Below are 57,516 nucleotides of genomic sequence, written 5' to 3' on the forward strand. Positions count from 1 at the left end.
GGCTCATGTTGGCGAGAAACTGGCTCTTGGTCTGGTTGGCTTTTTCAGCGATTCGCTTGGCGATCACCAGTTCGTCGTACTCCTGGCTCATTTTTGTCATACGCAGGCCGATCAGGGTGAGCAGCAGGGCAGAGAGGATCAATTCACCTAGCGCGATAAGGATGCCCTGAAGCAGGAGGTCCTGCCTGGCCTTGACGATTCCAGAAAGATTGATGCCGAAATGCAGGACACCCAAGGGTTGTCCTGCATAGGAGACAGATCGAACGACATCGTAGCGTGGCGGAGTTTCTTGCGGGTCGATGCGGAAGGCAGCATCTGCGGACGGTAACGGCGTATTAGCAGGCCATCCGGCATGGGCGACGAGATGTCCTTGGGAGTCGACGATGGCTGCATAGTCGATGCCTCGCACCGCAACGCTCTCATCCAGCACGGCTTGTGCCGTGGCGTGATCGTGTTGTGCCAGAGGGGCAACGAGAGCGGCACTTAATACGGGAAGCAGTTGGTCGGCATGTGATTTCACCTGAGTGCTCATGCCGTCATTGAGTAACCGAAGGCTGTTGCCCACGAGTAGGGCCAACATCAATGCTTCTACCAGCAGGGCCAAGACGAGCAAACGCCCCCGAAGGGTGCGCCACGGGGCGAGTGTAATCATGGACGTTTCAGTAATTGGCGGACTTCATTGGCGTAGGGTTCCATTTCAACAAGCTCTCGTGCTTTGAGAGGGCGATACCCTTCCAGTTTGAAGCGGGTGAAATAGGCTTGGGCTTCGGGGGTTTTTGCGAAGGCCCAAAGTGCGGTTTCAATCGCAGTTTTGCGCATTGATTGACGGGGAGCCAGGGCATAGACTCGACCTGCCATCGGCAGGCTTTCGTCGAGGAAGCGCACTCTGCCTTGCAGGGCGGCAGGCAAGCTGTGATAGTTGGGAAAAGAAATGAAGGCAGCACTTCCCGTGCCCTTGAGCACGAGGGCAACGGTACTGTCCGACGCACTGGTGTAGCTTAACGTGACATTGGGCACGGCATTGCGATGCAGCCAGTGTTGTCCCCATAACGTGACCAGGGAAGAAGGGGATAACCCGAATACGGTGGTTCCCGCCAAATCGGCGGGGCGATGATAGGGAGAATCTGCGGCGACCAGCAGGACGGCGCGGAAGTCTGCCTGGTAGGTGAGCAGGGGAAGATAAGCCGCATCTGACTGGAGCAGCCGGACCTGATGTCCTGTGGTGACGACCAGATCATATTGCTTCGCCATCGCACGCCGCGCAAACTCCGTGAAGTCTGGTGCGGTCACGATTTCAACAGGTTGCTGGAGCGTTTTCTCAAGATGGTTACGCAGCGGCTGATACATCTCGATAATGATGCGCGCACTGGTATGGGGAGCCACACCGATGAGGAAGGGTTTCGCTAAGGGCGTGGCCGCTTGTAATGAGCACATGACTAAAAGGAGTAGGCAGCCCAATATTGAAGAGAGTCGGTTCATGGTTTGTCCAGATTGGTTAGATGATTGAACGGGGTGATTGAAACATGAATATTGAATTTTTCTGCGTATTTGATTAAACCGAGAAACAGTTCAAGCAACCGAGGAGCTTCGTTGATAATGAAATTCATTCGATCGAGATGCTTTTGCATTTCTTCCGGATAGTCGTGCATCAACCGGTTTCGGATGATGGCAATGGATGAAAATTCATCCGCAGAGGGCAGCACGCCCAAGCGTTCCATGAGGTTTGTCTTGTCACGATTACTCATGGTTAATATGGGTTCCCGTTCAATTTCACCAATGGATTTAAAGATGGCATCTTGAATATTGGACACCAATGACCCATAGCGGAAGATGTAGGCATCCATGACTTCCATTTCAGCATCGGACAATGAGGCCAGTTTTTCCATGGTTAAGGGAACGATTTTCATCGCCTGTGCCCGTGCGATGGAGTAGGCCAGACGATCCGCCACACTGGCAGTCACGTGTAATTTCGATTCAAGTGCTGCGGCTAAACGATCAACGTCCATTGAGCAGAACCCCCTCCTGATGGGCGATTTCATCAATCAACAAGGGAGATTCTCGCTGAACCCGCAGGTCGACGCGTTCATCTAATCGACGCTCAACTTCCACCAAAAACGCAATTTCGTCACGATAGGTTGAGCCAGGGGCGACGATTTGAATATCGATGTCGCCGCCTCGGACGAGATCGTTCGTGCGCGATCCAAAGAGACGGATAGATGCCGATGCGCCAAAATGAGCACGGGCCAGTTCAGTCAAAACGGACACGGTTTGACTGGAAATGCGCATTAAATTACCTTCTCAAGCGGTTCATTGCCTCTGGAAAGGGGTGCGATTTCCCTGTCGGGTAACCAGCGTGTCAGGCATTCGGCGAGGCTGCCGAGGGTAACGGGTTTGGCGAGGTAATCATCCATTCCTGCGGTCAGACAGGCTTCGCGATCACCGGCCATGGCATTGGCGGTCATGGCGACGATTCTGAGTTTGGCGTTGTCCGGCCCGGCTTCACCGTTCCTTATTCGGCGCGTCGCCTCAAACCCATCCATAACCGGCATTTGGCAGTCCATCAGAATGAGATCGAAATGCCACCGATGGAGGAGGTCCAGTGCTTCCTGGCCGTTGCCCGCGCAGGAGACATTTTGTACCCCCAGTTTTTTCAGCATACTTTCCGCCACTCTTTTATTAACGATGTTGTCTTCGACAAGCAACAGATGGGCGTGTTTGGGGAGCAACGGGTTGAGGGGGGCGGAGGAGGAGGGTTCGGGTGAGACAGGTAATGGGGTCGCATCGACGGAAAGAGGCAGAATCAGCGTGAAGAGGCTTCCTTGTCCGAACGTGGATTCCACCTGCAATTCTCCCCCCATGCGCTCGGCGAGTCGGGCACTGATGGCCAGCCCCAAGCCCGTGCCCCCGAATCGGCGGGTAATGGAGGCATCGGCCTGGCAGAAGGGGGTAAAGAGCATGTCGACCGCTTCCGGGTTTATGCCGATGCCCGTGTCGCGGATGTCGAAACGCAATCGGGTTTCCAGTGAGGAAGGGGATGTTTCCTGCGATACGTGCAAGGAAACCGTGCCTTGATTCGTGAATTTGACGGCGTTACCGATCAGATTATTGAGAATCTGGCGGATTCGTCCCATGTCGCCGATGACGCGAGGCGGTACGTCGTCATCGATAACGGCCTGGAAGGAGATCCCCTTGGCTGTCGCTATCGGTTTGAACAGGTGAGTCGTCTCTAGCACCAAGGGTGTGATTGAAAAGGGTGCTGTTTCAACGCTCAGATGACCGGCTTCAATTTTTGAAAAGTCGAGAATGTCGTTGATGACGGTCAAAAGTGAGGCCGCACTCGATTGAATGGTTTGTGCGTAATCTTTCTGTTCTGCCGACAATTCGGTCGCCAGCAGTAAATCCGTCATGCCGATAACGCCGTTCATCGGGGTTCGGATTTCATGGCTCATATTGGCGAGAAAATTGCTTTTGGCTTTTGTTGCCCCTTCGGCTACTATTTTCGCAACTTCAAGTTCATCGCGTTGTTTCAGAAGCGATTCTTGTTGTGAGAGGAGCTCTTCGGTCTGCTCTTCGAGCAAAGATGCTTGCTCCCCTAATTGCTCATTTATGGTTTCGAGTTGATCGCGACGTGCTTGCAGTTGATAGGTCGAAGCGGCTAATTCCAGCGCTTGCGCTTGAGTCGTACCCAGAAGAGTTCGGGTGGCAACATTTCCGATGAGAATTTGAAATTTCTCTGCAATGATAGGCAACAAAACATCATAAAAAAGGATTTGCTGTTCATTGAAAGTCGAGAGGGATGCGATTTCGAGTACTGCTAAGGTCGTATCACGATTTTTGATGGGGGATATCATGAGGGTGCATATCTGTAATTTCCCTAAACCGGTTATCACTTCGAAAGTCTCTTCCTCTCTAAGCGAGACGATGATACTCTTTTGCTCTTTTAATGCTTGAGACATTAGCCCCTCAGCACGAGCAAACGTTTGAGTAGGTGCCTCTTCCCCTCCGTAGCCGCCGATACGTTTTAGGGAGGTTCCCTCTTCATCCGGAAGATAGAGTGCCGCATAGACGATACCCATAATCGGGGCAAGGGTACTTGATAAAGCATCCGCGAACGCTTCATAGGATTCGGCGGATTGGACACTGCGGTGGATGAGGGCTATTTTCTCTTTGATCCAATACTCTCTTTTTAGATTCATCGCCCCTTGTTGGAGAATAAGGAGAGACGAAGCCATCTGTCCTATTTCATTCTGATAACCGGTATACGGTATCGTTACCTCAAGCTCTCCCGTGGCAAGATTTCCTATTTTTTTTTCCAATTCTTTCAGCGGTCTGCGTATGGATACGGATACGGCATAGCCTGATGCGCTACCAAGGATTAATCCAAAGAATAATAACCACAAAGAGACTCTTTGTGCATTTTCGGTGATGAGTATACTCTCCTCCATTGCAAATTTAGCATCGTCTTCTTTGAGTCTGATCATCTCAATGACGGCATCATTCGCCTCATTTGCACTCTCTTTAAATTCATCACCGTTAATGTATAGTGCCGCTTCATTGTTATTTTTAGATTGCAAAAGGATGGCACGGTCAATTTTTTTAGCATAGGAATCGAAAAGAAAATCAAAGTGTGACATCTTTGTTTTAGCTTCATTACCGAGAAGATGTTCATGAGAGATCAGGGATTCCTCTTTGACTTTTTTTTGGGAAGAGGCAAGTAAATTTTTAGCACTGTTGAGTTCCGTGGCATTAGTAGCACGTACTATTTGGCGGAGACCTTGTGCAAGGCGGCTCACACCCTCAGCGACCGATTCGAGATGGGTAATACCGACGAGATGCATATTGTACATATTGCTTTGAATATTACTTAACTTGCGCATCGTATAAATATTTTGAAAGCCGATAAGCAAAGCCAAGAAAATTCCTGCACTCATAACCAGCAATAATTTAGTGTTTAGCTCCATTTTTTCTAAAAAAATCATCACTTTAAACATCGGTGTTTTCCTCATTGTTGGTGTTGTGAAGAGCGTTTAATTGTTCGATTTTTGCTCTAATATCCGATTCATTATCCATAAAACGTGCCGCAATCGCTTGAAACTCGTCTTGCAGGGTTAAAAATGCATCGACGATCTCAGGGTCAAAATGTTTTCCTCTCCCCTCAATAATAATTTTGATCGCCTCACCATGAGGCATCGGTTCTTTATAGACACGGCGGCTTATAAGGGCATCATAGACATCCGCTAGGGACATCAGCCGTGCGGATATAGGGATATCGTTTCCGCTTGCACCGGTGGGATAGCCGCTGCCGTCATATTTTTCTTGATGATAGTAGGCGATCTCTTTGGCAATGCGGAGGAACTCCACCTGAAGTCCCAGTTGATTCTCCGCATGCTTGATCGCATCACGACCCAGTGTGGTATGGGTTTTCATGATCTCAAACTCATCACGGGTTAACTTTCCCGGTTTGAGTAATATCCGATCGGGGATTCCCACTTTGCCGATATCGTGAAGAGGTGCCGATTTATAGAGAGTTTCAATCATAGTTTCTGAGAGAAAATAGCCGAAATTTGGATTGGTTTTGAGTTTTTCGGCGAGCACTTTCACGTAATGCTGTGTCCGCCTGATATGGTTGCCTGTTTCCAAATCCCGTGTCTCTGCCAACGATGCCATGGCCAGAATCGTCACATCTTGTATAGCCGATATTTCTTTGGTACGTTTGGCAATCTCTGTTTCGAGATAAAGATTTTTATCGTTTAAAAAATCAGAGGCCGCCTTTACATGAAGCTGGGTTTTAATGCGTGTGAGAAGAATGGAGGGGGATATGGGCTTAGTGATATAGTCTACCGCTCCCAATTCTAGCCCTTTTTTTTCATCTTCAGGTGCGCTCATGGCGGTAAGGAAGATGACGGGGATATTACGTGTTTTGGGATCGGATTTGAGGTTGCGAATAACATCGTAGCCTGACATCCCAGGCATCATAATATCCAGTAAAATCAAGTCGGGTTTGACATTGCCATGGAGGTATTTTAGGGCTTTTTCACCGCTATTAGCTACTTTTATTTTGTAAATATCATTTAATAGAGCACTCATGAGAGTAAGATTGTCGGTGGTATCATCGACGACTAGGATAGTGGGGCGTAGTAATATGTCAACCATGATTTCGGGTAGCATCTGTTTCTCCATTAAAACATATTTAGTAATAAAAAATTAATATATGTTATAGAATGGCACATTGTAGTCCATTAGTCTTAGTTATTTCTTGGCAAATATAATTATTTAAAATCTATATTTTATGATGGAGCATCCTTGGCAATATTAATACATTAAAACTTTAAGCAATAATATAAAACAAGTGATCATACTGTCAATCATCGTTTTTTAAAATTAAATTACGATAGATTTAATTACAGGCAGGTGATATTATGGGAATTTTTAAAAAATATTCCAATAGAATGGTTTGGTTAAGTATGTCGATGTTTGCCGCATTTCTTGTCGGATGCAGCGGTAGCGGAAGCGGAAGCGGAACTGGGGCAACTGCTGCAGCCGTTGCCCCCACAGTTATCGCAACAACCCCAGACACTAATGTTACAAATGTCCCCTCAAATCGTAAAATTGTGGTCACATTTAGCACACCGATGAATGCGGCTACGATCACGACCGGTACATTTACACTGAGTAGCGGAGGAATTCCGGTTGCAGGTACTGTGGCTTACTACAATGATAGAACAGCACTCTTTTCTCCGGATGTCAATCTTACGGATAGTTCCGTATATACAGCGACTATTACAACCGGTGCTAAAAATGTCGCAGGTACGGCACTGGCCGCAAACTATGTTTGGCACTTTACAACCGGCACCACACCCGATACGACAAATCCTGATGTCAATTTGACAAATCCTCTTGCAGGGGCTATTAATGTACCGCTAAACCGTACCATAACGGCTACTTTTAATGAAGTAATGGATCCTGCAAATATTAATGCAACAACATTTACTCTCGTCACGAGTTTAGGAGGAGTTCCGATTGCAGGTACTGTATCGTATTTGGGTACAACCGCAAGCTTCAATCCGACGAATGATCTCAATACCAGTACAGAATATAATGCAACAATTACTACGGGAGTCAAAGACTTGGCAGGTAATACGATGTTAGTCAACGAAGCATGGACTTTTACTACCGGTACAATAATCGCAGCCGGCCCTGATCCCGTTAATCTCGGAACCGCAATTAATTACGCTGTTTTGGCTAAAACAGCAGTTTCAACAGTTCCAAATTCTGTTGTAACAGGACACGTGGGGCTAAGTCCGGCTGCACGAGGTGCCTTAACCGGATGGTCTGAGACGTATGATGGGACAGACACCTATGCTACATCGGCACAAGTGGTTGCCCCGTTCAGACTGTATGCGTCTGATTTAGTGGGTGGAACGACTTCGGCTGATTTAACGACCGCAGTTCTCAACATGCAAGCGGCTTATACCGATGCTGCCGGACGTACTGCCACGTCCGCTGCCACTACGAATGTCGGAAGCGGAACGTTAACGAGTTTAACTTTAGCACCGGGTGTTTATGAATGGGGCAGTGCGGTAACGATCCCTACCGATCTTACGTTCAGCGGAAATGCAACGGACGTATGGATACTTAAAGTTGCCGGAACACTCGATATGGCGTCAAATAAGGCGGTTATCTTAGGCGGTACCGCATTGGCGAAAAATATCTTTTGGCAAGTCTCCGGAGGTGTTACTATCGGAGGCGGAACACAGTTTAAAGGGATAATTTTAGGTCAAACCGCCATTACTATGGGGAATCTATCAACGATAGAGGGGAGACTCTTAGCGCAATCTGCCGTAACACTCAATGCTACGACCGTTACTCAACCTGCGCCGTAATTACTAATTTATGAATGAGGAGCATAGGATGAAAACGTGTCTGTTTTTACTTTTTTTATCGGTTGCATTGTTCGCTGATGTATCCGACTATGCCCCCTATTTCGAGAAGGCGGGGAGTTATTACAACATCCCGCCGATCTTACTTCAGAATATTGCCGTGATTGAAAGCGGGGGAAACCCTAGCGCCATTCGGATTAATGATAATGGAACGAAAGACTACGGATTGATGCAAATTAATTCCATACACTTTCGACAATTATCCCTATGGGGGATCAATGAGGGCAATATTCTCAATCCTAAAATCAATATTTACGCAGCCAGCTGGCTCCTCTCTGGGCATATCAAAGAGCGGGGATTTAATCTTCAAGCCATCGGCAATTACCACTCCAAAACGAAACTCCATAAAGATAAATGGCTCCGACGACTCACGCTAGCCTTAAAATCATCCCAAATTTAACGCAAAGATAGGCAACAGCATGGCGGTCACGATGACGCCGATGATGCTTCCGATAATGAGCATAAGAGTGGGCTCTAACACAGAGAGGAAGAGGGAAATTTTATCTTTGTTCGTATCGATGTAAAAGGTCGAAAGATGCTCCAACATCGATGCGAGGGTACTGGTCTCTTCGCCGATAGCAACCGCTTCGACAAACGACTCGTCTAGTGTATATCCTTCATTGTCCGTCAATGCCCGAGAGAGGGAAGAACCCTCTACTACTTTGATTGAAGCGTGCTCAAACAGCTCTTTAATCACTTCGGAGGAGAGGGTGATACAGGAGAGTTTGATGGTATTTACCACGGGGATTCCTGAACGGATTAATAACGACGAAATAGTACAAAAGCGTGCTAAGTCGGCTGTCTCCACCATGTTTCCGACTATCGGGAGGTTCAGAATAAATCCATGTACCCTTCTTTTAAATCGGCTGTTTGTCGCCATCATATACGAAAAATATCCCACTGCACCGAGCACTCCGGTTCCTAAAAGAAACCAATACTGCGCAAACAGATGAGCTGTTGCGATTACTATCTGCGTTAAAAGGGGGAGACTCTGCCCCGAGGATTCGAAAATAGCGGTGATTTTCGGTACCACTACGGTGAGCATAAAGCTGATCATGAGAAGTGAAACCCCGATAATAAATGAAGGGTAGATCAATGCCTGTGTCAGTTGCTTTTTAATACTTTCTTGAAGTGCCAAATAGAGCGAGAGTTCGTTTAACACTTCGGCGAGGATACCGCGATCTTCGGAAATTTTGAGGGTTCCTATATAAAAAACGGGGAGAGTATAGTGCTCTTGGGCTGCGAGAGCCTGTGCAAAGCTTTTCCCTTCGTTGATGAGAGTGATGAGGTTTTCAAAAAAACGCTCCATTCGGAGCCTTTTGTGATTTTGATGTTTTAAGAGATTCAGTGCGCGGCTCAGTGGAATCCCCGCATTGAGATAGACGGCAAGGTCTCGACTCAATCTCGCTAAGAGGGAGGATGCCATTTTTCGCTCACGAAAAAGGGAGAGGATATCGAGTAGCGATCCTTTAGACTCAAGTATCTCCGAATAGAAAATCCCCAGTGTTTTGAGTTTCATTTTGGCTTCGTCGATCGAGAGTGCTTCGATGGTGTCGCTGAGGAGTTCTCCTGTGCTGTTGAGCCCTTTATAGTGAAATTGCATTTAGGCCTCTTTTACCCCGACACGGATGATCTCATCCATCCCGGTGGTGTGATCGATGAGGAGTGCGATAAGCTGGTCGGAGAGGAATTGCATCCCACGACTTCGCATAATCTCTCGAATCTCAAAATCGTTTTCACTCGTCTTGAGTAAAGGGCGTAGCGTGTCATCTACCCTAAAAAATTCACCGACGGCAACACGCCCGTGATAGCCGCTGTAGTTGCAGTGCGGACACCCTTTGGGCTTGGATATGTTAACTCCGTGTGCAAGGTGTAAATCATCGGCATCCGCATCGGAGAGGGGGGCTTGAACTTTGCATTCCGTGCATAAACATCGAACCAAACGCTGTGCTAATACTCCCAGCAGTGTAGAGGTGATCAAAAACTTATCGATCCCCATATCGGCTAATCGGGTTAACGCGGCGGTGGAATTGTTGGTGTGAAGCGTCGAGAGAACCAGATGCCCAGTCATGGCAGCTTGAATCGCGATATGCGCCGTTTCACTGTCGCGGATCTCTCCAATCATGATAATATCGGGGTCTTGTCGCAGGATGGAGCGTAAACCGCTTGCAAAGGTGAGTCCTGCTTTGGTGTTTACCGCGATTTGACTCACATGGGGGGCATCGTACTCCACCGGATCTTCGATCGAGATGATATTCTTCTCTGGGGTTGCGAGTTGCTGTAAAAAGGAGTGGAGCGTCGTCGATTTACCGCTTCCCGTAGGCCCTGTTACCAAGATAATGCCGTGCGAATATTTGAGCAGCTCCTCAAACTGGGAGGTAGTTTTCGGATCAAACCCCAGTTCACGCAACGAGGGGATCGATTCGGCTTCCATCAACAGACGTAATACGACCCGCTCACCGTGATAGGTGGGGAGGACGGAGACACGAACATCGAGATGTTTTCCCGCCACTTTTACCCGTGTTCGTCCATCTTGCGGAAGCCGTTTTTCGGAAATATCCAACGCGGAAATGACCTTGATACGACTGATAATGAGATCGATGATATTTTTATCCAAATCGATATGTTTGAGAAGTGCTCCGTCAACCCGAAACCGAACTTCCCCTTTTTTCTCATGGGTTTCGATATGAATATCGCTCGCTTTACGCTTAATCGCCTGATAAAAAATCGTGTTGACAAATTTGATGATCGGTGCCGATTCTTCACTCATCAAAAGATCCGCCGAATTTTTGATAAAATCGACCAGTGACAACTCTTCATCGATGGTCTCGATTGTACTCGGAGCCTCATGGGAGATGGCAATGTCGGTCTTTAACTCCAAAAATTTCAAATAAAGATTTTCATACCCCGCTAAAGAGAGATGGGCAATCGGATAGGTGAGGGCGAGGCGGTTGTAGAGCTGTAATGCCCCTAGATACTCCCTCTGGGGGATAAGGGCATAGGGTTCCCCCTTATAGAGACAAAACAAAAGAGAGTGACGGATACACAATGAAATATCGATATTCTCTGGTGGATAAAAATCGATCTCTTTATCCTCCAATACGGCAAAGGTGATCACGGAGTCTCCTCTTTTTTCGTATCGAGTTTTTGGGTGATATTGGCAATATATCGCTCTTGCAGGGCATCCAGCTCATTGAGTTGGGCACGCAGTGTGCTCAAATCGCCGCTTTTCTCGATGATGTAGGGGGTCAGCATAATGACGAGATTGATCCGATCATGTGCCGTTGCTTTGCTTTTAAAGAGATTGCCAAAGAGGGGGATGTCTCCTAAGAACGGGACTTTTGTATTCGTTTCATCGCTTTTCTCTCGAATCAACCCCCCGATAATGACACTTTCTCCATTATTGACGATGGCGGAGGTGAACACTTCGCGCTTGGTGGTGCTGGGACGATTGGCGATGGAATTGGGTTCGATATCTTCGAGTTTTGTGGTGACCCCTAGGAGTACTTTGTTGTCATTCGAGAGGCGAGGTTTGATCTTTAGGGTGAGTCCGATATCTTGGCGGGTGAAATTTTCTTGCGTTATTCCGACTCCCAGCGTCGTTCCGGAGCTGATCGATACGGTTTTTCCCACATAAATCGAAGACTCTTGGTTGTCGATGCACAAAATAGAGGGTTCAGAGAGGATGTTCGCGGCACCGTTGGAGCTAAGGAGCGCTATATTAACACCTAATGCTATCCCCTCGGTAAGGGCAGGGAGGCTTATTACCCCAGCCATAAGCGGATCGAGTGATATGGCGGAGGTCGTACCGTCTCCTAGCATAGAGTCAAAAGTAAAGAGTCCTTTCGAACTGGCTCTTCCGCCGGAGAGTCCATATTTAATCCCTATTTCTTGGGATCTGTTTTCGCTGATTTCGATAATTTTAGCCCGCACATAGACCTGCTGGCGATTATGATCGAGTTGTTGAATGGTTGTCTCAAGAGTTTTGAAGAGTTCATCACTGGTAATGACGATGAGAGAGTTGGTGGCATCGTCGCTGGTTATACTGGGGGGTTGTTGTCCCGGCATAAGGGTCATTTTACCGATAATGGTATTGAGCATGGTGACGATCGATTTGGCGTCGGCGTTTTTAAGGGGGATGACATGAGTGGTATTGGCGATCGTCTCATCTCGAGCATCGAGTATGCTCATTGCTTTTTGAATCGTAGCGATATTGGCGGGAAAGTCGGTGACTATGATTGAATTGGACTCTTTGGATGCCGTTATTTTGCCGTTTTTACTGGTGAAATGTTTGATTTTGGCTCCCATAGATTCGCTGGGTGCAAAACGAAACGTAAAAATATGGGTTTGCATCTGTACAATCTCGCTTTTTTCCATAAACGGGAGGTTCATTTGTATCGCATCAGCACTTTTGACCACACTCAAATATCCGCCGCCCGTATCGATGAGGGTATAGCCTCGCGCATCAAGGGTACTTTGTAAAATACTATAGAGATCTTTTTTATGGATCGGCTTATTGCCTGCGTAGCTGATGGTTCCGGGGATCTCTTCGCCGATAAAGATATTTTTATGGGTTGTAGCGGCGACTAATTTGATTAAATCACTAATCCCCATCCCGTCAATCGAGAGGGATATTTTTTCATTATGGAGGGGGGCAGCGGTTAAGACAGCGGCGAGGGCAATAGATAAGAGCAATGCTTTAGCGGATGATTTCATAGACGATATCCTTTTGGAGATTATTTCGTTGCACACTAAGGCGGATACTTCTAAGCTGCGGCATGCGGCCGTAGATCATGAGGACATCTGCGAAGGATTCAAGCTTTTGGTTGTTGAAGGATTGGATGACATCTCCCCTCTGGAGTCCGAGTTGTGAAAATAACGAATTAGGAGCAATCGCATTGATCCGATAACCCATAAATTTCGATCCACTTCTACTCTCCGAGATATCAATCGATTTATGAATGTTTTGCATATCATTCACCTGATTCATAACACTCTGATAGGCAATGGTATGCGGTTGATTCTCTTGGGACGGTTTTTCTAAGGGATTACTCACAATGCGGGTTACTCGCTCTAAACGACTTAAATTATCATCCTTCCCCAATCGGAGGCGATATTTTTTCCCGTGTCCTTGAAAGATGGCCGAGGTATCATTCAGCCCGATCAGATGAAACGCCCCCTTGTAGGTTCCCTTCAACGGAACAATAAGGGTCTCTTTACCATCATAAATACTCGCATACGAACCGGTATCGGCACGGTAAAGTCCCTTAAGACGATGGGGATAGGGTACCAATGTCGTGAGGGTTATTGTTTTGGTTTGCAGCGCTGATGAATGAACGCTTAGGGCTAATTTTTCTCCCAAATGAAAGATTTCAAAAAACGGTTCGTAAGGATAGGTTAATCGTTCATAGGTGCACGTGGGTAAAAAGATCGCTCCGCACAGCGAGATACTCCAGAGAAAAACCAGTGGAAATGCAAAGGTGTTGAAGCGTTGCAGGGAATATTCATTAAAAAATTTGTTCATACACTAGCCCCCCTTTTTCTTGATGGAGTTTATTGACGAGAAGAGGATACGCTCGAAGCTCGGTCGTCGGATCAAAAAGAACCCTCAACTTATCGTTCATCAGATCGTATGTACCGCTGCAGTGACCGAAATCTCCCTCTGCGAATATAGTGATACGCAAAGGATTCAGAAGAGAATAGGTGAGGGTGATTGCATCAATTTTGCCGGGGAAAATGTTTTGAAAGAGGGGTGAAAAAACGATGTTGCTGAGGGTAAATCGGTTGAGAAATATCCACGGCGCGATTCTCATATGCTCAATCTTCGCAAACTCTTGATTATCCAGTAATACGTCAGCATTATCGATATTCACATAAAAAAGTCGGTTGGTAAACGCTTCGTTATTGATAAAAAGATGATGTTGACTGAGAAACGACTCAAAAGCGAAGTAGAGTTTTTCTTTTGGTATCACGATAATGATGATGAGAAAAATATAGAAAATGTAGACTAAGCGTTTCATGACTCAATCTCCACGATGATACTCCCTTTTGATTCGCCATTGCGTTTTAGGGTTATTTTTTTAATCACAAGCATCGAATTAAGTATTTTGTTTGATAGGGCGTTAAACTCATTTGATGAAAGGTTGTCAAATTCAAAATAGAGATTACCGCCCCGTTTTTCATGCTTTACGAGGCTCTGATGATGTTTCAAATACTCAATATCGCTTTTGGATTCTTCCGTAGACCACCGTTTTTTATAACGATTAATTGCCTGCGTCTGATGGATGAGCGTCGCGTGGTTATATCGTAACTCAGTCACGGCAGAATTTTCCAACAACGCACCTGTTGCAACAACGAAGATAAGGGCTAGCGTAATCCACAGTGTGAGGATAAAGGGTTCTGTTTTCATGGTAATCGCACCTCCAGTTGGGTATCTCGTTCATTGATATGCGCTTTTTTAAATCGTTTGGTAATTTCGTGTTTGAGTTTTTCTTTCAAGGACGAATCGCCCACATCCCAAATGAGGGTGATGGCGTCTCCCTCATAACGTATCTCCTGAATCCATGTTCCTCTGATGAGAGGTGCGACGTACGACGTGTTTCCGAGTAATAATCGGTTCGCTTCATTTGGCTTAGAACCCGGGATAAGGACGATTCCCTCCTCGGAAGAACTCGCAATGACGGGGGGAAGGGGGATAAGGCTGCTTTTGGAGGTCTCTATAGGGATATCGCTGATCTTTTTATAGCGGTGGCGCAGATAGAGCTGTTTGATCTCTTTTGTTTTGAGTGCAGCGAGAATGGCTTCGCGTTCGAGAGAGGTTTCGGGGAGCTTTGAGAATTTTAGTGAGCGCTCCATCTCTTTTTGAAGTTGAGAGGCCTCTTGATAGTTACGCAGTGCGGTTATACTAAGGTTTCCCAGAAGTATCAACAAAATAATGAGGGTTGTTTTGAGTGTTTTGGAGGTGAATGCAGAGGTGATTAACTCTTTGCGCTGTAGCGTTTTGAGGAAAAATTTCGGATGTTCTAACGCCTCAGCGAGGGTGATTGAGTCATCTCCTCGAACATAGGGTGCATCGATTTCAATCACGATCCCCTCAACCGTTGTCAGGAATTTGCCGTTGTTCAATGCGATAGGGGTGGTCTCTTCGGCAAATACCCACTGTGCAAAGGTGATTTTCTCAATCTGTGAGAGGTTTGGGAGGAGATTCAGCTTTTTAGATATCAGCTCAGGCTCGTAGGCGATGAGGATATAGCTGTTTTTCTCCGCTTTTTGCGCTTCGTAGCGGTATGATCCGCTCAGCTCAAATAACCCCGGACCATACTGCGCCGCCTCTTTTGACGTTTTTACGGGGAGTACAACCTTGAGTACCCAATAATCACTTGGGGAGAGAATAAAAATCGCTTCGGATGGGAGCACCGTCTGGGTATTACCGTAGACTAATCTAAGGGGACGGCGTAAAAGGGAGAGCCATTTCATCTTAAAGAAATTCAACATGGTGTACTCGCTTCTCTAAAAGATTGTATTGAAACGTTATATGTTCTACATGGGTGTTTTCCGTAATCACGGCATCACACAACAACGTATAGGAGACCCCCGGTGCGTATATAAAAAAATAGGTATCGAACACGCTTCCCAGTGCCGGTTCTGCCGCAATGACTTCCTCTTTTGTGGAGAACGCTTTGGTTCTAAAGCGCGTAAGAGAACGAATTTTTTCAGGAGAGCTTTTTGTGAGAATCAGAGAGAGTGTTTCCGCGTTAAGGGCATTGAAGTCCATTTTATCTCCGTCGAATCCGATATAACGCCCCCATGGAATCGATAAAACAGCACGATCTTGTGTCAGATGTAGATAGCGTTCAATGATACGGTTAAACTCTCTTTCATTGGCAATTGAGCCGTTTTTAGCATTGGGACGTGTCAGTGAAATCTCCGTATCCACTCCGCGCTCGGCGGTGTCGATATCGATCGTATCGAGGAGAAGATTGAGAAAAATATCGGGACTCTCTATAGGATAATGTGAAAAAATTCGCATAAATGCGGCAACGTTTGGTGTCTTGATAGTTCCATTTTGATCGAGAAGGGTATTGACATTAAGGGAAGTGTAGGGGGATGATAGTTTCATTTTTAAAATAAAATCTCTCTTTCGTGTTTCAATCTGCAACGGTAAACGCAATGCCAAATCGAGTTGTTCGGCTCCGGTAACACCTAAGAGCAAGATAGGAAGGTGCTGTTGTAAATCGTTCACGATACTTTGTGAGGTACTCTGAAAATACACAGTTCCCCCTAATCGCGACAATCTTCCACTCTGAGCCAACACCAATGCGACAATACCCATCAAAAGAGTAATCAGCATGAGTGTCATTAATAAAACGATTCCAGATCTTCTCATTTTCTTTAAGCCATCTTTTTAGTGAGTTGGATACAATGGCCACAGTATATCAGATAACAGGAACAATTAAATGAAATTAAAAAAAGTTAACAAAGGGTTCACGTTGATTGAGCTCATGGTCGTTATTATGATCCTTGGTCTTTTAGCCGCATTTGTCATTCCCAACATCACAGGAAAGAGCGGTGAAGCGAAACAAAAGCTAGTTTGCATACAGATGAAGAGTTTGAATGAGAGTCTGAAAATGTTCAAAATTGACAACGGAGAGTATCCGACAACCGAAGAGGGGTTAAGTGCACTCATCCTCAATCCAAACCCCGATACCTATACGTCGTATGCCTCTAGCGCTTATATCGAAGGGAAAAATCTCCCCAAAGATCCGTGGAATAAACCCTATTTGTATCTCAATGTCGAGGGTGCCGTTGAGCTGATCTCTTTAGGAAGCGATGGAAAAGAGGGGGGGAGCGAGGAAGAGAAAGATCACCTCCTCTCACAGTGTCGATAATGAAACCGCGGCGCAGTGGTATGAGCCTCTTTGAGCTGATCGTGGTGGTGATCATTGTCGGTGTTGTCTATTCTCTCGCCATTTTCAGCCTCAAAAAAGAGAAAGCGGTCCCCTCTATCATGAGTCTCTCCACTATTAAAACAACCCTTCTCTCCTTTTCGCAGCAAAGTGAGATCAGGATGGTGTGCGACCTCTCGTGCGAAGAGTGTCGCCTATTCGACCATGATGAAAAGGTGCTTACGACATTAACACTGGCATCGGATACTCCGGTATATCGTTACGGATTCAACCGTTTCGGTGAGTTGCAACGATGGGGTAACGCGGTTGTTTCCAGTGAGGGGAGATTGAGCGAAGGGTGTTTTGACGTAACCCTCTCTCCTGATGGGCTCATTACCCCGTTTATTTTAAAGAGTGAGAGTACCTATTATGTCTATACACCGCTGGGAGATGCCAAGCCTTATATTAGCACCAGTGAAGAGGCAGTGCGAAAATTTGTATTTGATGAATCGACCTATCCTCTAAGCGGAGATACATTTTATGGGGCACTCTAGGGGCTTTTCGTTGATTGAAACCTTGGTGGCGGTTGCTATCGCTTCGCTTGCGACTATGGCATTGATGCATGTCGTTTCGTACGCAACCGCGACCTCTGCAAATGCGTTGAAGCATTTTGATTCCTCTATTATGATGAGTTTGGCACTGGAGAGCATTGATAAACCCACTACGATGCGTATCAGCGACGCACTAAACAAACGTTATTCTATCGATCATCCCCTCATCCGTGACGCGCTTCAATCCGTGACGTATGAGATTCACCTCCAACCCCAAGAGAATATCTCCCTTCTTGATTCCATAGCCTTGCAAAAAGTGATCCTCAAAAGTTCTCAAGAGAATAGATCCTTTTTTCGTATCACCGCTCATACTAGATGAAACGCAACGCTTTTACCCTTATCGAATTGTTGGTCTCGATAGCTCTTTTTGGGTTGATAAGTGTTTTTATGTTCGGGGCAATTGACGAACTGCGAAAACAGCACACGTTTTTCCAAGAAAAAGAGGGAGTTATTTCAAAAAAAAATCAGATTCTTTCGCTGCTGCGGCATGATCTCACTCTCGCACCTTCGGTGAGTGTTCGTGCTAGCAGTAGCCGTGATTTTGACACGGTTACGATTCTCAGATCGGATCAATCTTTATACGGAACCGATCGCCCTTATGTCGTATGGCTCATCCTTAAATCGGAGAATACGCTTCTTCGGCTCGAATCGCTCGCTCCTATAACGCTACCGATTAAACCTGAAGCCCTCTATCGTATTCACAGTGATCAGATTGAAAAAAATTGCGAACAGTTTCGTATTTACGATTCTTTGCACCATCGACTCATCTATGTGAAATTTGCCGATCAATCACCGCTTATTCTTGAAGTAATGAAGTAGAAAAGTATTATATTATTATTTCATTGTTTTGGTTAAGTATTGTTAGTGTATAGTGGAGTAAAATCAATACAAAGTGAAAACATGAAAAAGTTACTTTTGCTAGCAGTATTCGCAAGTGCTCTAATATCGGCTGAAAAAGGGTGGTATGTCGGTATAGACGGTTATAAAACACGTTCCAATATAACGGTATCCAATGGTGGCGTAAGTGAAAAACAAAACCTGAAACGTAACTCCAAAACATTAAAAGCAGGATATTACGTCTCTCAACAAGGTCGTGCCAATATCTATTACCAGCGCAGTGACACGATGGACGACACCAACGGATATTTATTCGGTATGGGTTACGACTATCTTATCGGAAGCTATCCGTTGAAACCCTATTTTGGAGTGCTGTTGGGGTATTCGAAATATTCCCAACCTGATTTAACAATGGATGGGGGATTTATTGGAGCGAATATGGGAATAAATTATGCGTTTGGAGAAAATTTTTCGGTGGAGGGGGGGTATCGGTATATGCGCTCCAATGCCAGCGGTGATTTTAGCTCCTCAGCCTCAAAAGCAAAAGTCGATGCTTTAAAAAATTGGTATGTGGGTGCTAACTATAAGTTCTAATTCTCAAGCGACATTTTGATAGATTTAAATCATTATAAGTAAATAAATATTTTACTTTTTCAGTCTAAATTCAATTTTAACCATTACAATTCTTGAATAAGTAATAAAAAGAATAGGGAATTGTATGATGATGAATACCGATGCTAAACTCACAAAATTTGTCCGTGCTTCAGGGTGTGCCGCCAAGCTTTCACCCGGATCTTTAGCGGAATCGACATGTCACATCCAATCGTTTCACAAAGACTTGATTGTCGGTTTTGAAGGAAATGAAGATGCGGGAGTCTATAAAATCAATGATGATTTGGCTATTGTCCAGACCGTTGATTTTATTACTCCTGTTGTGGATGATCCCTATATCTATGGGCAAATCGCCGCTGCGAATTCACTCAGTGATGTATTTGCGATGGGAGCAGATGCCAAAACGGCGCTCAATGTGGTTGGGTTTGACTCTAAAAATCACTCTCCTGAAATTCTCTCCGAAATTATGCGTGGTGGACAGGATAAAGCGACGGAATGCGGAGCCGTTATTGTCGGGGGACATACGATTCAAACACCTGAAATGGTCTATGGACTCTCATGTACGGGATTTGTCCATCCGCAAAAAGTACTGCGCAATAATACCCCGAAGATCGGTGATGTCTTGATTTTGACCAAACCTCTGGGGATGGGAATCTTGATTACGGCGATAAAAGCCGATCTTCTTGATCCGGTACTTGCTATGAAAGTAGCCGAGAATCTCCGAACTCTGAACTATAAAGCCTCATTGATCGCCAGAGAGTCCCATGCTTCGGCGTGTACGGATGTAACGGGATTCGGTTTTATGGGGCACATGCGGGAGATGAGTGCGGGAAATGTGACGATGCGGGTTGATCTTGCTAAGGTTCCTTATTTTCCCGAAGCGATTGAAATTGCCTCTATGGGAATTATCCCCGCAGGTTCGCATGCTAACCGTGATTACAATAAACCGCATGTCTATTTAGCCTCGTCGATTGAATTTGAGCGGGAAATGATTTTGTTTGATGCACAGACATCGGGTGGGTTGTTAGTAAGTGTACCTCAGGAATTTGCACAACAAATGGTAGAAAAATGCATCGATTCAGGTTTAAATGCCGCTATTGTCGGTGATGTTGTAGCCTATGAGGGGTATGATATTGTAGTCACCGATAGTAATTAAGTCTACTGTAAAGATAAAAAAGTTAAAATATTTTTAACTTAATTTTTGGCGCTATAAGGTCTAAGGCTTAGACAAACAACAGCCGTCGCTTTGATCATGCTGTTGTTCCTGCCTCTATCGGAGACGTTATGGAACGACAAGACCTCTTTTTAATGAACACGTATGTCGCAGAATATACGATACGTTCTTCTTCCCTCACTCAGGCTTGGCTTTTGCGCCTTAATGCACTTCTTCCGACACTTCGGATGGGGGAACTCTTTAAAGTTACCGTTCTCCAGCGCTCCGTCTCTTTTGAATTTGAAGGGTGGGTACAGGTCAATCGATGCTCTTTAGTAGCCACCAGTTCCGATCTTGAAGGTTTCTCGTATCTCGTGAGAAAAGATTTTGAATCGCATACCCTATCGGATGAACACGGATTTGACGGTCGGAGCGAACCGACGCTTGATGTCGCGCCGAAACTTTTTGGTTTAATGCCCCGCGGTGCCCATATCGAGAACTCTTCTCCTCTGTATCCTTTTGAACTGAGCGAAAAAGAGTTTCTTTGGGCGAAAAATGTCACACGGCTTTATGAAGAAGCGAAGCAGAATCAATGGAGTGCCGATATCGATATCGATTGGGCGGCGATTCCCGATCTTGATCCTGTGATTGAAACGGCGATATGTCAGGTGATGACCTATTTAGCGGAAAATGAGTTCTCTGCTTTGTATATTCCCGGAAAATTTTTGTCCAAGATTTCCCCCTATTATATGGAATTGGTGATGTTTTTGGGAACGATCATTTATGATGAAGCGCGTCATATCGAAGCGTTTTCACGCCGTGCCAATGCAAAAAAAATAGGACTGCAATACTCGACGACCGCAACACAGCGTTCCCTCTACTCTCTTTTTATCGAAAAAGACTATTTCAAAACCTCGTTTTTACTTCATGTATTGGGAGAGGGGACCTTTTTGGATCTGCTCGATTTTCTGATCAAATACGCACCCGATCCGGTCACGAAAAAAATTGTCACCCTTGCCAAAAAAGATGAACAGCGTCATGTCAATTACGGATTGGTACATGTCAAAGCACTTGTCCAAGCCAATCCTAAAAGAATAGCGTACCTGAAAGAGGCGGTAGATAGTCGAAAAGTGTATTTGGATGAGATGAATCAAGATAATGAACTTTTGCTCTCCTCTTTAGCCATTTTAGCCGGAGGAAGTGATGAAGAGGGGTATGCTCTCGGCTATGAGCGGGTGCAGCAACTTAAAAAAAGGATGGGAGAAAACCGAGTGCGCCGCATGATTGAATGCGGATTTGATGAAGAAACAGCCAAAGAGATATCCATGTCTCACACCGCGAATTTTATGTAAGGACAAATGAATGGGATTATTTGAAGAAGTGAGCACTTTTGCACAATGTCATGTCGCGCCGTATACGGTGCAAGTCGATAGAGAAGGTGTATTTCCGAAAGAAGCCTATGCGGCTCTTAAAAAAGAGGGGTATACGGGATTGCTGGTCCCCAAGGAGTACGGCGGAGGCTCTGGGAGTATTGTCGATCACGTCGAAACATGTATGGCTCTGGGAAGTGTCTGTGCAACGACCGCACTGTGTTACATGATGCATAACGTTGCGACAATGTCCATTGTTGCTTTCGGAACATCGGAACAAAAAGAGTTTTATCTGCCGAAAATCGCTTCAGGTGAGTTGGCTTTGGCCCTTGCTTTTAGTGAAACAGGGACGGGAACCCATTTTTACAATCCCGAAATTAAAGCGGTAAAAACGGAGAACGGATATCTTCTCAACGGTAAAAAAAGCTTTGTGACCTCGGCGCATCATGCCGATTATTATCTTGTTTTAGCCGCAAATCCCGAAGGAGAAGGGCTGAGCGTTTTCGCAACTCCCAATACGATGGAAGGGATGCGTCATGACGATAGTGCTTGGGACGGATTAGGGATGCGAGGAAATGCCAGTGTCCCTGTCTATTATGAGAATGTGCCCGTCTGCGACGATCATCTCATAGGGGCTCACGGAGACGGAGTCGGAATCGTCTTTAATGTGGTTGCTCCGTTCTTTATTCTGGGGCTTGCATCGGTCTATACTGGATTGTCGCTTGCGGCAAGTGCATGCGTAATCGATCATGCGGCGTCACGCACGTATACGGACGGCTCGACCCTCTCACAAATCGAAACCGTACAGCTGCATATTGCTTCTATATTCTCTTCGGCCAGTGCTTCCAAAGCGTTAACGCTCAATGCGGCACAAGCCGCGCTGGAAGGACGAAGCGATGCTCTGGCGTTGATTATATCGGCTCGATTGGAAGCGAGTACCAATGCGGTGGACGTATGCAGCCGTGCAATGAAAATCGGAGGAGGGCACGCATACAGCAAACGGCTTCCGCTTGAGCGCTATTTGAGAGATGCGTATGCCGCTGCAATCATGGCTCCCTCAACCGATGTCCTCAGCGTATGGCTCGGTAAAGCGTTAACCGGACAACAAATACCCTAAATAAAAGGAATTAACATGGCATCATTAATGGTAGGTGTGGTCGCGTATGACCCGAAAGTAGTCCTCATTTGGGAGATCATCCGTGATTATGCCAAAGAGAAAAAGTTTGATCTCGATTATGTATTGTTTTCCAATTATGAGACACAGGTACAGGCGCTATTGGATAAAAAAGTGGACTTGGCATGGAATACGAATGTCGCGTGGCTTCGGACGAAAAAACGTGCTCCGTTTGCGGAAGCACTCTTGATGCGCGATAGCGATGTCGATTTTACCTCGATGTTTATCGCCCATGAAGATTCCAATATCCAAACATTGGAAGATTTGAAAAATAAACGGGTCTGTTTCGGCAGTGGTGACTCGGCACAGGCGTTTATCCTCCCAGCGTATTATTTAAAAGAGCAAGGGTTAGAGCCTAATCGCGATTATACGATGAATCGTGTGGACAGTGATTTAGGGAAACACGGCGATACCGGACGAAGCGAATACGATATTTTGGAAAAACTCAAAAATAACGAATATGACGCTATCGCCCTTGCCACATCGACATGGATGCGGATGATCGAGCTGGGACTGAGCGGTTCGTCGCTCAGACCGTTTTACAAAAGTCGAGGGTATTCGCATTGCAATTTCACCAACATTACCCCTAACGTATCTTATGTCAATGAATTTGTCGAATTTATGCTGGGGATGGATACTCAGCGCAGCGACATCACCAAAATGATGGAGATGGAAGCTTTGTCCAAATGGGTGAAAACGGGAGAGTATGAGCTACAAGGGTATAATGAGCTTGAGCAGGCAATGGAGTGGTTGAATCTGTTTTAAGATGCAATCCCACTTTTCTCACTGTTTGATGAGGCATTTACGCGGTAGATTTTATTTTTAAGCTTGGTGACAATACCGACCTCAATCAACTGTCTAAACGTTGAAACAACGGTCGGTTTACTGACGTTGAGCGCCGCCATAATATCTTCATAGGAGCCGTAAAAGACATTTTCTGCGTCGACATGCTCGAAGAGATAGCGGATAATCTCTATTTTTTTCCCTCCGACAAACGCCCCGATCCCCTCAAGCATCCGGTCTTTGAGCCATAATTCATCTTCTTTCGCTTTCAGGGCAATCGATTTATCGATCAATTCGAGCATTTCATCTGCCATAATCGGTTTAAGCAGATACCCGTCAACACGGAGTTTGATTGCATCAAGAAGATAGTTTGTTTCCGAATGGGCTGTTGTGATAATAACGGCAGCCAGCGGAATATTTCGTTTTTTTATTTCGGAGATGAGCGCTATTCCATTCATATTCGGCATTAAGATATCGGTAATAACAATATCGATTTTGTGGTTGGAAAGTTGCTCTAGCGCAGTGATTCCATCGGTTGCCGTATAGACTTTGGCCACAAAGTCTTCTAAAATAAATGACATTTGATTTAAAATAGGTACTTCATCGTCGACGATTAGGACACTGTATTTACTAAGTGCGTGGTTCATGTTTTACTCTCAATCTCGAATAGGGGTATAGTGATTTTAAAAGAAGCACAATTATAATAGGTTTCATTAAAAAGCAATCTGATATTTCTCGCACTGATAATACCCTGAAACTGGTCCGCTATGATTTTTTGCGTCATATACAATCCGATTCCGGTTCCGGCTGATTGATGTTTTGTCGTAAAATAGGGTTCGAATATTCTTTTAAGGACGGAGGGGGAAATACCCCCTCCATTGTCAATGATGCGGATAATCAAGAGTGACTTTTCCGGTTTATGGGTGATATGGATTCGTATAATTTTGAGTTTGTTGGGTGAGTTTAATAATGCGTCTTTTGCATTATTGAGCAGATTGATAATGATTTGGGAGAAATCGTTCGGATAGCCTGAAATCATGATCTCCGCTTTAGTATTGATTTCAACACTAATATTCGCATGATGTAATATCCCCTCAATCAAGCTAACCGTATGGCGAATCGTCTCGAGGAGGGGGAAAACGGTTTTGGCTTTATTCGGCTTAAAGTAGTTTTGGAAACTCTCTATCGTATCGGACATGGTGTTTGCGATACGAAGACCTTCGGTGACTTGGGAATCGATAAACTCCGGCGTCAATTTATTACTGCGGCTTTTGAGTCGGAATGTTTGTATCAGGATGGTTAATGCGTTTAGCGGCTGTCTCCACTGATGGGCAATATTAGAGATCATCTCTCCCATTGACGCTAATTTAGCCTGCTGGTGAAGCATCTCGTCTTTTAGACGGCTTTGGCGAATCTCATGAACGATACGAAGTTCAAGGGAAGTGTTCAGATCGATAAGTTCTTTGGTTTTCTCGCGTACTCGCGCTTCCAAGGATTGGTGTAATGTTTTTATATGTTCTAATATGAAGTATGCCAAAAAGACAGAAAATCCTAAAACAAGAAACATCATGACAAAAATGATCCAAGAAGTCGCTCCGAATAGACGATCCGTTTTCTCTTTTTCATAGATTGAACATTGCAGATGAAAGGCCGTGAGCTGTTCTAAATAAATGTTCGTCGTATCTAAAATCGGGTAGAGATCGCTTTTGATAAGTGCATCGGCCTGCGGACGTTGATTATTTTTGTAAAGGAGCGTTATCGTATCGATGGTTTTTAAGAGACGATGGATGTTGAGGTCCGCTTTCGCATAGATTTCGTCTTCATCGATCATAATAGTGTTGGGAATAGGAGAAAGAAATGTGGATAGTATCGTTTCATCCATCGTATCAAAAAAATTGGTTTGTAGGTCGTGTCGTGACAAAGAGTATTCATTCCAACGCAAATCGAGATTTTTTTTAAGGATATTGAGGACTTCATAGGTCTTCTCAACATCGGTGTGGTTATCGATGATGTCTCGGTAGGTATTGAGTATGTTGAGGGAATGAACGTCTTTGATCGTCTGGAGGCGGGCGATTGAGAGGGTGCGCAGATGAAAGGAATTATCGAAGCTGTTTTTCATTCCATACAGGGTCAATGTCGCGATGAATCCGATGATCAAAATTCCTAATGCGGTAACAGCGATCAATATTCGAGTCTTCATCCCCAATGAAAGTTGATAAAAGACATTCAAAAAACGGCACTGTTTACTCATCGACATCACCTCCGGTTTCGGAGTTTAACGGTAAAAGGTAGACATTTTGCAGTCCTTGATGTTGTCTCTTGCTATAACGGATCATTTGTCGATCAACAAGAGAAAATTCAAGTTTCGAGAGGGCACGTTCAAATGAAGAGCGTGATACCGTTGAGGAGTTGCTCAGTGCTTTAAGTATGACTTGGGATGCTAGATATCCCTCAAATGATATGGATGTCGGTTCTTTTGAGGGATAATAGTGCTTATAAAGACGTTTGAAAAGGGCAATTTCAGGGAGATTTTTACTCAAGGGAGGGACGGTTTGAGTCATGTACATCGGCACATTCTTCAAATTTTCCGACAGTAGCGCTTTGCGGAGAGGTTCATAGCCGACAAAAGAATAGGTGTAAAAGGTAAGATTCGGGTTAAACTGTGCCGTTTTTCGGATAAACTCGACGGTCGGCTTTAAGGCACCACCGATTACAACGGCATCTGGATGTGCTTTGGTAATCTCATTAAATGCATAATGGATGGAGAGGGTATTACGATTGTAGACCCCCTCGGCAATTACTTTAATGGATGTAGGACGAACTGCTTCTTGCAGGGCGTATAATGATGCAAGGCCATAGCTATCGTTTTGATAAAAAATTGCAATTTTTTGAATATTTTCTCTTTGCATATGATGAACCATTCGACGTGCTTCATCAGCATAGCTCGGACGGAGAGTAAAGAGATGCTCATAAGGGTAGTTATATAAAAACTCGGCACCGCTGAGAGGCATTAAAAAAGGGATTTGCATTCTGGCCGTAATTTTGAGTGCCTCTTCCGAGGGGGGAGTCCCGACAACCCCTATAATCCCGAATAAATCAGGATCTTTCATTAAAGAAATAATATTTTTCCTCGTGATGAAAGGCTCGTATTGATCATCCAGTACACGTAGCTTGACGTGGCGATTTTGTATTCCGCCGGCATCATTGAATGCCTTAAATCCGCACACTATTCCATTCGTATAATCGATGCCGTTTTCTTGCAATGGACCCGAAAGTGCGGCACTGCTACCAAACACGATGTCGTTTTTATTTTCGCGTTCAAAAGGGAATAGAAAATAGAGTACGATCAGTGTGATGAGAAGCAATAGGAGAGATATGGGTTTAACATTTTTTTGCATCATCACACTTTAAGAATAAAAATAAAAAAATAGTTTACTTTATATTCGATAAATTTGGTTTAAAATAGGATAGTTTTCAATCATGCCGTCTTCAAAGATCGGCGAGTACCCTCGCATTGTATATCTTCAAATCGGTCAAGATACTCGAGATAGGCTATCAAATACTTTCGGCTTAGAGCTGTTTTCGCTTTAGCCAGCTCTATATCGACATATCCATATTCGCTAATCACTCCGCGCAGATACTGCATAGTGCGAGATAGGTGAGGTGCGCTGATAAAAAGGTTATGCGCCAATCGGATCACTTTTCCGGCACTGCAGAGCCGTTTCATAGTCTCATCTCCGTGAATACGATCAAGATCGAGACTCTCATAAATCACATACGGTGCCTGAGGTGCCCACTCCTGTGTCTCTAAAATACCATAGAGAGACTCTTCCATATACTGCGGCATATCTTCAATATCACAATGGATACTGCGGTATAACCCCTCACTGAAGATAAGCTCATCATTCGATTCGAGCTGAGTGAGGACTTCTTGGCAAAGATTGGCAGATGCCCAAGTAAACCGTAAATGGAGTGAGTTTTTAGAGAGGAGGGCACGTCTGTTTTTTTTATAAATCGCTCGAACATACTCTTTAAGCATCTCTAACGTGCTAGAGGGGTAGAGTACTTTTTCATCATGATCGAGGTAAGAATTTGCAACTCCCATTGCTAATTCAAGCGCAGATGCATGATCCATCCCGAAACGCTGATAGGCTCCGATCAAACCGAAACCTTTCTTATGAATCTCCATCAGCATAGCAAACGCTTCGGAGAGTTTTTTCTGCTGTAGTAAAAGAAGAAATTCATTTTTTTGTTTTCGTTTCATAGGATCGGCTATCGGATTAAGAACTTCCCCTCCGCCGAGTGTCCCTTGCGCATCACGCAGAATGAATTTTTCACGATACAAGGCGTAAATAGGAGTCGTACTTTCAAAAATGGCAATAGCGTAAGAGTCATGTTCGGAGATAATTTTTAATATGACGTTGTGGCGGGCTGAACCTATGTAGAGCGTCGCTTCACTTTGATGTTTCAGGCTAACCCCTTTGAGGGGAGTGATCATGACGTCAATCTGCATGAAGCCGCGGAGAAAATTAGGGGTACAGAGGATATCTCCCCGTTTAAGATCATGCGATTTTACTCCGGAGAGGTTAAGGGCTATACGCTCATTCGGAAGGGCTGTGGGAACATGGTGCAATCCCGAATGGATCGTTCTGACAATCGCTGAAGTTTTGAGTCGCGGGATCGTGATTTTATCTTTGGTTTTTAACGACCCGCCTAAAACGGTTCCGGTGACAATAGTTCCATAACCGTCTTTGGAAAAACTACGATCTATATAATAACGAAAATAAGGCTCTTGCGGACGTTGAGGTAAATCATACGTGAAGAGTTTATGTTTGAGCTGTTCATAGGATGAGGGATCATGTCGTCCGACATGGGCAGAAAACAGGCTCTCCAAACCGATTTTTTCGATGAGGTTTAAAATATCTTTTTCGACGATTGCCGCAACGCGGGATTCTACCAGATCACATTTGGTTAGAACCAAAATAACACTTTTAACGCCGGCGAGATGAGCCAGTTCGAGATGCTCAATACTTTGTTTGCAAATCCCTTCATTAGCCGCGACAATCAGTAGAAGAACGTCGAAACCGAAAACCCCAGCCAAATAGTGTTTGACAAATTTTTCATGCCCGGGAACATCGACTAAAAATATCCGTTTTTCCTCTTCATCCATCAGGGTAAAGCTGAGATCCATCGTCAAACCGCGCCGTTTTTCTTCGCTGGTCTGATCCCCGTCAAAACCGTTTAGTGCACGAATAAGGGATGTTTTTCCGTGATCGACATGTCCGGCGAGACCGACTATAGAGGTTTTCATGGACGCTCCTTCAAAACGGTATTTAAAATCGTCATGACGTGTGAGAGCTCATCATCATCGATACTGCGTAAGTCGAGAAGAACCTTATCTTTTTCGATTCGGGCAATGAGACCTTGGTCACGGAGTGCTTTGATTAACCGTTCGGCATTTTTAGGATGATCTTCGATAATCAAGGCGAGACTCTCTAGCAAATGCTGCGGAAGTGATCCCCCTCCTGCATAGGTGGATGTTTTGCCTATAGAAAGTTTATGTGGGTACTCAATACCTGAGAGGATAGCATCAGATTGTATTTGCATCTCACTAAGTGTTTTAGATAAGAGTTTATGGGTTTTGATCGCTTGAGGCCCTTTTTGGATATAACGTGTCAGAGTTTTTTCCAATACGGCCATCGTGAGTTTATCCACTCGAAGCATCCGCAAGAGTTGATTTTTTTTGATGGCATCAATCAACTCTTTTTTTCCGGCGATGATTCCGGCTTGAACGGAGCCCAGCAGCTTGTCTCCGCTGAAACTGACCAGAGAAGGGGCATGTTCAAACAACGATTTTGCGCACACTTCATTTCCAAGATAAGGAGCCTCAAAAAGATTCAAACTGCCGGCATCATAGTAGTCGATTACATTATGGGACTGAGCAATCGGTATCAGCTCTTCAAACGCTACCTCATGGGTAAAACCGACAACGGAGAAATTGGAGCGGTGAACCTTCATCATAATGGCACTTTGCGGAGTGATCGCCGCCGTGTAATCGGAGGCTTTGGTTTTGTTGGTTGTCCCTATCTCTTTGAGTAGGGTACCGCTCTCTCTCATCACATCGGGAATTCTAAAGGAACCGCCGATCTCTACCAGCTCTCCTCGCGATACGATCGTCTCTTTTCCTTTGGCGAAGGTATTAAGGATCAAAAAGACGGCTGCCGCATTGTTGTTGACGACGATGGCATCTTCGCACCCCAGTAGAAATGAGAGTTTTTTAGTCAAATGTCCGTAGCGTTCCCCCCGTTTTCCGCTATCAATATCAAATTCAAGATTGCAGTAGCTCCCGATGCTCTCCTGCATTTCATCAAGTATTGATTTTTCGATGGGGCTTCGCCCGAGATTGGTATGCAAAACTATCCCTGTCGCGTTGATGAGAGGAATCAATGAATCATGACACAGCGTATCCAGTCGTGATAAGACTATTTGTACCAAAACGGACTCATCGGTACCGTTTTCGATATCGATTTTACCGTGACGAATCTCTTCAAAGAGTTGACGAGCCAAGAAGGTTAGTGTTTGGCGATTCAGGCTGATAAACTCAGTTCGATCCAAAAATCTTCCCAGTTGAGGGATGGCAGGTCTGCTATGGGTCTCCATCGTAGTGCTCCGATACAGGTTAAAAAATATTTAACTTTTATTTAGCTAGAATGGTATTTCGAGATGGGAGGTATGTGACCCTGGTGGGCACCATGGACTTCAAACCCATTGTTCGGGCAGGTGTCTGTTCGAAGGAAGGTTCAATTCCTTCACCTTCTCGCCAACTCCTCTTTTTTCTCTACATCTATTCCGCAAAATCATAAAAGGTTAAAAATATTTTAACCTAACTATCTTATATTTCGCTTGATTTTTCTATAATATTAAATAAACAACTTTAATATTAATTTAAGCTACAATGAAGAATAATTACAAAACGTAAAAAAATAGTTTACTTATTGCCCAAAAAGATACAGGCTGTATCGCTACACGTTGGCAAAAATCTGATCGTAACACACGACAAAGGATTTTTATGACCGATTATAGCGCTATGACATACGCCTGTATGTATTTATTAGAAAACTCACCTGATACCGATAAAGATAAACTGATTCGTATTCAACAAACAGTGGATGACACTTTATTTGATAATACGCTTGATTTCTCTTATCCTCTCAATGATCAACATTCTATTGTTATGATAAACGACGGTACGTATAGTGTAATAGGATCATTAGACGAAGGGTTCAAGGTACAAGTTGTCGATGCTTCTAAAATTGTTAGGATTGAAGGACGTGCCGGCGATTATCAAGTAAACGTTCGAGCGGGCAACGAGATCGTTAAATATCCTGCAGCATCTTTGATTTACTGCGGAGATAACAATCCATGGATTAAATACGATGCGATTGAGATTCACGGCAATCTCTCCCGTGTGGCTTCCCAACTTACTGCCAGAGCAACCAAAAACACCTTCACCAAAAGCCTTCTTTTCACGGAAGGACAATGCGATTACGCTTCCAAAGATACACCTGCATGCCGCGCATGTCTGGAGAGCTGTGAGTATTCCGCTCTCGTCGAAGACACAGAGGCAAAAACCATCCATTTACGTCTAAGCGACTGTACCGAATGCGGTTCATGTGTTGCGGTATGCCCATCCGGAGCGATCCAAAATTCCCGTTTTAATGTTGCGGGATTAATTGCAGCGTTGGAAAATACGGAAGGTTACGGTGTTCTTGTCGCAACCGATGCAGACTTGATGAAACTCTCTTCACCACTCTACCGCGAAACGGTGATACTCACTATTCCGAATTATTCTCTTCTTAATGAACTCTATCTCTCATTATTGGTTCTCAAATCAGGGGGAGACGTTTACTTCCCTGATATGACAACACTGCCGGTATCCACCCAAGCAGCTATTTGCAACGTAAACCGCATCTTCGAACGCTTCGGTGGAGATGTGATCGGCGATATAGTCTCAGCGTCTCGCCATCCCAAACGTTTTGCACCGATTGCTCGACGATTGGACAATATGCCGCTTCGTATGGCGGTGAGCGAAGGATTGGCATCTCTAAAAGGATATAGCAACAACGTCTATACTTTGCCAAATTCACTTTTCAGTGATCTGCACATCGATGATAAATGTACTTTGTGCATGGGATGTGCCTATGTGTGCAAAAGCGGTGCATTTCAAGCGCAACCGGAGAATCAATCTCTGGCTCTTAATCCTGCATTGTGTACCGGATGCGGTCATTGTGAGAGTATCTGTCCTGAACACTCTATTACTTTGGCACCGGGGCGTTTTAGAGAAGAGGAAACTTATGTAACCTTTTCGGCGGTTGCCAAAGATGACGTTTTTTGCTGTGTCGAATGCGGAAAACCGTTTGCAACGGAAAAAGCCATTGCGAAAGTAGCGGGTATGTTTGCTTCATTGATGTGGGACGATGTTAAAACTCGAACGCTCTATTGCTGCGGCGAGTGCAAACCGAAGTTGATGCTCAAAGATCACTTTGATAATACGGCTAAGGGAGGATATTAATGGAATCGCTTGTTGGCGCTAGAGCCTCAATCTATAGTGTCCTAGGTTCGTTATACCGAAACGAAGGGGTAGAGAAAGATTCAGAATCGATCCTCACGGTACTTCGTGCTGTGAGTGAATCGCCGTTTGCCGAGGGGATCACGGAGTACACTGATCGGATGATCACCGCATTGCAAGATCATAAAGACGAGGTAGCGCGGGAAGCGCATGTTTTGTTTAATCTCCCGTTCGGCGATTTTATCAATTCTTCTATGTCTTATTATCATGATCAACGTGAACTCGGGATGCCGACGATTATGACCAAAGAGATTATGTGTGAAGCCGGATACATTAAAGCCGATTTCGTGAGTGTCGGGGAAGATGAAGCCGGTATAGTATTGGGTCTTTCCGCCAGCTTGCTTAACGATGGACATATTGAGTTGCATAAAAAACTCTTCCAAAATGTTATTGAGCCTTATATCGGAGGATTTATCGATGCGCAGTTTAACAGTGATCGAGCTGATTTTTACCAAGAGTGTGCTTCGTTTTTAGCCCTTTTTATCGCATTCGAAAAATCGTATTTTGAATTCTATTTATCTTAGGAAAGGAGGTAACAATGGACACTAACGGACGACGAGATTTTCTCAAACGGTTAGGGATCGGAGGCGTTGTTGCGGCGGGAAGTTTAGGCTTGATCACCGCGACGCATCCCAGTCGCAATCGGGGTGAACACACCGAAGGTGATGGGGTTGCTGTCGGGAATTCCCGCAAAGATGAAACACTCTATACAAAAACGGAATATTGGGACAAATTTTATAAATCTGCCCTCTAATTTTTATGAAAAGGAGAACGAATGAGTCCAAGAAACTCAACGGAATTGTTGAATTCGAAGATGGGACGCCGATCATTTTTAAAAATGGGCGCGCTCACTTCGGTCGGTGCGGTTGCGGTTTGCTCAGCAAGTGAACCGATAGTCAAAGCAACGCCGCAACAACTGAAAGAAGCCTATCCGGGTTCAAAAAAAGTGAAAACTATTTGTACCCACTGCTCGGTCGGATGCGGAATTATTGCGGAAGTAAAAGACGGTGTCTGGGTAAGACAAGAGGTCGCTCAAGAGCATCCTGTAAGTCTCGGCGGTCATTGCTGTAAAGGTGCCGACCTGATCGATAAAGTACGCTCAACGAACCGTTTGCGCTATCCGACAGTTAAAAAAGACGGTGTCTGGGAACGTATCGGATGGGATGAAGCGCTTGATTCGGTGAGTGCTCAAATCCAAGCTCTACAAAAAAAATATGGACCTGATAGCATCATGATGCTTGGGTCAGCAAAAGTTTCGAACGAACAATCGTACTATATCCGCAAGTTTGCCGCGTTTATGGGAACGAATAATATCGATCATCAGGCTCGTATCTGACATAGCCCTACAGTCGCCGGTGTGGCGAATACACTTGGGTATGGCGGTATGACCAACCATCTGGGAGATATGCAAAATTCGAAAGTCATTTTGATTATGGGAGCTAATCCTGCGGTCAATCACCCTGTCGGAATGCAACACATTCTAAAAGGGAAAGAGAACGGTGCGAAAATTATTTCGATCGATCCTCGATATACTAAAACATCTGCACATGCGGATTTGTTTGCACGTATTCGAACCGGAACCGATATCGCATTTTTATACGGAATGATCCGTTACATTGTTAAAAATAACTTGCATGACAAGCAGTATTTGGATGAGCGTGTTTTCGATTGGGAATCCATTGTTGTCGAAGCAGAGCAGTATACGCCGGACGTTGTTGCAAATGTGTGCGGATGTACAGCGGAAAAATTCCTAGAAGTGGTGAAGCTTTTTGCTGAAAACTCTCCGGGTTGTTTGATCTGGAATCAGGGATGGACACAGCATACGATCGGAACCAGTAACACCCGTTTAGGGCCGATTATGCAAATGTTCCTCGGAAATATCGGAAAAGTGGGTGGCGGATGTAACATTCTTCGCGGACATGACAATGTTCAAGGGGCGAGTGACATGGCCAACCTATCCGACATTTTGCCGGGATACTACCCGATCAATGAGGGGTCTTGGAAATATTATTCAGGACAATGGCAAGTCGATTACGAATGGTTAAAAGGTCGATTTAAAACCAAAGATATGATGGAGAAAAAAGGGTTTGCCCTCTCTACATGGCCATGGGGAGTTATTGATGATGAGAATGCTGAAAACAATGCAGGAACGCCTCTTAAAGCGTTGATTTGTATCGGTAACGGTATTTCAACGATTACAATGACCCATAAAACGAAAGAAGCGTTGGACAAACTTGATTTGGTCGTCTTTATCGATCCGTATGTCAATGATGCGGCGGTTATTACCGATCGTACCGATAATATGTTCTTGCTTCCGGCAGCCAGCCAAGTGGAAAGTTCAGGTTCGGTAGCGGCGACAAATCGCAGTTATCAATGGCGTTCACAGGTTGTCAAGCCTCTTTATGAAGCAAAAGAAGACCACGACATTTTATTTGAATTTGCAAAACGTCTCGGATTCTATGAGGAATTTACCCGTTCGTTGAAAAATGGCAAACCGAGTTACGAATGGCCTGAAGATGCGACGAGAGAATTTAATCGTGCCGTCAAAACAATTGGTCTACAAGGGGTAACACCGGAACGTATGAAACGCCAACAAGAGAATTGGGCGCTGTTTGATCCACTTACTCTAAGAGGCTCCGGTGTGGTTGAGGGCGAATATTACGGATTGCCGTGGCCGTGCTGGAGTGATAAACATCCGGGAACTCCGATCATGTACCGAACCGATGTATCGGTTATGGAAGGTGGTATGGGATTCCGTGCAGGATGGACGGACAAGGGACCAGATGGCAAACCGGTGGTTGTCGCTGAGAAAAACGGACAAACATTGCTTGCGGTTAATGAACCGATCGGTTCACGATTCAAAGGCGGACATCTTGAGATTACCGCAGACAATATCGAATCTTTCGGCATCACATTAACGGCTGAAGAAAAAGAGAAAGTCAAAGGTAAAAACTGGAAAAACGATAATACGTATATTCTGGTTAACAAAGCGTTGGAAGCAGGACTTTGTCCATACGGAAACGGAAAAGCGAGAGCGCGTGCATGGGATTGGGCTGACCAACTTCCTAAACATCGTGAACCGCTTCACAGCTTCCGTCAGGATTTGGTTGCCAAATATCCGACGTTTGAAGACAAAAAAGATCACTATCGTACGAATATTCGTTACGCCAGTGAGCAAAATAAACAAAACTGGGTTGCGGATTTCCCGATCAATGTTGTCACAGGACGTATCGTTGAACACATGGGTACGGGAACCGAAACTCGAGCCTCAAAATATTTGGCCGAACTTTCAGGGGAGATGTACGCACATATCCATCCGACACTCGCCAAAAAATATGGGGTTGATAACGGTGACATGATTTGGGTACATGGAACGGGCGAAGGTAAGATTAAAGTGAAGGCGGTCTACAGTTATTCGGTCGCTGAAACGGATATTTTCATGCCGCAAAACTTTTCGGGTCTATGGAGCGGTAAAAGCCTCGTAGACAAATATCCGAAGGGGACTGCACCGTATGCGCTCGGAGAAAACTCGAATCAGGTTACAAGTTACGGGTATGACATTGTCACCGCTTGCCCTGAAACTAAATGTACGCTCGTGCGTATTGAAAAAGCGTAGGGGGGCTGATAAATGTCACGTATGAAATTTTATTGTGACGATTACCGATGCATCGATTGTAACGGGTGTGTCGTCGCGTGTAAAGAAGCGCATGAAATTCCTGTCGGCGTCAATCGCCGACGGGTTATAACCATCAACGAGGGGATCGAAGGTAAACAGAAATCTCTCTCAGTGGCATGTATGCATTGTTCCGATGCACCGTGTCAAAAAGTGTGTCCGACGGATTGTTTTTATATCCGAACGGACGGAATCGTATTGCATGACAAAGATAAATGTATCGGATGCGGCTATTGCCTTTATGCATGTCCTTTCGGTGCTCCGCAGTTTGGACATGAAGGTATCTTCGGTGTCAAAGGGGTCATGGATAAATGTACCTTTTGTGCCGGTGGACCGGATGAAACGCTCAGCGAGAATGAATTTGAACATTACGGACAAAACCGTATCGCCGAGGGGAAAATCCCGATGTGTGCATCGATGTGTTCAACCAAAGCGCTCATTGCCGGCGATGCCTCTGAAGTCGATAAGATTTATGAGTATCGCACTGCTAAACGCGGTGATAATACATCGTTGAAACCATACGGATGGGAGGCATACAACAATGGAAAGTAAAACTTTTTGGGAGTGTAATAAAGCCTACATTCTAACGGCTCTTGGGCTTGGTGTAGTCGGATTCGTTTTTGTCGGATTTTTGATGATTATGGATTGGGGTTACCTGATCCAATATACGATGCATGCACTGATCGGTGATACCAGCGGTGTACTTACTGCTCCCGCTTCAGAGTTGGAGCAAATGGTGAATGCCGCTTTCGGTCCGGCTTACAATAGCGTTGCTCCTGAAATTATTCGTGCGAGCAATGAGCGTCAAGAGTATATATGGTACGTATTCTTTGCCGAGATTATGATTTTTGTCTTTTTGTACATTAAAAACGGTCGAGTCACGCCGACGATTACACGTCCTAACGATACGGTTCAAGTATTGACATCGTTCCAACGAGCGGTGATTTGGCTGAATATCGGGATGATTTCCATACTCGTATTGACCGGATTTAATATTACATGGGGTTTACGCTCTGAGGGGGGAGATATTCCTCGTATCTTGAGAGAATTCCATGAATTAACCGGTTTGGCATGGATCGGTGTTTGGCTCGTCTTTACCGTTATTGCGGCTAAAGATATGAAAGGGTGGAGAAAAAACAGCACGTTCCGCCATTTCTTGCCGGGAAGCTTTAAACCTTCCAAGCGAGTTATCTGGTTTTTCTATGCCGCTATGGGGGCAGCACTGTGTTTCAGCGGTGCGATGATTATTACATTGCATCCGAGTTCATTGACCCATGCTGATGTGATTCAATTCCGACGTGTATTGCTCTATCTACACTTCGGTGCCAGTGTTTTGATCATGTTCTTTATCCTTGATTTTGTCTACGCCTCGGCGGTTTCAGTCAAAGGATATCTAAAAGGGCTATGGAGCGGTAACTATCCGAGAGAATATCTTGAACAGGTAGCTCCGGACGTATTGGAAGATTTGAAAAAAGCGGGACGCGCATAACGTCTGGCATTGGTTCGAAGCGGAGGAGTTCTCCTCCGCAATTTTATATATAGGGTATCGACATGTCACAAGAAGTTCTTAAAAAATTGATTATCGAAAAAGTGTATCGTAACGGCTCCGTGATGATCGAAGAAGATGAGATTATTGCCGAAGAGCGAATCGACTTTTATCTAAATGGAATGAAACTCCTCTCCGTCATGGGGATCGCACAGGATCAAGATGCCCATATCGTCGGATTTTTGATGAGTGAAGGGGTTATTACGCATGTGGAAGATATCCATTCTTTAAGAATTTCCGATAACGGTTTATCGGTTTATATTGACGCATCGGTTAATGAAGATAATATTCAGAACCTTTTTAAAGAGAAGACCCTTACCACAGGATGCTGCGTCGGTGTGACGGGAAATGTGGAAGATAAAATCGTCAAAGAGTTTAACCGCTCTACCGTGAGCTATAACGTTGATATGCTGTTTGACGAAGTGGATCGTTTTTACGGCAGCAGTGCACTGTTCCGCCAAAGCGGATGCGTCCATAAAGCACGATTGGTACTGAAAGAGGGTGAAGCGATCGAAGCGGAAGATGTCGGTCGTCATAACGCTATCGATAAAGTGATCGGGAAAGCCAGGTTGTCTCACGCCGATACCCAAGACGCTTTCTTGATTGTAAGCGGCAGACTCTCGATGGAGATGGTTGTCAAATGTGTCATGCACGGTATCACGATGGTGATTTCTAAAGCGGCTCCGACACGGTTGGGGATTAAAACCGCCCAACTTCACGGTATAACGTTGATCGGATTCGCACGAGAGGGGAAAATGAATCTCTATACCCACTCCTCACGCGTCGATACCGCGCATACGGTAATTCAAGCCGATTCGACCTCTTGTATCATAGAAGAGGTGTGTGTTGCAGCCTCTTAAAAAGCTCTATTGTCTCGATGTCAACCACGCACCGAGCTTTCAGCCGTTTGATTCTGCACCCATAGGGATACGTTTACGCAGCGGTGACGGTGAAAGTCTTGAACTCTTAAAAAATCTAAACCGCTCCTTCGCAGCGGCTTTCGGATATTCCGAAGCGGTGTTTTGCAATTTTTCGCCTGCTGCTTTGAGTTTTTTTATCGATCAGGCTGTTCCTTCAAAAGAGATCATTGCCTTCTCTTCAAAACTCCCTCATAATCTGTATCATGCCGGACAATTTCTCGAAAAATCAGGACGCACTATTCTCTGGATAGAGGCTGATGCCGAAGGGAGACTCAGTGAGGATTCTTTGGCTTCGGCAAAAGAGCGCGGAGCTCGCTATTTGGTGTGCAGTGCGGTTGATGAAGATACGTTTTATGTTGAGTCGATGAAAAGAGTTAACCGATATTTTGACATGAAACATCTGATTCTGGATTTGAGCAATGCGTTGAAACTAGAAAATATCCCCAAAGTATTTGCCGCATTCGTCTGGGGCTACAAAGTTGGTTCGTTTAAACATTCGGGTATTTTCCTTTGCAGTAAATGTTCCTTTACTGACATGATCCCCTCCATCGACTTAACGGTGTATGACCATTTTTATAATACGTATATGAAAACGGCAAATGATTCGTATGAGAACATCGAAGAGATACGAGATTGTTTTGTGCAGCAGATTACGGATGCTCTGGGGTGCAGAGTAAAGTTGATGATAAATCCTAGCTTGACTCTGCCGAATTCCTGTTATATCGGATTTGACGGTGTATTTGCCCGAGATTTGATCCGATCCATGGCAATTGAAGGGATCTTTTTAACCAATGGAGAGCTTTGCTCTCTGGGATTGTCTCAACCCTCGCGTATTCTAAAGGCTATAGGATATTCAACGGAAGAAGCCAGTACGGCGATCAGTTTTTCATTTGGAAAAATGACGCAGGAAGAGGTAGAGAGTATCGGTGAAAAAATAATCTATAAATATAGACAGTTGAGGGCAATTCTCGTTGATTAAATAAAGTAGCCTGTCCTCTTTTCTCAATGAGAGATAATGAGTTATAGGTATTACCTGACCCTTTTTCTTGAGGCTTATATGAGATTGTTAAGCTGATATCCGCATGCCTTCAATTCTTTGGCAATTTCGTTTTTCCATGCCCCATGTGGGTCTAAACTTACATATACAACACCACTGATATCATTTGGTGTTTCAATATCCCCCCTGACTAAGGAGCATACATTTTCTCTCCCAAGTTTTGCCATAAGGTAACCATGTTCAAAAACTACATTTTGGCGTGCCCTATTTTTAGGAGAGATACCCGATTCATGAACTCCTCGTCCAAGATCACATGCTGTATATAGAACAAGAGCAAAATCAGCATCATTTGAGTAGTGCTCAATTTTTTCTATGATTGTCATTCCTGCGCTGGCTTGTTCATGTAAAATAATTGCTTCTAATCCAAGCTTTTCTATAAATCTGCTAACTTCTTGCTTTGCTTCATTGTCGCGTCCATGAACGATGAACACTTTTCGCTTATTTCTTGCAACAACTTTTGACTGAAGCATAGACACATTTTGAAGTGTGCTAGTTGCTTGCGTTTGTTGGATAGGTTGTCCAAATTCAAGAACATCAAGAATCGGTGTAAATTCTTCTGATATAAAAGTTCGTCGTTCAGCGTAAGTCCCAAATTTTTGTTTGATAAATTCCCAGAATGTATCAAGACTACGATGTTGTTTTAACCATGTTGGTAATAAAGGCGAAATATTTGGATTGCTTAATAGTTCATGACGTAATATTTCAAATTCACGTGAATCAGCAACGAGTCCAGTTGCTCTGGAAGTTAAAAGATTTGCTAGATAGCTAGCTTTATCAAAATCAGTCTCTAAGAATTTAATACTCAATTTTATAGACCCTTTCTTAAATCAATATCAAACAAAATGACATATTTTTATTGATTTTACTATGAAATGTGGAAGATTACAAGAGAAAAGAAAATGGATTCAAGTACGGGATGACGAAGAACTGGATTCCCAATCGAGTTGGGAATGACGGAAGGTGTTTCGTTTGTGGTGGGCTGGGATAAATGTAAGCTAGGGTGTTATTTAATCTTCTTTCGTTCTGTGGCTTCCAATACAGCTTTTGCATTCAAGCTCGTCACCACTTTTTTACCTGTTTGCGCTTCCAACTCTTGGAGGGCCACTTTGGCAACTTTTCCACCTTGGGCTGCTACTTTTTTGCTTTCTTCAAACGTTTCAGGGCTTAGTGCTTGTGAAATATCTTTTGTAGAAGCTTCAGCCAACATATTTAAAATAAGTTCGGTGTTGGTCATGTTATCCCGTAGGTTTTCTTTTTTTAACCCTTTTAGAATTTTATACTCTTTGGTGGTTTTGTCTGCCCATGTTTTGGTGATAATATCGGTGAGAGTTGCGAACTGCATCCCCTCTCTTATCCCTCTTGATTTCCACTCATCGGTAAGTTCTTTGCGGATTTCGATACTTTTTAGCCGTTGGTTGATCCAGTTTTCACTGTATCCTAGTTCTAAATATTGTTTTAATGCTCTATCTATACTTAGCTCAGGGTCTTGCATTTCATCTAACCGCTCACTAGCGATTTGTGCTAACCAAAGTTTAAAGGGTTCTGCTTTTGGGCTTGGAATAGACTGGATCAGTCTGAAAATTTGTTCGGTATCGGCAACATCGGTTTTATAAAATTTGCCGTCTGTAGATTTCATTTTCAGTTGACTACAATTTGTAGCCAACTGACTTCCTTCTGCTTTGAGTCTCGTTTTTAAAACACTCCAATATTTTCTCGCATTTGGACTTTCAGTAAGTATTTCAACTACATCAACAATAGAGATATACCACTTTTCGTTTTCCTCATCCCAGAGGGTGCGTACTTTTTTAGTGTCAAAAATTTGAATACTATCGTGAGTATTCATCTCAATACTTCAGCACAAATTTCAAGCTTCATTTTTAATGTTCCTCATTTGGCGCATATTCGATTTGTTTTTTATTCTATCTAAACCACGTTAAAATGGATCGATAAGTTGGCAATTTGACATATTTTCAATCTTCATTTTTCCAGTCTTTAGCGAAACCTTTTGACATATGCGTGACAATAGGGCTGTTTAGCCTTTTTGGCGTAGTAATCTTGATGATAGATTTCGGCAGGATAAAATGCAGAGAGCGGGAGGAGTTTTGTCGCGACTTTATAACCATTAGCGTTCAACTCTTTTATCAAAGAGCGGACAATTCGGCGTTCTTTTTCATCGTTTACAAATATGGCAGATAGATACTGCTCTCCGATGTCGGGCCCTTGACCGTCTTGCTGGGTAGGATCGTGAATCTCGAAAAAAGCTTTTGTCAGTGTTTCATACGAGATAAGTGAGGAATCATAGATCACTTCGACCGTCTCTAAATGACCTGTGTTATGACGTACTACCTGTGCATAGGTAGGATTTTTAACATGACCGCCCATGTATCCTGATTGTACCTTTTTAACCCCTTTGAGTTTTTCAAGATGATATTCAACACCCCAAAAACACCCTCCTGCATAATAGGCTTTTGACAAAGTCGAAGCATGCACCATCACAGAAGTAAAGATGAGCAGAATCCATAACGCTTTCATAGTATCACCCCCCGAAAGATATTCATATTATGCACTCATGACACTGGTATCTCGGTAAAATGTCGAATAAAATTCATGTAGACACCGATGGAGAACACTTGATCATTCTTGACTTTGAAACCAACTCCGCCAATATCCATGACGTGATTGAAGTTGCGGCATTTCGGATTAAAAGAGAAGAGGGGGCTTATGTCATTGCTGACACGTTTCATCGCTACTACTTTTCAGAATACGAAGTGAATCCTCACGCACTTGCCGTCCATAAACTCTCCCCCGATCGAATCGAGCGACTACGAGCCAATGTCGATTATGCAGAGTATTTCGTAGAAGATCAGGAATTTGCAGAGTTTTGTCGGGGAGCTAAAACACTTATAGCTCACAATATAGCGTTTGAACTGCGCCATATCGGTGAACTTGTCCGATTCGAGAAACACTTCTGCACGATGAAAACCAACAAGAAGATTGTAGGGGCTCTCAATATCAGAGGGAGTCTCAAAAATCCGAAACTATTAGAAACCTGCCGATATTACCGAATTGACTTCGATGAAAATCAGTATCACAGCGCCGTGTATGATGTCACAAAAACACTTGAGATACTCAACCGCATGGATGTAGAGATTTGATTTTATTCAATACATCCAAAAGCCATATTGGTGATATGGTATTCTTTATGGCTTCTACGACGAAAATTAAACAATCGTTTGAGTAAACGTATCATAGTGAACCTTTCATGCAAAAATTTGCATATATCGAAGGATGATTTTTCGAGGACTAAAGGAGTATGCCACTATACCCATGAGAGTTTTATAAGCATTTTTTTGCGCTTGATTCTTTTCAGTTTTGTCTTTGTTAAATCAGATTTATGTTTAGTTGATAATTACCGATTTAATAGGTAAGAGAAAGTATTAAAAATATTAATAGAAAGCGGGTTCATTTTGAATAGAGTATATTTAGCTAAACAAAAAATTTTTAATCGGCAAGGGAAGTTATTTGCCTATGAACTGCTTTTTAGAGACCATGCCTACGGGATCAAAGAGTTTCCAACCAATATCCGGGCTACCTCGCAAGTTCTTTTAAATACGCTGACCAATATAAAAATCAATGAGCTGTTGGGAGATAATGGAGTTGCATTTATCAATATGGATGAGCATGCGTTGATCTCCGGGATTATTGATCTTTTAGATAAAGATCGGTTTGTTATCGAGATTTTAGAGACAACGGATTTGAATGATAAAGTTCTAGCAAAAATTAAACAGTACCATAAACGAGGTTTCAAAATCGCGATTGATGATTTTGATTGCAGTGTTGAAATGATAAAAAAGTTTACACCCATCCTCAAATATATTCATATTATTAAAATTGATGTCCTTGCCGCAGAACAAGAAAATTTGAAAAAGGTTATGGGTAAGATCAAACAACTTGGGATAAAAGTTCTGGCTGAGAAGGTAGAAACAGAAGAAGAATATAAAAGTTACTTGGCAATGGGATTTGACTTGTTTCAAGGATACCATCTTCACAAACCCGAAGTAGTAGAGATGGACAGGTTTAAAGACGCAACCCAAATGATCATTTTAACCTTGATAAAATTGGTCAAAAATGATGGACAAACATCAGAAATAGAGTCATTTATTAAACAACGAGCGGATCTCTCCTATAAATTGGTTAAATTTATCAATAATCATGGCAAATTTGAGACGAGAGTCGAATCGATTACGCAGATCATTACGCTTCTTGGCAGGGATAAGCTTTTGCGTTGGCTCCTTTTGTATCTTTATGCCGAAGTCTCTGAAAATCCGATTTCTGAGACGATCATGAGCATTGCGGTTCGAAGAGCGGAGAGAATGGAAGAGGAGGCGCATCACAGTGATAAAGACAAAGCCTATCTAGCCGGAATGTTCACAATGCTAGGCGCACTTTTTGAAACAGATATCAAAAATGTGATGAAAGATATTAAAATGGACAAAGATATTACCGATCTCGTCGTTGCAAAAAAAGGGAAATTCTTATCCAGTTTTAAAAAAGCGGAACACTCTGAGAGAGAATATTTAAAGTCACTTTTATGCAACAGTTTTGATAAAATCGATATTACACTGATACTCTATGCGTTAGAACTCAGCAATATACATATCGATGAAAATAGATTATAAAATTCTTTACAGATGAATAAAAAATGCATTTATAGATTCAAAAAGGATCTAGTATGTCAGAGATGAATGAAGCAGAACACAAAAAAGAGCTGGCAAAACTCAAACGTTTAGCCGTAGAGGTCGCCTCTGAAATCCACGATATCGTCGAAGATACCGTATGGACAAATCACGTAAAAATGCCTGAATTGGCTCAAAAATTGTATGAAGCGGTTGAAAAAGCTAACGCCTATAAAGCGGAGCACTCCCTCTAAGGGGTGATGTATGGCAACAAAAGAAGAGGTCTTAGCACTCGAAGTGTGTGAATGCGGCAACAAGAGCGTTGCCGAAGCGATCACTATTTTTCAAGAAACCTCACTTCCCTATAAAAAAGCGAAAAAACTGGTGACAGAGTGTGACAAAAGCTGCTGTCGTGCAGCTCTTTTGCGACTCTTCGATATGGCGTATTTCGGGAAATTCGATTACGATGAAATAGAGCGATTGATTCAACTGCGTCACGATAAGCTCGGAGAGTTGCTCGAGCGGATGAAAACGGGACGATGATGATCCGAAGAGCTTGTTATGATGATATTGATGCAATGGCAGGGTTGCTGAGCGAACTTTTTGCCATCGAAGATGACTTTAGTATCGATATCGAAAAACAATCTCGCGGATTGAAACTTTTACTCGATACACCGAGCGCGATTCTTCTTGTCGTAGAATCGAAAGAGGGTGTTATCGGTATGGCGACTCTCCAAACACTTATCTCTACGGCGATGGGTGAGAAGGTCGGGCTAATAGAAGATGTTATCGTCACGGAAGCTTATCGGGGATCGGGGATCGGTAAAGCGTTACTTGAAGCACTGATAGCAGAATCTGAAGGTGCGGGACTGAAACGTTTAGCCCTCGGAGCCGATCACCGAAATCATAAAGCGATAGCTTTTTACCAAAAACAGAGATTTTCCATCAGCAACATGGGATTGATGTATCGCCTCTAATTTTTTCTCACACTATTCCCTTCTATAACTTAAGCAGATTATCCTACTAACTATCGCTCAAAATAGAATATGTATGCTCCTGCAAAAGCTATTCCTACAAATTTGTCACCAAAATCCTATTTTGTCGCTCTCTTTGAGTAAATGTCGCAAAAAACCATAGAACACCCCTTGCATCAACCTAAGTGAAGTTCAAAAATAAGGGGATAACATGGCTGGAGCAGCTAGCTTGCGACAAATCGCGTTCTACGGAAAAGGTGGGATCGGTAAATCTACTACATCTCAAAATACATTGGCAGCAATGTCACACTATTTCGATAAAAATATTATGATCGTCGGATGTGATCCAAAAGCGGATTCAACTCGTTTGATTCTTCATGAGAAAGCACAAGATACTATTCTTTCTCTTGCAGCGGAAATGGGAACCATCGAAGATGTTGAGATGGAACAAGCTCGTCTTTGGGGAAAAGGTCTTTTTGATAAAGAAACTCCGGGCGGTTGGATCAATTGTACAGAATCAGGCGGACCAGAGCCAGGAGTAGGTTGTGCAGGTCGTGGTGTTATTACGGCGATTAACTTTCTTGAAGAAGAGGGTGCTTACGATGAAGAAGGTTTAGATTTCGTTTCTTATGACGTTCTTGGTGACGTTGTTTGTGGTGGATTCGCTATGCCGATTCGTGAGGGTAAAGCACAAGAAATTTACATCGTTATGTCTGGTGAAATGATGGCGATGTATGCGGCTAACAACATCTCTAAAGGGATTTTGAAATACGCAAACACAGGTGGAGTACGTCTTGCAGGTCTTATCTGTAACGCTCGTATGACAGATAAAGAGTACGATTTGGCGCTTGAGCTTGCTCAACGTATCGGAACTCAATTGATCCACTTCGTACCACGTAACAACATCGTTCAGCATGCTGAATTGCGTCGTATGACGGTTGTTGAATACAGCCCATACTCTGACCAAGCTCGCGAATACAAAGAGCTTGCTCGTAAAATCGTTTATAACGATATGAAAATTATCCCTACTCCAATCAGTATGGATGATCTCGAAGACTTGCTTCTTGCATTCGGTCTTGAAGACGAAGTTGACGAAAGTCAAGTCGGAAAAGCAGCAGAAGCTTAATTAGTCACGTTACCCCGTGGGTTCCTCTTTTGAGGAATCTTCAATGGTCGTCATGAAAATGACAAATAACATCTTGTTAATAATGAAAAGAAAACAACAGAAAAAGGAGATTAGATGTTTGTATTAGGTTTTCACTTCCCAGCAGATATGGGGAATCAAATTCCAGACGAATTAGTTGCAGAAAAAATTGCCGGTGTTGATATCAGTGACGTTAAAGAGATCAAATTGTTGATGGGTACAAAAGACAAAGATAAAGAGTGGATCAGCTATACCAACAACTCTACATTTTTGTTCCGTGCATTGGTTCATTACTTCAAAGAAGAGAACCCTGATAAAGCTCAAAAATACATGATCTACATGAACCGTTACCAAATGTCTGCTATCTCTAAACGTGTAGATGCAGCGGATGATGAAACAATGAAATTGTGTCACAACTTAGATTCGATGGAACAATTCCGTATCGAAGTCGCGTAAGGAAGGGGTGTATTATGGGTCCAGAAACACTAGAAGCTAAACAAAAAGCGGCCATTGAAGAGATCTTAAAAGCGTATCCTGAGAAAGCGGCAAAAAACCGTGAAAAACATCTCGGTGTCGGATCTCCAAATGATGAAAATCAAAAAACCTGCGGTGATGTCCGCTCAAACAAAAAAACCGTTCCGGGTGTTATGAGTCAACGCGGTTGTGCTTATGCAGGGTCTAAAGGGGTTGTATGGGGTCCGATCAAAGATATGATCCATATCAGTCACGGTCCTATCGGATGCGGTCAATACAGCCGTGCAGGTCGTCGTAACTATTACATCGGGGTAACCGGTGTTGATACTTTCGTAACGATGAACTTCTGTTCGGATTTCCAAGAAAACAACATCGTTTTCGGCGGAGATAAAAAATTGGGTAAATGTATCGATGAAATCGAAGTACTTTTCCCACTCAATAACGGTATCACGGTTCAATCCGAGTGTCCGATCGGTTTGATCGGGGATGATATCAATGCGGTTGCTAAAACCAAAGCAAAAGAGATTGGTAAAACGATCGTTCCGGTAAACTGTGAAGGTTTCCGTGGGGTATCTCAATCATTGGGTCACCACATCGCAAATGACGCGGTTCGTGACTATATCTTTGACGGTGATATGAGCCATATTGATACTACGAATGTTACTCCGACTGAGTACGACGTAGCGATCATCGGAGACTATAACATCGGTGGTGACACTTGGTCAAGCCGTATCCTTTTAGAGGAAATGGGTCTTCGTGTCGTTGCACAATGGTCAGGAGATGCTACTCTTAAAGAGATGGCATTGACGCCGAAAGTAAAATTGAACTTGCTTCACTGCTACCGTTCAATGAACTACATCAGCCGTCACATGGAAAAAGAGTTCGGGATTCCTTGGATCGAGTATAACTTCTTCGGACCGAGTCAAACGATTAAATCACTTCGCAAAATTGCTGCTTTCTTCGACGAAAGTATCCAAGCAAAATGTGAAGAGGTTATCGCGAAGTATCAGCCGATGATCGATGCGGTTATCGCAAAATACAAACCACGTCTTGATGGTAAAACCGTTATGTTGTTCGTCGGCGGACTTCGCCCTCGTCACGTTATCGGTGCCTATGAAGATTTGGGTATGGAAGTAATCGGAACCGGTTATGAGTTCGCTCATGATGACGACTACAAACGTACCAAAGAAGAGATCTATCGCTCAACCGTTATCTACGATGACGTCAATGAGTATGAGCTTGAAGCATTCGTTAAAAAACTTCAACCTGACCTTGTAGCTTCAGGGATCAAAGAGAAGTATGTATTCCAAAAAATGGGTCTCCCATATCGCCAAATGCACTCTTGGGATTACAGCGGACCTTACCACGGATACGACGGATTCGCGATTTTCGCACAAGATATGGATTTAGCAATTAATTCACCTGTATGGGCTCACAGTAAAGCACCATGGGAAAAGGAAGGTTGAGACGATGCAAGAAGTAGAAAAAATCGTAAACGGGAAAGACCTGTTTAAACGCCCAGAGTACGCTGAAGTACTCGCAAACAAAAAACAATTCGAATCTTCTATGCTCGCAATCAACCCTGCGAAAGTAGATGAAATCGCTGAGTGGACTAAATCATGGGATTACCGTGAGAAAAACCTTGCTCGTGAAGCGGTTACCGTCAATCCTGCAAAAGCATGTCAGCCTCTTGGGGCTGTCATGGTTGCACTCGGGTTTGAGGGGACTATGCCTTACGTTCACGGTTCACACGGTTGTGTAGCCTATTTCCGATCCTACTTTACCAAACACTTCAAAGAGCCGACTCCATGTGTTTCTGACTCTATGACTGAAGATGCTGCGGTATTCGGTGGATTGGTAAATATGAAAGAGGGTCTTAAAAACTGTGCGGCAGTTTATAAACCTAAAATGATCGCCGTTTCTACCACATGTATGGCAGAAGTTATCGGTGATGATTTACAAGCGTTTATCATTGCGGCAAAAGAAGAAGATAAAGGTGAGTTTTTACCTGAAGAATATCCGATTCCTTATGCGCACACTCCTTCATTTGTAGGAAGCCATATCACGGGTTATGACAACATGATGCACGGTATCATGTCTCAGCTTACTGAAGGTCAAAAAGGTGAAACGAAACAACGTATCAACATCATCCCTGGTTTTGAAACGTATATCGGAAGCCTCCGTTCGATCAAAAGCATCGTAGAAGCGTTCGGCACAGACTATATCATGTTGGGTGACCACTCTGATCAATGGGATATGCCTGCCGGTAACTACGAAATGTTCTCAGGCGGAACAAAATTGGATGATGCAAAAGATTGTATCAACTCTAGTGCAACGATCTCATTGCAAAAATATTCAACAACTAAAACCATGAAAATGGTCGAAAAACGTTGGAAACACGCTGGTGGACATAGTAACCCTATCGGTCTCAAAGGGACGGATGAGTTCGTTATGAAACTCGCAGAACTTACTGGTACAGAAGTACCACAGAAACTCAAAATCGAGCGCGGCCGTTTAGTGGATGCTATGCAAGACAGCTATCCGTACATGCACGGCAAAAAATTCGCTATCTGGGGTGATCCTGACTTCCTTCTAGGTCTCGTTTCATTCTTGTTAGAGATGGGTGCTGAGCCGACTCACGTTCTTTGTCACAATGCACCAAACGGTTGGGAAGCTGAGATGAGAGCATTGCTCGATACCTCTCCTGCAAAAGACAGTTTGAATGTATGGGCAGGTAAAGACTTGTGGCACATGCGTTCACTCCTCTTTACTGAACCTGTCGATTTCATGATCGGTAACAGCTACGGTAAAGAGTTGATGCGCGATACCGGTACTCCGTTGATCTACATCGGATTCCCGATTTTCGACCGTCACCACCTACACCGCTACTCTATCAGCGGATACGATGGAGCGTTGAATCTTCTTACTTGGATCACGAACAAAGTTCTTGACCAATTGGATGAAGATACTAAGCAAATCGCTACCACTGACTATTTCTTCGACCTCGTCCGCTAAGGACATCGCCTCCATTCGGGGGCAAACTTCATTGTTTCTCGTCATTTTTCCCCTTCGGGGGAATTTTTTTGGTTGAGTTTTTTACGAATGACTTAGTCAAACAAACAGGATGATTTATGGCCGGTGTACAGGATAAACTAAAAGCGGAGTTGATGGTCGATATTTATGCGAGTATTGATCGTATTTACGATTCGATCGAACAGCATTTTGACCTCGATGAAATTCGTCGTACGAATGTCATCAAAAGCCTCAATACGCTCAAAGACGAACTCTATTTCGTCGTTCAGAGCACACCGCTCTCCTGATTAGTCTGTAGTTGTTTTATTTTTGTACATTGCTTGATCGGCCGCTTGGATAATCGTATCGATATTCGTACCGTTTGTAAACGGAGCCATTCCGTACGCAAAATTGATTTTAAATTCGTTTTGTTCGACTTTGAAATGTATGTGATTACAGTATTCCAAAATCGCTTCCATTTTTGTTCTAATGTCTTTTGGTGAAACTTTTGCATCGAATATAAGCAAAAATTCATCTCCGCCGTAGCGAACGACACGCCCTCCGCTCTCTTTGAGCTTGAATGCAATGTGGATAAGTACTTTATCCCCGACAACATGTCCGTAGGTATCATTGATATGTTTAAATTTATTCAAATCGACCATAACAAGGGTACCGCTATCGCGGATGGATATATGATCGACATCGCAGAGTGTATCTTCGAACCATTTACGATTATAACTTTTCGTTAGACCGTCTTCATATACTATCTTTTGAAGTTCATGAATCTCTTCTTGCAGCGATTGCGTCTGTTTAAGTACTGCTTTTAAAATTTCTTTGTCTTCGGTTTCGATCGCATGTATTGCTTCGTCAGTACATTTTGAGAGAGTTATGAGATGGCGAACCATTTTTTCATCGAGCATTTCGGAGCTAAGTACTTGGTTGGGTTTAAGTTCAACGTTATGGGATCGTGCTTTTTCAGTGTAGATCCGATTGTATTCAGCGGGAAAAACAATTTTTAGCTTTTGGATACTCTCTTTGACCTCATTTGTAATGTCAATATGTTCTTTATATAAATCGCCCATGTATCCTCATTTCCTATATTTCTCGTATTAAGTGTCCAAAAGATTCGTTACTCATCGGTTTATAATAATAAAATCCCTGAATACAATCGACACCGCATTCGCGTAAAAATACCATCTCTTCAACACTTTCCACTCCCTCGGCAACAGTCGTCATCCCCAACCCTTTTGCCAAAGCGATGATGGTTTTGACGATGGTTTGGTTTTTCGGTTCCATCGTAATATTGCGGATAAAAGAGATATCGATTTTGAGTTTATCGATGGGGAGATGTTTGAGATAGGAGAGAGACGAATAGCCGGTTCCGAAATCATCGATCGAAATTTTAAACCCTTTGCTTTTGATTACCCCAAGTAAAGCGATTATTTTTTCAGGATATTCGAGAATTGAACTCTCAGTAATTTCAAGTTCAATCCAAGCGGGATTACACCCTGTTTTATGGAGCAGTTCATCGAGTTGAAGTAAAAAGTTTTGGTGAATAAGTTGTTTGGCTGATACATTGATAGAGATTCGCCCTTTTAGTATCCCGTTTTGTACCCATTCAGTTGCCATCTTAAAACCTTCTTCAAGGACAAATGCACCTAATTCAATAATTAAGCCGCGCTCTTCAGCGATCGGAATGAAGAGGGAAGGAGGAACCATCCCCTCCGGTGTAGGCCATCGTAAAAGGGCTTCCGCACCCACCATCATTCCTGAAATCGGATTGATTTGAGGCTGATAATACAAGGAAAGATCACGATTAGAAATCGCTTTTTTAAGATTGGAAGCAAGGGTAGTACGTTCTAATACCTCTTGGGTTAAACCGTCATTATAGAAACTATAGGTGTTGCGTCCTTGATTTTTGGCTTTATACATTGCTGCGTCGGCTTTTTGTAGAAGCTCCTCAGCGTTGGAAGAGTCCACAGGGTAGAGAGAGATTCCTATACTTGCCGTAATGAAGACCTCAATCTGATCGATATTAAAAGGATCATTGAGGGCTTGTATCAGACGGTTTAGACGGATCTGGATAGAGTGCTGATCTATTTTTGATTCAAGAAGTATAACAAATTCATCTCCTCCCGTACGAAGTATCAATGTATCTTTTGGAAAAAGATCTTGCAGCAGTTTTGCAAAGAGAATCAGTATCTGATCTCCGAAGCGATGGCCATAAGAATCATTGATCTCTTTAAAACCGTCCAAATCGATAAAAAATAGGGAGAATGGATGATCTTCCAAACGATTTGTTTTTATTTGCAGTATTTCAATGAGACTAAGACGGTTTGGAAGTCCTGTGAGGGGGTCATGATGAGCCAATCGGTCAAATCTTTTTTTACTTTCCAAAATAGTTTGTTCATGTTGTATTTGTTGATTGAGATGTTTTTGATAGGTTAAAGAGAGGCTATAAAAAAAACGGTAGCTCAGTAAAAAAAGAAAAAAAGTAGTAATGGTGATAAAAAACCACCCTTTATAGGTTTGAAGTGTGCTCAGTTGACGGCTATCTGAAGCAATCGATTCGACAACACTATCGGAAAAGTAAATCCATAGTAATCCGAAGATAAAGTATATAATGGAAATCCAAATGGCATTTTTAAGGCTTTGATTTTTAGTAAGCACTTAGCGTCACTTTTTATTGAGGTTGTTAGAAAACATTATACTACAAGAAAACCATAGAATGTTAGACAACTCTGGAACACACTATGCAGTTTAAAAAATATCAATTCAAAAGGAGTATAGTATGGAACATCATGTTGTTATTGAAAAGCTATGCAGCTGTGCAAAAAAAGAGGAGATGTCTCAAATAACTACCTACGATACGAAAGAGAATGCGTATGAAGCGGCTGAAACACAATTGGCCTATATGCAGGGACATTTTTGCGGTAAGCACGAATTCCAGCTTGTAGAGGTAGGGGATAATTACGTCATCGGAATGGCCAGCGGCTGCGGCTGTAAAGGATAAATTATGGAATACCACGTAGTAGTAGAGAAATTGTGTAAATGTGCAATCCGTAAAAATATGCCTCAAATTAAAACATTTGACGACAAAGAAAATGCTTATAGAATCGCACGTGCTTGGGCGCAGGAGTTAAATGAGAGTTTTTGCGGACAACATTCATTTGAGGTTGTAGAGGTGGATGAGAACTTTGTTATTACGGTCGGTGAGGGGAGCTACTGAAGTTTGATAAAAGACAATATTAAGTAGAATAAAACAATTCTATTTTTTTGAAGGTATTGGCTGGGATGAAAAAATACTATTACGGTGCCGTAGCATTTTATCTGATGGCTGTAATTGCGTATATCGGATATCAATATACGCAGCAGCGCTCGGCACTCGTAGCGGAGATTGATCAGCGATTAATACAGTGTGCACGTGTAACCGATCAGCTTTTGCCCCCATCGGTGCATACTCCCGTGATGAATGCGGGAAGCGTCTCTCCTGAACACGATCGTCAAAATCGTCTGGTACTATCTCGATTTGCTGAAACTATGAGTGTGAAATATGTGTATTCCTTTGTTTTAGAAAAGGGGAAAATCTATTTTACCTCCAGCAGTGCAACGAGCGAAGAACTTAAAAGCGGTGAGGATATCAGCTACTTTTTTGATGAGTATGCAGATGCTTCACCGATATTGTTCAAAGCGTTTAAAACCGGAAAAATACAGTTCGATGAAACAATCGATCAGTGGGGGCATTTTCGGTCTGTTTTTTTGCCTCATATCTCTCCGAGCGGACGTATATATATCACGGCGGCTGATATAGAAGTGAGCAATATCAATGCTCAATTAAATGCGCTTTTACTCCGTTCAATGGGGGAAGCCCTTTTTTATATGCTAATTTTATTCCCTTTTTTCATTGCTTATCGTATGCATAATCTAACCATACAAAAAGAACTGACCGCTCAAGTTGATGAGCGTACAGCGGATTTGAGAGAGCGTTCTGTCGCGGTAAAGCGTTTACTGGATAATGCCAATCAGGGATTTTTAACCTTTTCGGCATCGTTGGCTGTTGATAATGAGTATTCTCAAAAATGTGTCGAAATTTTTCAAGAGAAGATTGAAGGCAAAAATATCGGAGAGCTTTTATACCCCGATGATGCAGGTAAAAAAATGTTCTTTGATGAAACCGTCCGAGCCGTTTTCGACGAAGAAGATGATGTTAAAACTGAAGCGATCTTATCGCTTCTTCAACACGAGTTTATCCTCCACCATAAAGCGATTAATGTCGTCTATAAACAGATAGAGAAGAGCCGATTTATGTTGATTCTTACTGATGTTACCGACAAAAAGAATTTGGAAAAAAATATTGAAAGAGAACGTAATAGACTTAAAATGATCGTATCGGCTATCAGTAACAGTGATGAGCTTTTTGAACTTTTAGAAGGATATCAATCTTTTTTATCGCAGAGGGAATTCTTCGTTACATTTGAGCATACACCGCTTCAAAATCTTACAGAACTGTATCGCACAGTACACACCTATAAAGGTCTTTTTGCCCAAAAAGATTTTATTACGACGCAGGAGGGATTGCATAAAGTGGAATCCAGGCTCTCCCTATGGCTTCAGGAGGGGACAATATCGAATAAAACCATTCAAACGATGCTCAATAAAATCGATTTTGAGTTATGGCTTAAAAAAGATATCGATATCTTGCGTGACACACTGGGTGATGACTTTATGGACAAAAAGTCGACGATTACAATCGATGAACCTACTTTTGAAAAACTGCAGGCAAAAATTGTAGAGTTAATTGATGCTCAGCCGGATGAATGTCATGAATTGTTGGAACTTCTTGAGGTTATTAAAAGACTAAAATACAAACCGATCGGAGAGTATTTCACCTCATTAGCCAAATACGTTGAATTGCTTGGTGAACGTCTTGAAAAATCGCTTAATCCGATGGAGATACGGGATGAAACGACTTTTACGGTGGGAGATGAGTTCCGAGGATTTGCAAAATCGTTGATTCACGTTATCCGAAATAGTGTGGATCATGGGATTGAATCCCCTGAAAAAAGAGTTGAAAACGACAAAGAAGAATATGGAAACATTCTCTTCATTATCAGTGAAACAGATGATTCGCTCATTTTAGAGATCAGTGATGACGGACGTGGAATCGATAGAGAAAAACTCAAACAAAAAGCGATTGAAGGAGGATTTAGAACTTCCGCAGAGCTTGAGAATGATGAAGCCGTGATCGAACTGTTGTTTGAAGATTACCTCTCAACCAAAGAAGAGATCAGCGATCTCTCGGGTAGAGGTGTAGGTTTGGCATCGGTACGTTCGGAAGTATTAAAATTGGGAGGGAGCTATCGGGTGACTTCTGAGTTGGGAAGAGGAACACGATTTACATTTATTATCCCGAAAAAATCGCTTATTAAGGCAATTGTATGAAAAATAGTGACGTATTAAAAGAAGTTCTCACAGCCATTGTTCATCAAGTAGAATTATTTATGCAGGATGAGATGAAAATTGAAACCAAATTTGACGGTGAGTATCGGACGGTTGATAAAGTTGAATTAAAAAAATATACGACTACGATAGGGATCGGAGGGACGCTGAACCTTTTGTTCTATGCGACATACGATGAAATTCTTCTTGATAATTTGACCAGAGCTTTCGTGTACGGAGAGATACATGAAGATGAATTTACTGAATTACGCGACAGTGCCGCAGGAGAAATCGCAAACGTGATTATAGGGCACTCACTTAATTCTTTTCCCAATAGCGGACGAGGTGTGACGATTACCCCGCCCGTAACGATCGAAGATGCCAAATCGATCGTAAAAACAAATGGAGCAGAGATTATCAGTGCGATAGTGTTAACCCCTTATGGAATTATTGAACTCAATGTCATCGGTTTGGCTAAAGGAGAATGGAATGCTTAATGTTTTAGTAGTAGATGATTCGTTGATCATGAGACGTAATATTTCAAAAATAATAGAATCATTAGGACATAGAATAGTCGGAGAAGCAAAAGACGGGTTAGAGTCAATAACTCTTTATATGAAACTTAAGCCTGATTTGGTGACGATGGATATTACAATGCCGGAGATGGATGGAATAACAGCGGTTAAAGAGCTAAAAAAGATCGATAAGCATGCCAAAATCATTATGGTCACATCGCATGGTCAGGAAGAGATGGTTATAAACGCTATCCGTTGCGGGGCGAGCGGATATCTTCTTAAACCGATCAACGTGGTAAAACTGCGTGATTCGATACGGAAGGTTTTTCCCTCTATTGTCGATGAAACAACCTTGATGCATAGAGAGACGGCATTACTGGAGTGTGATGAAATTTGTTTACCTGAAATAGAGGACATCTCCTAAAAAGATCAATGTACTCTGCTATTTAACGTAATTTATAGCTATTTTCTTTTATAATTCCCTAATTTTTTTTAGCTATATTCACAAACTTTTAATGTAATACAAGGAGACGACATGCAAATCAGCGGTGCACAGATGGTTATCGAAGCACTCATCGCCGAGGAAGTCGAAGTCGTATTCGGCTACCCGGGCGGGGCGATCATGAACGTCTATGATGAGATTTACAAACAGCGATCATTTCAACATATTTTGACACGCCATGAACAAGCAGCGGTACACGCAGCGGAGGGGTATGCGAAGGCGACCGGAAAAGTAGGGGTGGCTATGATCACTTCGGGACCTGGTTTTACCAATGGCGTGACCGGCTTGGCGGATGCCTATATGGACTCTATCCCTCTTGTTCTTATCAGCGGTCAGGTGCCGATGTCGTTGATCGGTACCGATGCGTTTCAGGAGATCGATGCGGTCGGTATCAGCCGCCCGTGTACAAAACATAACTATCTCGTTACCGATGCGGCCGATTTGCCTCGTATTCTAAAAGAGGCATTTTATATTGCACGTACCGGACGTCCGGGACCTGTCCATGTCGATATTCCCAAAGACGTAACGGCACAAATCGCAACATTCGATTACAGCAAAGAGGTTGAGTTAGAGACGTATAAGCCGACGACGAAAGGTAACACTCGTCAGATAAAAAAAGCGATTGATGCGATCGCGGCGGCTAAACGACCTCTTTTGTATCTTGGTGGCGGAATTATCAACGCCAATGCCGCAGAGCTGGTGCGTGAATTCTCTCGAATGACACAAATCCCTGCCGTTGAAACGTTTATGGCTCGTGGAACCCTTCGGTATGATGATCCGTTGTTGATCTCTATGCTCGGTATGCACGGCTCGTACGCGGCGAATATGGCAATGAGCGAGACCGATTTGGTGATCGGTTTGGGTGCCCGTTTCGATGACCGTGTTACGGGAAAACTCTCTGAATTTGCGAAGAATGCGCAGATTATCCACGTCGATATCGATCCGGCAAGTATCTCAAAACTGGTAAATGCCCATTTCCCGATTGTCGGAGATGTGAAAAATGTTCTTGAACAGATGATTCCGTTGGCAAAAGAGCAGGTTGATCCTGCTCGTTATGAGTCATGGCACAATACGATTGCAAATTTTAACAAGCTTCATCCGCTCTCTTATACCGAAGAGGGGGACCGTCTCAAACCGCAATGGGTTGTTGAGCGTATCGGACAATTGTTGGGTGATGATGCCAATATCTCAACCGATGTCGGGCAGCATCAAATGTGGACGGCACAGTTCTACCCTTTCACCCGTCCGCGTCAATGGGTTAGCTCAGGAGGGCTTGGAACAATGGGCTTCGGTTTTCCGGCAGCTCTTGGAGTAAAACGTGCCGATATGGATCGTGTCAGTATCAATATCACGGGTGACGGCTCAATTTTGATGAATATTCAGGAGTTGATGACGGCGGTTGAGTATAAACTCCCGGTTATCAATGTTATCTTGAATAATAACTTTTTGGGAATGGTTCGTCAGTGGCAAACACTCTTTTATGACAAGCGCCACTCCTCGACTGATCTTTCGATACAGCCCGATTTCGTCAAGCTCGCTGAAGCATTCGGAGGAGTAGGATACCGAGTCAATACCAAAGAAGAGTTTGAT

The 57,516-nt window shown here is 43.6% G+C and carries 59 protein-coding genes and 1 tRNA gene (1 of these 60 only partly in view); 36 read left to right on the forward strand and 24 right to left on the reverse strand.

Annotation, left to right across the window (positions count from 1 at the left end):
* From Q8O20_RS09455 to Q8O20_RS09480, 6 genes are all read right to left on the reverse strand, one after another.
* On the reverse strand, nt 1-652 hold a 652-nt coding region (locus tag Q8O20_RS09455; protein ID WP_305530956.1), incomplete at its 3' end, for a hypothetical protein.
* Complete coding sequence (locus Q8O20_RS09460; RefSeq protein ID WP_305530957.1) at nt 649-1,434, reverse strand: phosphate/phosphite/phosphonate ABC transporter substrate-binding protein; 786 nt, start codon at nt 1,432-1,434, stop codon at nt 649-651. The genes Q8O20_RS09460 and Q8O20_RS09455, both read right to left, overlap by 4 nt.
* Nucleotides 1,435-1,475: 41 nt before the next feature.
* On the reverse strand, nt 1,476-2,006 hold the full coding sequence (locus Q8O20_RS09465; RefSeq protein WP_305530958.1) for a hypothetical protein: 531 nt from the start codon (nt 2,004-2,006) through the stop codon (nt 1,476-1,478).
* Nucleotides 1,996-2,286, reverse strand: coding sequence for a nucleotidyltransferase domain-containing protein (locus Q8O20_RS09470; RefSeq protein WP_305530959.1), 291 nt, complete (start codon nt 2,284-2,286; stop codon nt 1,996-1,998). Before Q8O20_RS09470 ends, Q8O20_RS09465 begins: the two co-directional genes overlap by 11 nt.
* Nucleotides 2,286-4,991: an ATP-binding protein gene (locus tag Q8O20_RS09475; RefSeq protein ID WP_305530960.1), complete on the reverse strand. Its 2,706-nt coding sequence runs from the start codon at nt 4,989-4,991 to the stop codon at nt 2,286-2,288. The genes Q8O20_RS09470 and Q8O20_RS09475 overlap by 1 nt, the downstream gene beginning before the upstream one ends.
* Nucleotides 4,984-6,168 (reverse strand): two-component system response regulator, encoded by a 1,185-nt coding sequence (locus Q8O20_RS09480; protein WP_305530961.1) that lies wholly within the window; start codon nt 6,166-6,168, stop codon nt 4,984-4,986. The genes Q8O20_RS09475 and Q8O20_RS09480 overlap by 8 nt, the downstream gene beginning before the upstream one ends.
* 251 nt (nt 6,169-6,419) lie before the next feature.
* Between Q8O20_RS09480 and Q8O20_RS09485 the strand changes: the two genes are divergently transcribed.
* Together Q8O20_RS09485 and Q8O20_RS09490 are read left to right on the forward strand one after the other, a co-directional pair.
* Entirely contained in the window at nt 6,420-7,883 is a 1,464-nt protein-coding gene (locus Q8O20_RS09485; protein ID WP_305530962.1) for an ice-binding family protein, read from the forward strand.
* Nucleotides 7,884-7,911: 28 nt separating this feature from the next.
* On the forward strand, nt 7,912-8,340 hold the full coding sequence (locus tag Q8O20_RS09490) for a lytic transglycosylase domain-containing protein (RefSeq protein ID WP_304740050.1): 429 nt from the start codon (nt 7,912-7,914) through the stop codon (nt 8,338-8,340).
* Here Q8O20_RS09490 and Q8O20_RS09495 read toward each other — a convergent pair.
* Genes Q8O20_RS09495 through Q8O20_RS09530 form a run of 8 tightly spaced genes read right to left on the reverse strand, consistent with a single transcriptional unit; the run spans nt 8,326 to nt 16,299 of the window.
* The gene (locus tag Q8O20_RS09495) at nt 8,326-9,543 is read right to left on the reverse strand and encodes a type II secretion system F family protein (protein ID WP_305530963.1); all 1,218 of its coding nucleotides are present in this window, start codon (nt 9,541-9,543) and stop codon (nt 8,326-8,328) included. The two genes, Q8O20_RS09490 and Q8O20_RS09495, sit on opposite strands and share 15 nt — an antisense overlap.
* On the reverse strand, nt 9,544-11,058 hold the full coding sequence (locus tag Q8O20_RS09500) for a GspE/PulE family protein (RefSeq protein WP_305530964.1): 1,515 nt from the start codon (nt 11,056-11,058) through the stop codon (nt 9,544-9,546).
* On the reverse strand, nt 11,055-12,656 hold the full coding sequence (locus Q8O20_RS09505) for a secretin N-terminal domain-containing protein (RefSeq protein ID WP_304740044.1): 1,602 nt from the start codon (nt 12,654-12,656) through the stop codon (nt 11,055-11,057). Before Q8O20_RS09505 ends, Q8O20_RS09500 begins: the two co-directional genes overlap by 4 nt.
* A complete protein-coding gene (locus Q8O20_RS09510; protein WP_305530965.1) occupies nt 12,640-13,464 on the reverse strand; it encodes a site-2 protease family protein in 825 nt (274 codons plus the stop codon). Before Q8O20_RS09510 ends, Q8O20_RS09505 begins: the two co-directional genes overlap by 17 nt.
* Nucleotides 13,448-13,960 (reverse strand): hypothetical protein, encoded by a 513-nt coding sequence (locus Q8O20_RS09515; RefSeq protein ID WP_305530966.1) that lies wholly within the window; start codon nt 13,958-13,960, stop codon nt 13,448-13,450. The genes Q8O20_RS09510 and Q8O20_RS09515 overlap by 17 nt, the downstream gene beginning before the upstream one ends.
* Entirely contained in the window at nt 13,957-14,349 is a 393-nt protein-coding gene (locus tag Q8O20_RS09520; RefSeq protein ID WP_305530967.1) for a hypothetical protein, read from the reverse strand. The genes Q8O20_RS09515 and Q8O20_RS09520 overlap by 4 nt, the downstream gene beginning before the upstream one ends.
* Nucleotides 14,346-15,434 carry a hypothetical protein gene (locus tag Q8O20_RS09525; protein WP_305530968.1) on the reverse strand — a complete coding sequence of 363 codons (1,089 nt, stop codon included), beginning with the start codon at nt 15,432-15,434 and terminating at the stop codon, nt 14,346-14,348. Before Q8O20_RS09525 ends, Q8O20_RS09520 begins: the two co-directional genes overlap by 4 nt.
* Nucleotides 15,418-16,299 (reverse strand): hypothetical protein, encoded by an 882-nt coding sequence (locus tag Q8O20_RS09530; RefSeq protein WP_305530969.1) that lies wholly within the window; start codon nt 16,297-16,299, stop codon nt 15,418-15,420. Before Q8O20_RS09530 ends, Q8O20_RS09525 begins: the two co-directional genes overlap by 17 nt.
* Before the next feature lie 97 nt (nt 16,300-16,396).
* Here Q8O20_RS09530 and gspG point away from each other — a divergent pair, with 97 nt between their 5' ends.
* The 9 genes from gspG to Q8O20_RS09575 all read left to right on the forward strand — a co-directional run bounded on the left by gspG (nt 16,397) and on the right by Q8O20_RS09575 (nt 23,347).
* Nucleotides 16,397-16,828, forward strand: a complete 432-nt coding sequence (gspG, locus tag Q8O20_RS09535) for a type II secretion system major pseudopilin GspG (protein ID WP_305530970.1) — start codon at nt 16,397-16,399, stop codon at nt 16,826-16,828.
* Complete coding sequence (locus tag Q8O20_RS09540; RefSeq protein WP_305530971.1) at nt 16,828-17,379, forward strand: prepilin-type N-terminal cleavage/methylation domain-containing protein; 552 nt, start codon at nt 16,828-16,830, stop codon at nt 17,377-17,379. The genes gspG and Q8O20_RS09540 overlap by 1 nt, the downstream gene beginning before the upstream one ends.
* Nucleotides 17,366-17,755, forward strand: coding sequence for a type II secretion system protein J (locus Q8O20_RS09545; RefSeq protein ID WP_305530972.1), 390 nt, complete (start codon nt 17,366-17,368; stop codon nt 17,753-17,755). The genes Q8O20_RS09540 and Q8O20_RS09545 overlap by 14 nt, the downstream gene beginning before the upstream one ends.
* Nucleotides 17,752-18,255 carry a type II secretion system protein J gene (locus tag Q8O20_RS09550; protein ID WP_305530973.1) on the forward strand — a complete coding sequence of 168 codons (504 nt, stop codon included), beginning with the start codon at nt 17,752-17,754 and terminating at the stop codon, nt 18,253-18,255. The genes Q8O20_RS09545 and Q8O20_RS09550 overlap by 4 nt, the downstream gene beginning before the upstream one ends.
* An 81-nt stretch (nt 18,256-18,336) precedes the next feature.
* Complete coding sequence (locus tag Q8O20_RS09555) at nt 18,337-18,867, forward strand: outer membrane protein (protein WP_305530974.1); 531 nt, start codon at nt 18,337-18,339, stop codon at nt 18,865-18,867.
* Nucleotides 18,868-18,997: 130 nt separating this feature from the next.
* Nucleotides 18,998-20,041 (forward strand): selenide, water dikinase SelD, encoded by a 1,044-nt coding sequence (selD, locus tag Q8O20_RS09560; RefSeq protein ID WP_305531057.1) that lies wholly within the window; start codon nt 18,998-19,000, stop codon nt 20,039-20,041.
* Between the two features lie 128 nt (nt 20,042-20,169).
* On the forward strand, nt 20,170-21,390 hold the full coding sequence (locus Q8O20_RS09565) for a ferritin-like domain-containing protein (protein ID WP_305530975.1): 1,221 nt from the start codon (nt 20,170-20,172) through the stop codon (nt 21,388-21,390).
* A gap of 10 nt (nt 21,391-21,400) precedes the next feature.
* On the forward strand, nt 21,401-22,525 hold the full coding sequence (locus Q8O20_RS09570; protein ID WP_305530976.1) for an acyl-CoA dehydrogenase family protein: 1,125 nt from the start codon (nt 21,401-21,403) through the stop codon (nt 22,523-22,525).
* A 15-nt stretch (nt 22,526-22,540) separates the two neighbouring features.
* Nucleotides 22,541-23,347, forward strand: coding sequence for a phosphate/phosphite/phosphonate ABC transporter substrate-binding protein (locus Q8O20_RS09575; protein ID WP_305530977.1), 807 nt, complete (start codon nt 22,541-22,543; stop codon nt 23,345-23,347).
* Here the strand turns inward: Q8O20_RS09575 and Q8O20_RS09580 are convergent.
* The 5 genes from Q8O20_RS09580 to selA form a co-directional block, all read right to left on the reverse strand.
* Entirely contained in the window at nt 23,344-24,012 is a 669-nt protein-coding gene (locus Q8O20_RS09580) for a response regulator (protein ID WP_305530978.1), read from the reverse strand. The genes Q8O20_RS09575 and Q8O20_RS09580 overlap by 4 nt on opposite strands.
* Complete coding sequence (locus Q8O20_RS09585; RefSeq protein ID WP_305530979.1) at nt 24,009-25,616, reverse strand: sensor histidine kinase; 1,608 nt, start codon at nt 25,614-25,616, stop codon at nt 24,009-24,011. Before Q8O20_RS09585 ends, Q8O20_RS09580 begins: the two co-directional genes overlap by 4 nt.
* Entirely contained in the window at nt 25,609-26,763 is a 1,155-nt protein-coding gene (locus Q8O20_RS09590) for an ABC transporter substrate-binding protein (protein ID WP_305530980.1), read from the reverse strand. The genes Q8O20_RS09585 and Q8O20_RS09590 overlap by 8 nt, the downstream gene beginning before the upstream one ends.
* Before the next feature lie 80 nt (nt 26,764-26,843).
* Nucleotides 26,844-28,676: a selenocysteine-specific translation elongation factor gene (selB, locus tag Q8O20_RS09595; protein ID WP_305530981.1), complete on the reverse strand. Its 1,833-nt coding sequence runs from the start codon at nt 28,674-28,676 to the stop codon at nt 26,844-26,846.
* A complete protein-coding gene (gene selA, locus Q8O20_RS09600) occupies nt 28,673-30,025 on the reverse strand; it encodes an L-seryl-tRNA(Sec) selenium transferase (RefSeq protein ID WP_305530982.1) in 1,353 nt (450 codons plus the stop codon). Before selA ends, selB begins: the two co-directional genes overlap by 4 nt.
* Nucleotides 30,026-30,090: 65 nt before the next feature.
* Here selA and Q8O20_RS09605 point away from each other — a divergent pair.
* The 9 genes from Q8O20_RS09605 to Q8O20_RS09645 all read left to right on the forward strand — a co-directional run bounded on the left by Q8O20_RS09605 (nt 30,091) and on the right by Q8O20_RS09645 (nt 39,112).
* Nucleotides 30,091-30,188 (forward strand) — tRNA-Sec (locus Q8O20_RS09605).
* A 246-nt stretch (nt 30,189-30,434) separates the two neighbouring features.
* Nucleotides 30,435-31,937: a 4Fe-4S dicluster domain-containing protein gene (locus tag Q8O20_RS09610; protein WP_305530983.1), complete on the forward strand. Its 1,503-nt coding sequence runs from the start codon at nt 30,435-30,437 to the stop codon at nt 31,935-31,937.
* Nucleotides 31,937-32,518, forward strand: coding sequence for a molecular chaperone TorD family protein (locus Q8O20_RS09615; protein ID WP_305530984.1), 582 nt, complete (start codon nt 31,937-31,939; stop codon nt 32,516-32,518). Before Q8O20_RS09610 ends, Q8O20_RS09615 begins: the two co-directional genes overlap by 1 nt.
* 14 nt (nt 32,519-32,532) lie before the next feature.
* Entirely contained in the window at nt 32,533-32,748 is a 216-nt protein-coding gene (locus tag Q8O20_RS09620) for a twin-arginine translocation signal domain-containing protein (protein WP_304742621.1), read from the forward strand.
* A gap of 21 nt (nt 32,749-32,769) precedes the next feature.
* Nucleotides 32,770-35,610, forward strand: coding sequence for a molybdopterin-dependent oxidoreductase (locus Q8O20_RS09625; RefSeq protein ID WP_305530985.1), 2,841 nt, complete (start codon nt 32,770-32,772; stop codon nt 35,608-35,610).
* A gap of 12 nt (nt 35,611-35,622) precedes the next feature.
* On the forward strand, nt 35,623-36,219 hold the full coding sequence (fdh3B, locus tag Q8O20_RS09630; RefSeq protein WP_295011819.1) for a formate dehydrogenase FDH3 subunit beta: 597 nt from the start codon (nt 35,623-35,625) through the stop codon (nt 36,217-36,219).
* A complete protein-coding gene (locus tag Q8O20_RS09635) occupies nt 36,209-37,156 on the forward strand; it encodes a cytochrome b/b6 domain-containing protein (RefSeq protein ID WP_305530986.1) in 948 nt (315 codons plus the stop codon). The genes fdh3B and Q8O20_RS09635 overlap by 11 nt, the downstream gene beginning before the upstream one ends.
* Before the next feature lie 62 nt (nt 37,157-37,218).
* Nucleotides 37,219-38,073, forward strand: coding sequence for a formate dehydrogenase accessory sulfurtransferase FdhD (gene fdhD / locus Q8O20_RS09640; protein ID WP_305530987.1), 855 nt, complete (start codon nt 37,219-37,221; stop codon nt 38,071-38,073).
* Nucleotides 38,057-39,112, forward strand: coding sequence for a hypothetical protein (locus Q8O20_RS09645; RefSeq protein WP_305530988.1), 1,056 nt, complete (start codon nt 38,057-38,059; stop codon nt 39,110-39,112). The genes fdhD and Q8O20_RS09645 overlap by 17 nt, the downstream gene beginning before the upstream one ends.
* Nucleotides 39,113-39,186: 74 nt before the next feature.
* Here the strand turns inward: Q8O20_RS09645 and Q8O20_RS09650 are convergent, their stop codons facing one another.
* The 3 genes from Q8O20_RS09650 to msrA all read right to left on the reverse strand — a co-directional run bounded on the left by Q8O20_RS09650 (nt 39,187) and on the right by msrA (nt 41,722).
* Nucleotides 39,187-39,996: a nucleotide-binding protein gene (locus Q8O20_RS09650; RefSeq protein ID WP_305530989.1), complete on the reverse strand. Its 810-nt coding sequence runs from the start codon at nt 39,994-39,996 to the stop codon at nt 39,187-39,189.
* Between the two features lie 197 nt (nt 39,997-40,193).
* Nucleotides 40,194-41,033, reverse strand: coding sequence for a Bro-N domain-containing protein (locus Q8O20_RS09655; RefSeq protein WP_305530990.1), 840 nt, complete (start codon nt 41,031-41,033; stop codon nt 40,194-40,196).
* Between the two features lie 149 nt (nt 41,034-41,182).
* Complete coding sequence (gene msrA / locus Q8O20_RS09660) at nt 41,183-41,722, reverse strand: peptide-methionine (S)-S-oxide reductase MsrA (protein ID WP_305530991.1); 540 nt, start codon at nt 41,720-41,722, stop codon at nt 41,183-41,185.
* A gap of 98 nt (nt 41,723-41,820) precedes the next feature.
* On the opposite strand from msrA, the gene Q8O20_RS09665 reads away from it, so the two are divergent.
* From Q8O20_RS09665 to Q8O20_RS09710, 10 genes are all read left to right on the forward strand, one after another.
* Complete coding sequence (locus Q8O20_RS09665) at nt 41,821-42,345, forward strand: 3'-5' exonuclease (RefSeq protein WP_305531058.1); 525 nt, start codon at nt 41,821-41,823, stop codon at nt 42,343-42,345.
* A 312-nt stretch (nt 42,346-42,657) separates the two neighbouring features.
* Nucleotides 42,658-43,869: an EAL and HDOD domain-containing protein gene (locus Q8O20_RS09670; protein ID WP_305530992.1), complete on the forward strand. Its 1,212-nt coding sequence runs from the start codon at nt 42,658-42,660 to the stop codon at nt 43,867-43,869.
* Nucleotides 43,870-43,922: 53 nt separating this feature from the next.
* Nucleotides 43,923-44,120 (forward strand): CCE_0567 family metalloprotein, encoded by a 198-nt coding sequence (locus tag Q8O20_RS09675; protein WP_294894573.1) that lies wholly within the window; start codon nt 43,923-43,925, stop codon nt 44,118-44,120.
* Nucleotides 44,121-44,130: 10 nt separating this feature from the next.
* On the forward strand, nt 44,131-44,409 hold the full coding sequence (locus tag Q8O20_RS09680; protein ID WP_304742639.1) for a hypothetical protein: 279 nt from the start codon (nt 44,131-44,133) through the stop codon (nt 44,407-44,409).
* Nucleotides 44,409-44,843 (forward strand): GNAT family N-acetyltransferase, encoded by a 435-nt coding sequence (locus Q8O20_RS09685; protein WP_305530993.1) that lies wholly within the window; start codon nt 44,409-44,411, stop codon nt 44,841-44,843. Before Q8O20_RS09680 ends, Q8O20_RS09685 begins: the two co-directional genes overlap by 1 nt.
* Nucleotides 44,844-45,051: 208 nt before the next feature.
* Nucleotides 45,052-45,966, forward strand: coding sequence for a nitrogenase iron protein (nifH, locus tag Q8O20_RS09690; protein ID WP_294894564.1), 915 nt, complete (start codon nt 45,052-45,054; stop codon nt 45,964-45,966).
* 114 nt (nt 45,967-46,080) lie between these two features.
* Entirely contained in the window at nt 46,081-46,440 is a 360-nt protein-coding gene (locus Q8O20_RS09695) for a hypothetical protein (RefSeq protein ID WP_305530994.1), read from the forward strand.
* Between the two features lie 14 nt (nt 46,441-46,454).
* On the forward strand, nt 46,455-47,924 hold the full coding sequence (gene nifD / locus Q8O20_RS09700) for a nitrogenase molybdenum-iron protein alpha chain (RefSeq protein ID WP_305530995.1): 1,470 nt from the start codon (nt 46,455-46,457) through the stop codon (nt 47,922-47,924).
* A 4-nt stretch (nt 47,925-47,928) separates the two neighbouring features.
* The gene (gene nifK, locus Q8O20_RS09705) at nt 47,929-49,473 is read left to right on the forward strand and encodes a nitrogenase molybdenum-iron protein subunit beta (RefSeq protein ID WP_305530996.1); all 1,545 of its coding nucleotides are present in this window, start codon (nt 47,929-47,931) and stop codon (nt 49,471-49,473) included.
* 116 nt (nt 49,474-49,589) lie between these two features.
* Entirely contained in the window at nt 49,590-49,778 is a 189-nt protein-coding gene (locus Q8O20_RS09710) for a hypothetical protein (protein WP_305530997.1), read from the forward strand.
* Here Q8O20_RS09710 and Q8O20_RS09715 read toward each other — a convergent pair whose 3' ends face one another.
* Nucleotides 49,779-50,552: a GGDEF domain-containing protein gene (locus Q8O20_RS09715; RefSeq protein ID WP_305530998.1), complete on the reverse strand. Its 774-nt coding sequence runs from the start codon at nt 50,550-50,552 to the stop codon at nt 49,779-49,781.
* Nucleotides 50,553-50,565: 13 nt separating this feature from the next.
* The gene (locus Q8O20_RS09720; protein ID WP_305530999.1) at nt 50,566-52,140 is read right to left on the reverse strand and encodes a bifunctional diguanylate cyclase/phosphodiesterase; all 1,575 of its coding nucleotides are present in this window, start codon (nt 52,138-52,140) and stop codon (nt 50,566-50,568) included.
* Nucleotides 52,141-52,261: 121 nt separating this feature from the next.
* Here Q8O20_RS09720 and Q8O20_RS09725 point away from each other — a divergent pair, with 121 nt between their 5' ends.
* From Q8O20_RS09725 to Q8O20_RS09750, 6 genes are all read left to right on the forward strand, one after another.
* Nucleotides 52,262-52,483, forward strand: coding sequence for a hypothetical protein (locus Q8O20_RS09725; protein ID WP_305531000.1), 222 nt, complete (start codon nt 52,262-52,264; stop codon nt 52,481-52,483).
* Nucleotides 52,484-52,486: 3 nt separating this feature from the next.
* Nucleotides 52,487-52,699, forward strand: coding sequence for a hypothetical protein (locus Q8O20_RS09730; protein ID WP_304742657.1), 213 nt, complete (start codon nt 52,487-52,489; stop codon nt 52,697-52,699).
* Nucleotides 52,700-52,764: 65 nt separating this feature from the next.
* On the forward strand, nt 52,765-54,912 hold the full coding sequence (locus Q8O20_RS09735; RefSeq protein WP_305531001.1) for an ATP-binding protein: 2,148 nt from the start codon (nt 52,765-52,767) through the stop codon (nt 54,910-54,912).
* Nucleotides 54,909-55,406 carry a chemotaxis protein CheX gene (locus Q8O20_RS09740; protein ID WP_305531002.1) on the forward strand — a complete coding sequence of 166 codons (498 nt, stop codon included), beginning with the start codon at nt 54,909-54,911 and terminating at the stop codon, nt 55,404-55,406. The genes Q8O20_RS09735 and Q8O20_RS09740 overlap by 4 nt, the downstream gene beginning before the upstream one ends.
* Complete coding sequence (locus tag Q8O20_RS09745; protein WP_305531003.1) at nt 55,399-55,848, forward strand: response regulator; 450 nt, start codon at nt 55,399-55,401, stop codon at nt 55,846-55,848. Before Q8O20_RS09740 ends, Q8O20_RS09745 begins: the two co-directional genes overlap by 8 nt.
* A 111-nt stretch (nt 55,849-55,959) precedes the next feature.
* On the forward strand, nt 55,960-57,516 hold the 5' portion of the coding sequence (locus Q8O20_RS09750; protein WP_305531004.1) for an acetolactate synthase large subunit. Its footprint extends 138 nt past the window's final position; only the first 1,557 of its 1,695 coding nucleotides appear in the window; the start codon lies at nt 55,960-55,962; its stop codon lies off the right edge, out of view.

The sequence above is a fragment of the Sulfuricurvum sp. genome (genome assembly GCF_030691015.1).
Classification (GTDB): Bacteria; Campylobacterota; Campylobacteria; order Campylobacterales; family Sulfurimonadaceae; genus Sulfuricurvum.

Excerpts from the sequence above, each read along its gene's own strand:
- Q8O20_RS09460 (WP_305530957.1), bottom strand. The coding sequence starts at position 1,434 with ATGTGCTCATTACAAGCGGCCACGCCCTTAGCGAAACCCTTCCTCATC.
- Q8O20_RS09465 (WP_305530958.1), bottom strand. The coding sequence starts at position 2,006 with ATGGACGTTGATCGTTTAGCCGCAGCACTTGAATCGAAATTACACGTG.
- Q8O20_RS09470 (WP_305530959.1), bottom strand. The coding sequence starts at position 2,286 with ATGCGCATTTCCAGTCAAACCGTGTCCGTTTTGACTGAACTGGCCCGT.
- Q8O20_RS09475 (WP_305530960.1), bottom strand. The coding sequence starts at position 4,991 with ATGTTTAAAGTGATGATTTTTTTAGAAAAAATGGAGCTAAACACTAAA.
- Q8O20_RS09480 (WP_305530961.1), bottom strand. The coding sequence starts at position 6,168 with ATGCTACCCGAAATCATGGTTGACATATTACTACGCCCCACTATCCTA.
- Q8O20_RS09485 (WP_305530962.1), top strand. The coding sequence starts at position 6,420 with ATGGGAATTTTTAAAAAATATTCCAATAGAATGGTTTGGTTAAGTATG.
- Q8O20_RS09490 (WP_304740050.1), top strand. The coding sequence starts at position 7,912 with ATGAAAACGTGTCTGTTTTTACTTTTTTTATCGGTTGCATTGTTCGCT.
- Q8O20_RS09495 (WP_305530963.1), bottom strand. The coding sequence starts at position 9,543 with ATGCAATTTCACTATAAAGGGCTCAACAGCACAGGAGAACTCCTCAGC.
- Q8O20_RS09505 (WP_304740044.1), bottom strand. The coding sequence starts at position 12,656 with ATGAAATCATCCGCTAAAGCATTGCTCTTATCTATTGCCCTCGCCGCT.
- Q8O20_RS09510 (WP_305530965.1), bottom strand. The coding sequence starts at position 13,464 with ATGAACAAATTTTTTAATGAATATTCCCTGCAACGCTTCAACACCTTT.
- Q8O20_RS09515 (WP_305530966.1), bottom strand. The coding sequence starts at position 13,960 with ATGAAACGCTTAGTCTACATTTTCTATATTTTTCTCATCATCATTATC.
- Q8O20_RS09520 (WP_305530967.1), bottom strand. The coding sequence starts at position 14,349 with ATGAAAACAGAACCCTTTATCCTCACACTGTGGATTACGCTAGCCCTT.
- Q8O20_RS09525 (WP_305530968.1), bottom strand. The coding sequence starts at position 15,434 with ATGTTGAATTTCTTTAAGATGAAATGGCTCTCCCTTTTACGCCGTCCC.
- Q8O20_RS09530 (WP_305530969.1), bottom strand. The coding sequence starts at position 16,299 with ATGACACTCATGCTGATTACTCTTTTGATGGGTATTGTCGCATTGGTG.
- gspG (WP_305530970.1), top strand. The coding sequence starts at position 16,397 with ATGAAATTAAAAAAAGTTAACAAAGGGTTCACGTTGATTGAGCTCATG.
- Q8O20_RS09540 (WP_305530971.1), top strand. The coding sequence starts at position 16,828 with ATGAAACCGCGGCGCAGTGGTATGAGCCTCTTTGAGCTGATCGTGGTG.
- Q8O20_RS09545 (WP_305530972.1), top strand. The coding sequence starts at position 17,366 with ATGGGGCACTCTAGGGGCTTTTCGTTGATTGAAACCTTGGTGGCGGTT.
- Q8O20_RS09550 (WP_305530973.1), top strand. The coding sequence starts at position 17,752 with ATGAAACGCAACGCTTTTACCCTTATCGAATTGTTGGTCTCGATAGCT.
- Q8O20_RS09555 (WP_305530974.1), top strand. The coding sequence starts at position 18,337 with ATGAAAAAGTTACTTTTGCTAGCAGTATTCGCAAGTGCTCTAATATCG.
- selD (WP_305531057.1), top strand. The coding sequence starts at position 18,998 with ATGAATACCGATGCTAAACTCACAAAATTTGTCCGTGCTTCAGGGTGT.
- Q8O20_RS09565 (WP_305530975.1), top strand. The coding sequence starts at position 20,170 with ATGGAACGACAAGACCTCTTTTTAATGAACACGTATGTCGCAGAATAT.
- Q8O20_RS09570 (WP_305530976.1), top strand. The coding sequence starts at position 21,401 with ATGGGATTATTTGAAGAAGTGAGCACTTTTGCACAATGTCATGTCGCG.
- Q8O20_RS09575 (WP_305530977.1), top strand. The coding sequence starts at position 22,541 with ATGGCATCATTAATGGTAGGTGTGGTCGCGTATGACCCGAAAGTAGTC.
- Q8O20_RS09580 (WP_305530978.1), bottom strand. The coding sequence starts at position 24,012 with ATGAACCACGCACTTAGTAAATACAGTGTCCTAATCGTCGACGATGAA.
- Q8O20_RS09585 (WP_305530979.1), bottom strand. The coding sequence starts at position 25,616 with ATGAGTAAACAGTGCCGTTTTTTGAATGTCTTTTATCAACTTTCATTG.
- Q8O20_RS09590 (WP_305530980.1), bottom strand. The coding sequence starts at position 26,763 with ATGCAAAAAAATGTTAAACCCATATCTCTCCTATTGCTTCTCATCACA.
- selB (WP_305530981.1), bottom strand. The coding sequence starts at position 28,676 with ATGAAAACCTCTATAGTCGGTCTCGCCGGACATGTCGATCACGGAAAA.
- selA (WP_305530982.1), bottom strand. The coding sequence starts at position 30,025 with ATGGAGACCCATAGCAGACCTGCCATCCCTCAACTGGGAAGATTTTTG.
- Q8O20_RS09610 (WP_305530983.1), top strand. The coding sequence starts at position 30,435 with ATGACCGATTATAGCGCTATGACATACGCCTGTATGTATTTATTAGAA.
- Q8O20_RS09615 (WP_305530984.1), top strand. The coding sequence starts at position 31,937 with ATGGAATCGCTTGTTGGCGCTAGAGCCTCAATCTATAGTGTCCTAGGT.
- Q8O20_RS09620 (WP_304742621.1), top strand. The coding sequence starts at position 32,533 with ATGGACACTAACGGACGACGAGATTTTCTCAAACGGTTAGGGATCGGA.
- fdh3B (WP_295011819.1), top strand. The coding sequence starts at position 35,623 with ATGTCACGTATGAAATTTTATTGTGACGATTACCGATGCATCGATTGT.
- Q8O20_RS09635 (WP_305530986.1), top strand. The coding sequence starts at position 36,209 with ATGGAAAGTAAAACTTTTTGGGAGTGTAATAAAGCCTACATTCTAACG.
- fdhD (WP_305530987.1), top strand. The coding sequence starts at position 37,219 with ATGTCACAAGAAGTTCTTAAAAAATTGATTATCGAAAAAGTGTATCGT.
- Q8O20_RS09655 (WP_305530990.1), bottom strand. The coding sequence starts at position 41,033 with ATGAATACTCACGATAGTATTCAAATTTTTGACACTAAAAAAGTACGC.
- msrA (WP_305530991.1), bottom strand. The coding sequence starts at position 41,722 with ATGAAAGCGTTATGGATTCTGCTCATCTTTACTTCTGTGATGGTGCAT.
- Q8O20_RS09675 (WP_294894573.1), top strand. The coding sequence starts at position 43,923 with ATGTCAGAGATGAATGAAGCAGAACACAAAAAAGAGCTGGCAAAACTC.
- Q8O20_RS09680 (WP_304742639.1), top strand. The coding sequence starts at position 44,131 with ATGGCAACAAAAGAAGAGGTCTTAGCACTCGAAGTGTGTGAATGCGGC.
- Q8O20_RS09685 (WP_305530993.1), top strand. The coding sequence starts at position 44,409 with ATGATCCGAAGAGCTTGTTATGATGATATTGATGCAATGGCAGGGTTG.
- nifH (WP_294894564.1), top strand. The coding sequence starts at position 45,052 with ATGGCTGGAGCAGCTAGCTTGCGACAAATCGCGTTCTACGGAAAAGGT.
- Q8O20_RS09695 (WP_305530994.1), top strand. The coding sequence starts at position 46,081 with ATGTTTGTATTAGGTTTTCACTTCCCAGCAGATATGGGGAATCAAATT.
- nifD (WP_305530995.1), top strand. The coding sequence starts at position 46,455 with ATGGGTCCAGAAACACTAGAAGCTAAACAAAAAGCGGCCATTGAAGAG.
- nifK (WP_305530996.1), top strand. The coding sequence starts at position 47,929 with ATGCAAGAAGTAGAAAAAATCGTAAACGGGAAAGACCTGTTTAAACGC.
- Q8O20_RS09710 (WP_305530997.1), top strand. The coding sequence starts at position 49,590 with ATGGCCGGTGTACAGGATAAACTAAAAGCGGAGTTGATGGTCGATATT.
- Q8O20_RS09715 (WP_305530998.1), bottom strand. The coding sequence starts at position 50,552 with ATGGGCGATTTATATAAAGAACATATTGACATTACAAATGAGGTCAAA.
- Q8O20_RS09725 (WP_305531000.1), top strand. The coding sequence starts at position 52,262 with ATGGAACATCATGTTGTTATTGAAAAGCTATGCAGCTGTGCAAAAAAA.
- Q8O20_RS09730 (WP_304742657.1), top strand. The coding sequence starts at position 52,487 with ATGGAATACCACGTAGTAGTAGAGAAATTGTGTAAATGTGCAATCCGT.
- Q8O20_RS09735 (WP_305531001.1), top strand. The coding sequence starts at position 52,765 with ATGAAAAAATACTATTACGGTGCCGTAGCATTTTATCTGATGGCTGTA.
- Q8O20_RS09740 (WP_305531002.1), top strand. The coding sequence starts at position 54,909 with ATGAAAAATAGTGACGTATTAAAAGAAGTTCTCACAGCCATTGTTCAT.
- Q8O20_RS09745 (WP_305531003.1), top strand. The coding sequence starts at position 55,399 with ATGCTTAATGTTTTAGTAGTAGATGATTCGTTGATCATGAGACGTAAT.